Raw genomic sequence first — 57,671 nt, 5'->3', positions numbered from 1 at the left:
CGGATTCACTGTATCTATTTTTGGTGCAGAAGAACTGGCAAATGAATACAAAGCTAAAGGTGATGACTACTCTGCAATTTTAGTTCAATCACTGGCTGACCGTTTTGCTGAAGCTTTTGCAGAACACTTGCATGAACGCATTCGTAAAGAGTTCTGGGGTTATAAAGCTGACGAACAGCTCAGCAATGAAGAACTGATTAAAGAGAAATATGTCGGTATTCGCCCTGCACCGGGCTACCCTGCTTGCCCTGAGCACTCTGAAAAAGCAGTATTGTTTGACTGGTTGGGTTCTACCGATAAAATCGGTACCAAACTGACTGAGCACTTCGCAATGATGCCGCCATCTTCGGTGAGTGGTTTCTATTATTCGCATCCTCAAAGCGAATACTTTAACGTGGGCAAGATCTCTCAAGACCAACTTGAAGATTATGCAAAACGTAAAGGTTGGACACTGGATGAAGCGAAACGTTGGTTAGCGCCGAATTTAGATGATTCGATTGCTTAAGTTGATATAAATAAACCTGATTAAAAAATAGGGCGTGAAGGAAATCCATCACGCCCTTTTCAATTTGAAAATTTAATCTTTTACTTCAAATGTACCTTAATCTTCTCTTTAACTGCTTCAGTTGAAATACCATAGCGATCATGCAAAGTGGGCAATGCCCCTGCATCTAAAAATGCATCTGGCAAACCAATCATGTCAAAACGAGGATGTTGTCCATTTCTTAGAAATAGTGAGCCGACTGCTTCGCCTAACCCACCAATCACTGAATGATTTTTGGCCGTTAAAACAGGTCGGCCACCTGATGAGTTAGCGGATTGAGAAAGTAATTATTAAATGATTTGAATTTCCTTAACTCTTAAGTGATGCATCATCTCTCGAACAAATACAAAGTAGGTAAAAATATAAAGCTGATTTGGAGCCACTTGGTTTGTATAGTAACTTAAATGTTCAATAAAACCATTAAATCCATGCTCAAGCTCAGTACGGCTGATTTGCTTTTTAGCATTAAAAAATAACTGACTCAGTTGTGTCATAACAGCATCAGACGTAACAGCTACACCACTTATATTTAAATTTCTGAGGGGCTGCGACTCGATGATTTCTTCAATAAAATAAATCATCTTTTCAATCGCAAGCTCATCAATAACACCATTGCTAATACTTTTTGAATTAATAAAACCTAAGCCCTGCTCAAGGTGAAGGTGTTGGCTATCTAAATCAAACGAGAGACTATTTAGACCAAGCGAAAATTTTAAAACCGAGTCGGGATGAATCATAAAAATAGCTTACCGTTGAGTTTTACTCATAAGATTAATTTCTTTATAACCTTAAATTGTGCAAGTTTGTTCAATATTTAGAGTTAATGGCACTAAGCATCATTAACACTATCTATAATAAAAACCTCTTTAAAAAGATGAAAAATCAATCTTATATTCATCCAATCCTACGATTAAAAAATAGAGTATAAACATGAAAAATTTAGCAATTTTAGGTATTACGATTTATAGCTTTGCACAACTTACCAATGCAGCCACATTAAATGTAAAACCATATGGTACGACTCAAGACGGTCAAAAAGTTGATTTATACACCATGAGCAATAACAAAGGAGTCTCGGTATCTTTTATTAGCTTCGGTGGTGTAATTACACAGATTTTGACTCCCGATGCACAAGGCAAACAAAATAATATTGTTTTGGGCTTTGATGATCTAAAAGGTTATGAAGTCACTGATACCAAGGAAGGCATTCATTTTGGCGGATTAATTGGTCGTTATGCGAACCGTATTGGCAATGCTAAATTTAACTTAGATGGAAAAACGTATAACCTTGAAAAAAATAATGGGCCGAATTCATTACATAGCGGTAATCCCGGTTTTGATAAACGTGTTTGGCAAGTTAAGCCCCTCGTTTCTAAAGGTGAAACCGTTAAAGCTTCTCTTAAGTTAACCAGTCCAAATGGTGATCAAGGTTTTCCCGGAAAATTAGATGTAGAAGTGATCTACAGTCTTTCAGATCAAAATGAATTCCAGATCGAATATAAAGCCAAAACTGATCAACCGACAGTCGTCAACCTTACCAACCACAGTTATTTCAACTTATCAGGCGCTGGCAATAACCCTTATGGCGTGCTAGATCATGTAGTACAACTCAATGCAGACCGTATATTGGTAACCGATCAAAACTCTTTACCCACAGGTGAAATAGCTTCGGTTGCAGGTACACCTTTTGATTTTCGGACACCTAAAGCAATCGTAAAAGATATTCGAGCGAATAATCAGCAATTGGCCTATGGATATGGCTATGACCAAACTTGGGTAATTAATCAAAAGTCTCAAGGGAAACTCAATCTTGCAGCTATTGTGGTTGACCCAAAATCTAAACGAACCATGCAGGTTTTAACCACTGAACCAAGCGTTCAAATGTATACAGCCAATCATTTACTCGGAAATGTTACTGGTGCAAATGGCGTACTCTATCGACAAGCAGATGCGCTAGCATTAGAAACACAGCATTTTCCAGATAGCCCGAATCAATCAGCTTTCCCTTCTACACGTTTAAACCCAAATCAAACTTATAACAGTGTCACCGTATTTAAGTTTGGTGTTCAAAAATAATCTTTTCAATGAGGCTAGGTTCATATTACAAAGACTCTCAGCTAAATATGGCTGAGAGTCTTTTCATTTATTTTACTTTTGTGTTGGGTAAAAATGCAGTTGCAAAACCAAGTAATGGCAACAATGAACATAAACCAAATACCCATTCAATGCCGTTAATATCGGCTAAATGTCCTAACCCAGCTGCGGCAATACCACTTACCCCAAACATCAGACCAAACATTAAACCTGCAATCATACCCACACGGCCCGGAACAGCTTCTTGTGCGTAAACTACCATTGCAGCAAAAGCCGATGACAACACTAAACCTGCAATAATTGAGAAAACTGTTGTCCAAAATAGGTTTGCAAACGGCATCATTAATGCAAACGGCGCCATACCAACAAATGAAACCCATATCACAGCTTTACGGCCAATTTTGTCACCAATTGGGCCACCTGCAAATGTACCTAAAGCAACGGCTGCCAAAAAGGCAAACAAATGCAACTGAGCTGTTTGAATGCTGATATGGAACTTTTGAATTAAGTAAAAGGTAAAGTAGTTACTAATGCTAGCAATGTAGGTAAATTTAGCAAACATCAACACACTAATTGTGCTCAAAGCAATAATCAGCTTACGGCCATGCAATTTACTATGTGCTTGAGTTGCACGTGCAGCTACCTGATTTTTAGCATGACTCACAGTCCAACGGCTTACGCCAAATAAAACCCAAATCGCCAAAAGTGCAAATATCACTAAGCCGGCAACTGCATGCTGTCCAAATGGAACAATCAGTAAAGCTGCTAATAATGGACCAATGGCTGTCCCGGTGTTTCCGCCCACCTGAAAAGTCGACTGTGCTGTACCGAAGCGCCCACCCGATGCCATTCGTGCCACCCGCGAAGCCTCTGGATGAAAGGTTGCAGACCCAACCCCGATGAGGGCAGATGCACATAACAACACTGCAAAACTTGGTGAAAATGCTAACAAGATAATGCCGCAGAATGTGACAACCATTCCGAGTGGGAGAAGATATGGTTTTGGATATTTATCGGTATAAAGTCCAATCCAAGGCTGTAGCAGTGAACCTGTAATTTGATATACAAACGAGATCAGGCCAACTTGGGCAAAACTCAGTGAAAAGTTTGCTTTTAGCATTGGATAGATGGCTGGTAGCACTGCCTGAATTAAATCATTCAGTAAATGTGCGACTGCCACGGCGCCTACAATTTTAATAATCATTCCTTGAGGCTGATCATTTGCAACGGTATTGGCAATACCATCTTTCAATTGTATTGAAGACGTCATACCTGAAAAACTCCAATATTTTTAAATGAGAAGCTTATTGTAAATTGTCGCTTATAAAGTTATCTTCCAATAATCATCGTATAAGTGACAATTTTTAGGATAGTTTATGTCCGATTCTCTTATTCAGTCTGATTTATCTGAACTGGTGATTGGGCTATCTTCCGAGCATTCTTACCGAGAAATCACTCCTACCCATACGCATACACGTGCGCAGTTTTTATATGCGTCCACTGGCAACATTCAGGTGTTTACACCTAATCATGTGTGGATTGTGCCACCCATGTGTGCATTATGGATTCCAGCACATGTAGAGCACAGCGTGATTTCACTGAGTCACGTTAAGTTAAATACGGCGTTGGTTGAAATAAATGCAGCAGCTCTAATGGGACAACATTGCTTTATTATTCGAGTCAGTAACCTGTTACATGAACTTTTGATTCGTTTAAATGAAATTGAACGAGAGGACACTCCAAATACAGCAACCTCTCAAGAGCTTTCCCGTTCTTTACAAATTTTGATTTTTGAAGAAATCCATCGCGCTAATTTGTTGTCTATTCAGATTCCGTGGCCTAAAGACAAAAGACTCTTAAAAATTTGCCAAGAGTTATTACATACTCCTGACCATTCAAAAGATTTAACAGATTGGGCTGATGATATTGGTACGAGCTCTAGAACTTTAATGCGTATGTTCCAAAAAGAAACTGGGCTGTCTTATCGGGCATGGGTACAGCAAATGCATATTGCACTTGCCTTGAGTAAAATCGCGAATGGCGAATCTATTACCCAAATTTCAGAGTCACTGGGGTATACAAACCCCAGCGCATTCAGTGCAATGTTTAAGCGACATCTAGGAAAAACACCTCAGCAGTTTAGAAGTGCCGCGATGTCGCTATAAGTCTTTTTTTTAGTGCGGATCTCATGTTTTTCCAATAAATCATCGAAATCATGATAGACATGAAGTTCTCGATCTTTGGCGGTTCTGGCATGGTCTAAGCGCTGTTCAGGATCAACTAAAACAAGAGTATGACCATCATCAATCAGACGATCTACGCCTTCTAAAAACATACGTTTACCCACATCGTGGATAAGTGAAATCTGGGTTAAATCAATAACGATTGTGCTTTGATCAGTTGTCTCGTCTTGTAAAATACGCAACAACATTTCAGCTTCGGTAAATTTCAATACACCCCGAAGCACATATACACTTAATGATGCATCTTTTCCTGTACGGTAATGACTTTGTACAATGGTCTGGGCAGAAGGCGTACCTTCCATGAGATGTAATCCCATGTCACGAGATAATCGTTCTAAAATATCGATTCCTCGAACACTATGACCATGCTCATCTAGTCGAGGTGAAAAAGCAGCAATACTGACCTGACCCGGCAGCACACCCAAAATCCCCCCAGCTACACCGCTTTTAGCAGGAATACCTACAGTTGAAAGCCAGTCACCCGCAGCATCATACATACCACAGCTCATCATGACACTGAGGACTTGTCTAACTACAGATCGGTTTAATAGGCGTTTTCCAGTTCTAGGGTCGACCCCGCCATTGGCAAGTACACTACCCATACGTACCAAATCTTTAACTGTAACCATGATCGCACATTGTCGAATGTAACCATTCACAATATCAACAGGGTCAGTTTCCAAAATCCCCACTGTTCGCAACATATAACCGATCGAAAGATTACGGTAGGCTGTTTTGACTTCCGAATCATAAACAGACTCATCAAAACTTAATTCACGACCAGCAAGCTCGCTCATAAAACGGCGTAGAATTTCTGCGCTATGTAAACCATGCTTGACCTGAATCAAGGAATGTACAGTAATTGCGCCAGAGTTAATCATCGGGTTTTTCGGACGGCCATCTTTACCTAATGAAATTTCATTAAAGGCTTCTCCTGAAGGCTCTACCCCTACTTTAGCAAGTACTGCATCAATGCCAAGCTGTTGTAAAACATAGGCATATACAAATGGTTTTGAAATTGATTGTATGGTGAATTCAACATCATCATCGCCAACCGAATAAATTTCACCATCTACCGTAGACATTGCTAAAGCTAATCGATTTGGGTTTGCATTTGCCAACTCAGGAATATAATCGGCGAGATGACCGCTGTTATCGATGTCACAGGCTTCTATAACATTTGCCAAATATTCTGGGAGAGGGGTTTTCATGGTCAGTAACCTTAAATGAGGAGATTTACAACATCGCGCAAAATTTCAGCACAACCTGCTGATAATATTAAAATTATATCTTTTGTAATGATTTAAATATCACGATATAAGTATTCTAATTCCGATGAGTTATCCTTTTCAAGCTCATTATAGGTTTTTCAAAACTTTAAACTAAAGATTAGATTATTCTTTCTACAAATAAGATCCCATTTAAATGATCGACTTCATGTTGAACAATACGAGCAGGAAAACCATGGAAAATCGTTTCCACCGTCTCGCCCTGAAGTGTTAAATATTTAACCTTAACCATTTCTGCGCGTTCAACTTGCCCCCGCTCGTCTGGCACACTTAAGCAACCTTCTTCACCTAAACAAACTTCATCTGAGAACTCTAAAATCTCAGGATTCACCATGACCACTGCTTCCATTTCAGGTGCATCGGGATAACGTGGGTTTGGACGAGACGCCACAATAATGACGCGTTTAGAGATATACACTTGCGGCGCAGCAATTCCTACCCCATTACGCTCAAGCATTGTCGCATGCATAGCGTCAGCAAGCTGATAAAGCCAATTACTGTTTAACTCATTTGCCGACACAGGGGCCGCAGTCAGTTTCAAAATATCTTCACCACGCTTCGCGACAGGTAAAACTACACTCATCCTTTGACTCTCTCATTAAACTGGCTATAACAAGTTTTATTGTGTCGCTGAACGAAACAAAAGAAAAGCCATTCCTACATCTGTTTTTGTTTCATCTAAAGCGTTTTTTGTTTTAAAGCTTTTTTGATCTGAGCAGGTCCAATCGACGTTGGCATATAGAACAAATTTCCTCCATTTACTTTTACTTCACTTTTCCATTAATATCCAAGCTTCAATTACAACAATTAAGTAAAAAATGGATCAGGAATTAACTTTGCAGGACGCGAACTATCTTAATAAAGAAGATAAACGAACTCTTGCCCTTTCTTCATTGGGTGGAGCTTTAGAGTTTTACGATTTTGTGATTTATGTGTTTTACGCCAAAATCATTTCCGACCTCTTTTTCCCCAGCACACTTAGTCCGTTTTGGGCCATGCTCAATACTTACGGCATTTTTGCAGCAGGTTATTTTTTTAGGCCCTTAGGCGGGGTTGTCATGGCCCATTTTGGTGATTTGGTGGGGCGTAAAAAACTATTTTCGCTTTCTATTTTGCTGATGGCGCTGCCTACCCTGTTTATCGGGATTTTGCCCACTTTTGAAAATATTGGATATTTGGCACCGCTACTTTTATTGCTCATGCGTGTGGTGCAAGGGATTGCGATTGGGGGTGAAATTCCAGCTGCATGGACCTTTGTATCTGAACACGTGCCTGAAAGAAAAATCGGACTAGCAAATGGTTTATTAACTGCCGGACTGTCTTTAGGAATTTTACTAGGTGCGCTCATGTCTTTATGGATTTCACTTAATTTTAGTGAAAGACAAATCCATGACTGGGCATGGCGTATTCCTTTCATTGTGGGTGGTGTTTTTGGACTCGTTGCACTTTATTTAAGAACGTATTTGAAAGAAACCCCTGTGTTTAAAGCCATGCAGGCCCGTAAAGAAATTTCTAAAGAAATGCCTGTAAAACAAGTCTTAAAAACGCATAAAACAGCCGTTGCAATTGGCATGTTATTTACATGGTTTTTAACGGGATGTGTGGTGGTGGTGATTTTAGCCATGCCAAATTTGTTGATTGGTTCATTTGGCTTTGAGCGCGCACAGACTTTTGAAATGCAAAGTGCAGCCATTGTCATGCAAATGGTGGGCTGTATTTTGGCAGGCTATTTTGCTGACCGTTTTGGCTGTGGCAAAGTCATGATGTTTGGTGCACTTGCCGTGGCACTTACAGCGGCAGTTTTTTATAACAGTTTGGGGCACGCGGCACATTCAACCATTTTTGGTTTATATATGTTGTTGGGTCTATGCTCTGGTACTGTCGGCATGGTGTCGAGCAGTATGGTTAAAATGTTCCCCGCGCCTGTGCGTTTCTCGGGCATTTCATTTTCTTATAATTTATCGTATGCAATTGTTGGTGGTATGACCCTGCCTTTAGTGCATTGGCTCAGTCAATATAGTGATATTGGTGCGATGTATTATATTTTCGCGCTAACTATTTTGGCCTTTGTAACTGCCTTTGTGTTTTGGAATAAGTTTGAAAAAAACAGGTATTAAACGCTTTAACTTATTAAATAAAAAACCACGCCTATTACGTGGTTTTTTTAATGCTGCTTATTTTAGAAAGTAAACCCGATATTAAAGTTAATACGGTATAGCCATTTATCACTATTTGGTGAAGTTGCAGAGGTATACCCTGTTGAGTTGGTTGCCCCACCAATAATGTTAGAGTTTTTACCCCAGGTATAATCTGCCCAAACCATAAATGGTGAAGCAATAAACATCATCCCTGTGGTATTCATTTGCGAGTCTGACCAATCATCACGTTTTTTATCGAGATAACTATAATCATTATAAAACTTAATGGCTTTTAGCTTGCCCATATTGGTCACAGGCAACGTATAAGCAAGGTTTAAACTGGCAATGGTTCCTTCCGAAGCAATGAAATAAGCAGGTGTAAAACCATTATTGCCCATTAAAGTCATGTCACTATTTACACCATCCGGATTTTTAGCATCGTATTGATAATGAATGACCGAGCTTTGTAAATTAAAGCGTTTGTAGTTGTTTTCGGTATGCAAACCGACTGCATAATATTTACCGTCTTTATCGGTCACTTTGTTATGTAGCTGAGCGATTGCACCCGAGACACCAAACTCTTGCTTACCGAAATCAGTTTCTAACTTGCGCACAATGCGGGTATTAAACTGATGACGTTTTTCATTTTGATAGGCTTTTTGAGATGGAAATGCATTTCCTGCCAAGTCATCATAAGTTGCACTTTCTGGTGAATAACGCAAGTTAGTCTCTAACATTTGCGGGTAATAACCGAGTTTTACATCCCAATCTTTGTCGTGATAATTCCAGTTAATCCCTGGCGCAATATTGTTGCCATAACCTAAAAAGAATGGGATGTGGTAGGTCCAGCCATTTTGCGGATAGGGATAAATCGTAAATGGTTTATAAACCAAACCTGCTTCAATGCTGTTATTGGCATCTAAGTTATAGCCGACATATGCTTTTTCAATGGACGTTTTCTGTTGGTCTTGAAATAGATAGCTGGCGTTGATATAGGCATCATCAAACTTACCTTTAAGATCTACCCTAAAAATATCAAAATAGAGCTTACCGAAACCACGGTTTGGCCCTTCCCAATCTTCATAGCGTTGATTTAACCGAACCACCCCACCTAACTTTAATGAGTCGGTGCCGTCATCACTTTTCCATTCAAGCAATGAGTCTTTTGCAAATGCATTGACGCTTACCCCCAGCGTAAGCGGTGCAATGAATGCCATGATCAATGAAGTCTTTTTCATCTCTACATCCTTGATTGAGTTCCAGCGTCCTGCTGGAACTTTATTTGTTTTACCTGTAAAACTTCGTTTTTATTGTTTTTTAGACAAAAAAATTTATCTAAAAAAAGGATGGCTTAGCAGCTCCCATCGCATATGTACTAAACCATCCAAACTGGTTAATACAGTTTCTTTTGCGGTGGACCCGCGAAGTTTAATGGTCCAATCGAGTTCATATCGAGCTCAATCACAGTTGGCCCTTCAAATGCAACCGCCTCTTGAATGACAGTTTTAAACTCATCTGCACTACCGACTTTCCAGCTTTTCACACCCATTGATTCGCCAAGAAGTTTGTAGTCTGGCGTATGCAATTCATTGAAATACTGACGACCACCAAAGTAGTTATTTTGAATGCCACGCATTACGCCATAACCACCGTCATTCATAATCATTAAGACCATGTTGGTGTTTTCTTGCACCATAGTTGCAATTTCACCAATACCCAGCATTAAGCCGCCATCGCCGACTAAACCAATTACTTTTTTGTCAGGGTTAGCAACCGAAGCACCAATTGCTGTTGCAAGACCTAAACCAATTGCACCCGCGAGTGAGTGGATGTTTTGGTTTGGTGCTTGTACAGGGAATAAACGACTGCCCCATGTACTACCCGACATGGTGATGTCACGTACAAAAATACCGTCTTGAGGTAAAGCTGCACGCAAGTGATCACAAATTAAAGCGTATTGGTCGATTTGTTTACGCAGCGCATCAATTGCAGCCTGTTTAGCCGCTACTACAGCAGCATCGTAATCAGCATCGATTTTTGAAGTTCCTTGAAGCTGTTCTAACACACGTGTTAAGACATCTTTGGCATCACCACAAATGAAGTTGCTGATTTTGTAATTACGTTGCTGAGCCACTGGGTTGGCATCTACCTGAATAATGTTTTCAGGGAACTCAACCGAATAAGTTTTTGTTTCATTACTACGTAAACGAGAACCCACTACCACCATCAAGTCAGCATCTTTTAATAACTGCTCAACACCTGCTGAGTTATGGAAAGCACCCAAACTACGTGGATGATCATCTGCCAACACCCCACGAGCATGAGTCGATGAAACAACCGGAATACCTGAATCTGCAATTGCTTTCACTTCTGCAACGCTATTTAAAGTTCCACCGCCAATCCAGAAAATCGGACGTTTTGCTTTTTTGATTTCACTGACAAGATGGTCAATTTCAGCTTGCTCTGCCTGTGGTAACTCAAGTGCTTTGACTGGCCCTAAGTTAAGTGGCAAATCAATTTCGGCTGCTTGTACATCAATTGGTAGCTCAACACTTACTGGCCCCATTGGAACTGTAGTTGCAACACGGATGGCTTCACGTATTACACCAATAGCATTGTCTGGGCTGGTAATACGGAACGCTGCTTTGCTTGATGCGCGCAAGAATGTAAGTTGGTCTTTAGTTTCATGGATGAAACTTGCATCACGGTCGAGATATTCACGCTCAACTTGACCTGTTAAATGCAATACAGGGCTACCCGCATTCATTGCTTCAATCAGTGAACCCACTGCATTACCAGCGCCAGCACCCGTACTGGTTAACGCTACACCTAGGCCTTTAAAGCGTGAGTGTGCATCTGCCATAGTAACCGCACCCGCTTCACCACGAGCTGCGACAAAGCGCATTTTTTCACGGCGCCCTACTGCATCGGCAATAGGTAAATTGTGGATGGAAATAACACCATAAATACTATCAACTTGGTGCGCTTCTAAAACTCTTGCGATTGCTTCGCCTACATTTACACGTTCAGTCATGTCTATTCCTCAAAATTTGTTTTCAGTCCTTGAATTTATTAATCGCACCAAGGGTTAGGCTGTTCATTCAGCCCCATATAAATACTCTTTTGTTGCATGTACGATAAAATGCCCAAACGGCCTTTTTCGCGTCCGATTCCACTGTCTTTAAAGCCACCAAACGGCGCACTAATCGAGAATTTTTTGTAGGTATTAATCCATACCGTTCCCACTTCTAAGGCACGTGCAATACGCCAAGCTTTGCGATAGCTTTCAGTCCAGATACCTGCAGCAAGGCCAAAACAACTGTCATTGGCTTGGGCAATTAAATCTTGCTCGTTGTCATATTTCATAACGACTAAAACAGGGCCAAAAATTTCTTCCTGACAGGTTTGAGCACTGTTATTTAAGCCCGTAATAATGGTCGGTAAGTAATAGCTTCCTTTGGCATAGTCACCAGTCGTAAGCGCTTCACCACCAATTAGAACTTGACCACCTTCGCTTTTAGCAAGCTGCACATAGCGGTCAACTGACTGCAAATGTTTGTCATTGACCAGTGGCCCTAAATGCACACCCGCTTGTTCCGGATGGCCCACACGTAAGCCTTTGGTAATTTCAACCAAACGCGTTAAAAACTGATCGTAAAGACTGCTATGAATAAACAAGCGAGAACCTGCGATACACGCTTGGCCTGCCGAGCTAAAAATACCGTACGCGACACCTTTAGCTGCCAGTTCGACATCTGCATCTGGCAAAACGATAGTTGGTGACTTACCACCTAACTCAAGCGAAGTAGTAATCAGTTTATCTGCGGCAATGTGTGCCAAATGACGCCCCGTGGTTGTTCCACCTGTAAAAGAAATTTTACGAACCAAGGGATGTTGAGCAATGGCATCACCAATCACAGAACCACGCCCCACTAACACACTGAGTAAGCCTTTTGGTAAACCTGCTTCTTCAAAAATTTTGGCAAGCTCTAAAGCAATCAGTGAAGTTGCTTCTGCTGGTTTTAAAACCACGGCATTTCCTGCTGCCAAAGCTGGAGCAAGCTTTTGAACTTCACTCGCAATTGGAGAGTTCCAAGGGGTAATAGCTGCCACAACGCCCACAGGTTCATGCACACTCATGGTCATAAAATCTGGAGCACGTTGAGTAGTGAGCTCATCATTCAACGTTTCACATGCTGCTGCAACATAACGTGCAGTCGCCGCCGCGCTCATCACCAAACCGCGAGTTTCGGTTAAAGGCTTACCATTATCGCGGGTTTGTAATTTCGCTAATTCGTCTACACGCGCTTCAATAATGTCTGCAACTTTGTAGAGAATACGTGCGCGCTCATGCGGCAAACTGTTTCTCCAGCTCGGTTGACGCCAAGCCTGATCCGCTTTTTCAATTGCTTCATTTACATCTTCAAGCGTTGCTGTTGAAAGCTCAGCGTTTACCGACTGATCTGCCGGAAACAGGCTTTGAATGACTGCACCACGGCCTAATCGCCATTCACCTGCAATATAAATTTCCTTTGCCATGATCAAATCCTTCTTAAATCTGTATTGCTTCTACACTGTTGCGACAAGCACGAATCACGCTAAGCGCAGCCAAAGTTGATGTTTTCGGGTTACTTGGTAACGGCACGCCCACCAGTTCAATAGTCATTTGCCCAAAGCCACCTTCTGCCACAATGGTGTGTTTGTTTTTGTTGATGGTTGGATCAACAGTTAACTCAACCATGGTTTCATCCATACCAAGTCCTGCAAGTGCAATGGTTGCTGCAACGTTGGCATTCGCTGGAAATTTCATGGCAGCTTCACGCGCAGTTCCTGTGAAAAAAACTGTAGCTTCAGCAACATGGTCTAGATCGACCAATTGCTCTGCATAACTACCTTTCCAACTTTTTGGACTTTTGCAGCCTTTGTAAGTGACTTTTTGCAAACCACCTTCTTTGGCCGCAGAAATACCGTCAATGCCTGCGATAGCCCCTGCAAGTAAATGCAGATGGGCATCATTTTTTTCGGCAGTTTGTTTAAGCTGAATTAAAAACTCGTTATCAGCCAAAGTACCCACCGAAATCAGACCAATGGTCCAGCCTTTCGCTAAAACTTTTTGAGCATGCTCTTTTACTGCTGCTTGACCTGCCACCTCAATGACATAGTCTGGGGTACCATCACATTGCTCAATATCTGAAATTACTTGAATGTCAGAAGAGACTTGTGACTGCACTTTTTCAATGCTGCGAGATGGCACGACAATCCACTTGAGTTGCAGATCTTGAGGCAAGTGGGCATACACTTCTGCTGCCATTGCGCCAAAACCAATCATCATCAACTTTTTCATGACAGCACCTAATATTTATAAATGTTTGTTAAAACCACCTGAGACATCTATTGCCGAACCTGTGGTGTAAGATGCCAATGGTGATGCCAAGAAAACTAAAGCACGTGCAGGCTCTTCTGGACGGCCTAAACGCTGCATAGGAATGCCACGATTTTTTGCGATATTGCCTGTCCATTCTTCCCATGACAGATTTAAATCTGAACGGGTTTCATAACGGCGTTTCCACTGCGCAGATTCCACCATTCCGAGTAAAATCGAGTTCACACGAACACCATATTGAGTAAACTCATGAGCCAACGAATGGGTTAAGTTCAACAGTGCAGCGCGTGCAGATGAAGTCGCAATCATGTGCGGTTCCGGTTGTAGTGCCAGTAACGAGTTCACATTGGTAATTGAGGCATTTGCCGACTGTTTTAAGTCGTCAAGAAAAGCCCGTACCGGATGTAAAACACTGAAATATTTCAGCTCGATTTCTTTCATCCAGTCTTCATCTTGTGTGTTTTCAAAATTTGAAACACGGCCTTGCCCAGCATTATTAATGAGCATGTCCACATTGCCCAAATTGAGTTTGACGTCTTTGGCAAATTGCTGAACTTCTTCTTTTTTCAACACATTACATGCTTTGGTAAAAATATTGGCATGTGGAAATTTTTCTAAAATATAGTGCTTAGAAGCATTTAAACGTTCTTCATCGCGACCACACCAAGCAACTTTTGCACCCTCTGCAACTAGTATTTCAACAGCAGCCAGCCCAATCCCAGATGAGCCACCGGTAACAACTGCAACTTTTCCTTCAACTTGGAAGCTCATAATCCTTAATCTCTCTTACGATTGTTCCTGAATCGTCAACATAATTTGGTTAAATGCTTGCGGTTGGTCGACATAACTTAAATGTCCTGCATCCTCTATGACGAAGCGCTGTTCCAACTGCAATTCCTGAGCAAGCTCTTGTATACCTAACGCAGGAGTGATTTGATCTTGCTGCCCTGCAATGACTGTGCATGGGACTTTTAAATTGGTTAAGTAATTACGTATTTCGTCATATGCCAGTAAGTACGATGCATGGGTGAAACCTTTTAGGGTCAACTGCTGCATCACCTCTGAAACTAAAGCTAAGGCTTGTGGTTCTTGTTTATAAATCAAATGAGGTCCACGGCTTTCGGCCATTCCTTTAGCACCGAGTTCTTTCAACATTTTTGGTCTTTTTTCAAAAACCTGAATTTGTGTTTGCTCATCGTGGCGTTGGTAGCCTTGAGCTAAGTTAGCAACAACCAAGTGTTCCACTCGCTCTGGGTAAAGTGCAGCAAATGCACTGGCCTGTAAGGCACCTAATGAGTGTCCGACCACAATTGCTTTTTCAATTTTTAAAACATCAAACAATGCTGCCAAACGCTTTGCGTAATCAGTAGCATTGGGCTGATCAGTTAAAAGTTCATCTGATTTGCCATAGCCCGGTGCGTCCCAGGCAATGACATGAAAATGATGAGACAGCACTTCAAGTTGGTTTACCCATGAAGCAGAACCTGAACTAATGCCATGCAACAGTACAAGGTACTCACCCTGACCGGCTTCCCGATAGGCTTGCTGCTGGCCTTGAACAGTAACGGTTTTCACCGGAAATTCTGCTAACTTTTCAATGAGTGTCATCATTTTCAATTCTTTCCTTCATTCACTTCATCAAACAATTAACGTTTGATTTGAGACAATGGATGCTCTGGTGGATAGTTCGGAATGGTTGGTTTACCTGTTCCTAACATCACACACATCAAGGCATCTTCTTGACCTGGGTTAAATAGACCACGGTAAATACCCGGTGGAATTGAAATCAGGTCACGCTCTTTTAAACGGGTCTGGAATTTCTCGCCGTTATGCTCAATAAACAAATCAATTTCGCCGCGAAGCATAAAGAACACTTCTTCAACATCGTGGTGAATGTGCAAAGGACCTTCACACTGTGGTGGTAGAACCATGGTTGAAAACGTGAAGTTTTCTGCTGGTACAGTGTTACCGTCATTTGCAACACCTGTTGCACCCGTGCCCATGTAACGCATTTGTGCACGGCGATATTTCGGGTCGTAATCTGCTTGGAACTTCAAAGCATCAAAGTCATATTTACGTGTCTCAAAGCGAGCAATACGTGTGTTTAACCAATCTTCTAAAGAAGCACCCTCTGGTTGTGCCCACGATTCGAATTGTTGTGTAGTCATTTTTTAAACTCCTATACAGTGAATTAATAACGTTTTAAAAGAGGAACCAAGAACAACGACCCGATGACAGCGACAGCAGCCAAGAAGGTAATTCCTAAATTAAAACTGTGTGTTTGCATCACGATGTAACCGATAAGAACAGGCGCAATTGCACTTGCAAAATTACCTAAGCCGTTAAATATTCCACCCGCAGTCGCCCCTACATTTGAGGTCGTGACTCTTGCAAGCAGAGCAAATACAGCTGCTACTCCAAAACCCCATGCCATAGCACTTAAAGACATGGCAGCAATAATCAATAATGGCTCAGTCATAATGACCATCACATACATGAAGATGCCCGCGAGTAATAAACCGCTAAATACTTGAATTGCGCGGCGGCCTAACTTGTCAGATAAAAACGCACCGATAATTTCGCCAATTAACATGGCAATGAATGGAAAACTTGAATACATCCCAAACTCTTTGAGATTGAATCCTTTGTCTTGCATTAAGTAAGAAGGAACCCAGCTGTTTAAGCCCCACAAATACGTCATCAACGCAATGTTAAAGAGACAAACCAGCCAGAATGCGCTGTTGCTGAGCAGCAATTTAGTATTGGCAATGTGACCTTTGAAATTAGTGCGTTTACTCTCGCCCTCAATTTCGACAGTTTTCTTGAGCTGCAAGTTACGCAGACCAAAAACAATGCTAAAAATGGCAATCAGGGTTAGCGCAGCCATCACAAAAAAAGTGGTGTGCCAGTCGTGGTGAGCTAAAACATTTGCAGTGATCGGGAACCCAAGGAATGCACCTATCGGTGTTCCAAGTAAGAACATGGTAGAAGCACGTGCCTGCTGACGGTCCGTATAAGTCTGCTTAACAATGGTGTATGCCAAGGCAAATAACGGGCCTTCTGCTAAACCAAGCAGTACACGTAAAACCAGCATGCCTGAATAACTAGTGGTGAACCCCATACAGAACATGAGTACGCCCCACGACGTTACGCTCCAGAACAGCATTTTCTTTGGGTTAAAGATGTCACCCAAAAAGCTCAGAAAGACTGATGAAAAACCATAAGCAAGTAAGAAACTTGTCATGAGCCATCCGAGCTTGGCCTTATCTTCAGCAATTCCCATTGCACTTTGAAAATGAGGATCTGAAAATAAAACCGCAATACTAATCTTGTCGAAAAACGCCAGTACCACACACACCATAAGGACAAAAGCAGGTACCCAATGCTTCAATCCACTTTTTTCTTCATTACTCATGTGTCATTCCTTCGATTTGGTAATGAGAACCAGATTTAATGTTTACGGTTTTAACTTCATGACATTAAATTCAGCATCTGCTAATAGTTTTGGATCTAAAACGGTGTTAGCTTGCATCCAACGTTTTGCCAGTTTGACCAGTTTAGAATCATTAATGGCAATCATGTTGAGCAAACGATTTTCATGGTCCAGATATAAATAGCTCACCTGATCTTCACCACCTTGGCGAATCACCACTTCTTTGGTTTTTTCAGGTTGATACGTACCTAAAATCTGGATATTAAAGTGATATTGATCTGACCAAAGCCATGGAATATCGGTATATTCAGTTTCAATGCCGAGCATCGACTTTGCTGCTGCAATCGCCTGATTTTGTGCATTTGCCCAAGACTGAATGCAATAACCCAAACCCGGATGAATCGCGACATCACCTGCGGCATAAATGTTTTGATCTGAAGTTTGTCCAAAACAATTCACCACAATGCCATCTTTCACATCGAGACCAGCATGTACACCTAACTCTTTGGCAATCTCAGCGCCTGCACCTACCACGACACAGTCAAATAACTGACTATTTTGTGGGTGATTCACCACTTCAACTTTTTGATATGGCGCTTCAACTAAATGAAGACTCTTGCTGTCTAAATGAATTTTTGTACCTTGAGTTTCATGCATATTTTTTAAAAATGCAGAAACTTCTGGACTCACGCTTCTTGCACATAAACGATCGCCATATTCAAATATATGAACATCTTTACCTTGCTTACGTGCAGTTGCAGCAATTTCTAAACCAATCCAGCCACCGCCAATCACAGCGACATTTTTTGCATTCTTTAAAATTTCAGCCAAACGTTCACAATCATGCACATTGCGTAAAGTCACAACATTTGGAATGAACTGCCATGTATTGACGGGTACACGCGCACGGCTTCCAGTTGCGATCAGCAATTTGTCATACGGCAAAACCTGACCACTTTCTAAATGAACCTGTTTTTGCTCACGATCGACTTTTGTCGCAATTTCTGGTTTATGCCATTGAACGTTGAACTCTTGAACCTGTTCAGGAGAGAACAGATTCAAACTTTCATACGTTGCTTCTTTTGAAAGTACTTGCTTAGACAGTGGCGGACGCTCATAAAACACTTGATCTTCATTTGAAACCACGTGAATTTCGCCCACATACCCATTTTGACGCAAGGTACTTACTGCCCAACCCGCTGCCTGTCCGGCACCTACAATTACGATCTTTTCCATAGCCATCTTCCTTGTAAAGCAATACCTGTTAAACAGGCTTCACCTGACGGCGGGTTGTGTCATCAAGACCACCTTCAATCGCCCATTCAGTGAAAAGCTCTAGACGATGTTCTTCTACACGTGGTTGCCATTCTTCTGTCAAATAATCATCGTTGGTGTAATATTCAAATGCACCACCTAATGGTGAGTTGACGTACCAGAAATACGCAGAAGAAATTGGGTGACGTCCCGGTCCAATAAAGGTTGACCACTCCGAACGATTCATATTTAAACCGCCCCCAATCACCTCATGGATATCGCGAACAACAAATGCAACGTGATTTAAGCCAGCAGGTTTATTTGGAACACTGAGCAAGAATAAATCATGGTGATAACCTTCACCGCGGCAACGTAAGAATGCACCGCGATTTTTGTAAGCATCAGATAAATGGAAACCTACTTTTTCAATATAGAAGTTTTCAGTTGTTGCCAAATCCGGTGTGAAGAACACCACATGTCCAATCGCAACAGGTTGACCTTTTTCATAGACAGGACTTGCTGCATTCACACGTTGAATGTTGCCGTATTGGTTAATACCTTCCGTTTTAAGTTCAGGTACTTCTTTAACAAAACTTTGTTCAAAACGAATGGTCATGCCATTTGGGTCAATACACTCAACTGTATTTTCAGTACGTTTAAAACCTTCTACATCGGCCAAACGAGCTGCCAAGTCTTCAAGGTCTTGAGCACTATCAACGCCCCAAGTCACTTCACGTAAAGTTGAACCTTGTTCAATAGCAGTCGGCAAACGCTCATCATCACAATTAAATAGATAAATCTTGCTACCATTTTGGGTTTGGTAAAGATCAGTACCTTCAATATCCGAAGTACTTTGGCTTAAACCAAAATCTGCCAAAAACTTGTTTGAAGCGGCTCTATCTTCAACTCCAAACTTTAAAATCTCGATCCCTGTAATCATTTGACTACTCCTTAGTTAAAGACAAAACCGCCATTGACCGGAATATTTTGACCTGTCACAAAAGAGGACAAATCCGACAGTAGATACAATGCTGTTCCATTTAAATCTTGTGGAAGTTGCTGACGTTGAATCGCTCTTCCGTTGACATATAAATCGTGACGTTCTTGAGGCACATACTCGGTTGCTTCAACCAGAGTAAGGCCCGGTGACAATGTATTGACACAAATATTAGATTGTCCCAACTCTCTTGCCATTGAACGCGTCATGGCAACAATTGCACCTTTACTTGCCACATAAGCCATTAGATTCGGTGCGCCCCAAAGTGCTGTATCGGAAGCAACATTAATGATCTTGCCTGCAGCCGATTGCTTTAAATGGGGCACGCATGCCTTACTAATCAGCCATGTGCCTTTCACATTAATATTCATGACCCGATCCCAAAGTTCAGGATCGTAATCAATCATATTTTTTCCACCGACATTGGTCGCCAGTGCCGCACAGTTCACAAGGCCATCTAGTCCTTGTAATACTTCCACGCTTTTTGCAACCGCATTTTCAATAGAGTCTGCATTGGCAAGGTCAACGGTGACAGCATGAACGTTTAGTCCTTGTTGTTGTAACACTTGTGCTTCTTGTTGTACCAAGTCAGACAAAATATCTGCCATCACAACTTCAGCACCTGCCTCGGCAATGGCTTGAGCGAAATCTCTACCTAAACCACGCGCAGCACCAGTCACTAAAACTTTTTTGCCTTGCAACAACGCTACATTAGCCATGAGCTTCTTCCTGCATCTCGATACGGTTTGATGCATTTAGTGCAGCAATTTTCTTTAATTGCTTCTCAGCTTCTTTTTTCATTAAACGGCGTAAACGTGCAAGACCAACATCGTGTTGATAGAGGAACTCTTTTTCACGCGCATTTGGCGCAAGGTTTTCTAAAATAATTCGGTCTTGTTCTAATACATCCCAATGCAATTGTTCTAAGTGATTGCGATATAAGAAACGCCATACATTACGTTGCCAACCACTCACCTTACGGCAGCGCCAGAAAAATACGCGAGTATTGTTGGCATCAATTGGCGTTGCATAACCTACAATCCAAAATTCGCCACCTGGACCAAATTGTTTACGGTATGGAATTGAAAGGCGTAACCAGCTTGCACCTGTTGAACCATATTCAACCCAGTCAAAGTTCACACCTGTTTGACCTTCTTTTTCAAAAACAAAGCCATTATCGGTGGTACGGTGCTTCATCTCTGCAGTACGTTCACCATCTGCCATCGAGTGCGATGTCGCGTGTAAATAGGTCCCATGCATTGGGTCCATCACATTATCAATCGCGTATTGATGGTTTACTTTCCAGTCTGCTTGGCAAAGGAACGCACTCCACTCTTCACTTGCAAGTTGCTCCGGGAACTCAAGCGGTGCTGGTTGTTCATTTGCATCAATACCAAACCAGATAAAGATTGCGCCATGTTGCTCAATGACAGGATAGTTCTTTAAACATTTAGTTCCGGTCATTGGACATTCATGAACCGCTGGCACATCAGCAACTACACCATCAGCACGAACTTCAACACCGTGATACCAGCAAGCAACTCGGTCACCCAAGTTCCAACCAAGGGAAAGACGAGCACCGCGGTGTGGACAGCGATCTTCAAGTGCATGCACCTGACCTTCGGCATCACGCCAAACCACAATGTTTTCACCTAAACGGGTAATTCCGACTGGATTAGCAGCGACTTCCCAACTTGCTAAAACTGGATGCCATTGGTCACGTAAACCAAGTTCTAAATATTCTTCAGCGCTTTGTGAAGTTGATACGATTGCGTTCATTTTATTCTTCCCTGAATCAATAACCTAAACGTTGCATTTCTTCTGTAAAGCTTGCAGAAGTCCATTCATCACCAGATTCACAGCGGAAACCCTGTTTATTAAGTGCAGAAACAACGTCATCTAACTCTGTTGCGCCCGCAGAAAATGCCTGAATCAAGTTTTTTACAAAATCCTGTTCATAGAGCGTTGGTTCTTTATAACGTGTCTGCCAAACCAACAATTCAGATTGACCTGGAATTTGAATATTGTTGATACCTGCTTCGGTTGCCGGCGTTGCATGAATCCAGCTTGCCAACTTTTCATTAAATGTCTTCATTGTTCTGCTTCCTTGTACATGTGAGGACTAGAGTTGAATTTGAATATCCTGTCCTTCAACACGAACTGGGTACGTACATAGGTTTCTACACCCTGGCCCACTTTTTAGCTCACCTGTTTGAATGTCAAAAATTGCTTCGTGCAATGGACATTCAACAGTCTGATCTTCGATAAATCCTTCGGTTAATAAGGCATACGCATGAGGGCAAACATTTTCGATAGCAAAGTAATTTTCATCGACGAAAAATACGCCTATTTTTTTCCCTTCAACTTCGATGGCTTTCGGCTCATCTTCGCTAACGTCACCCTGCTGACAAACTGAGATCCAACTCATACCTTGCGTCCTCATTTTGTTTTATATACAAAACATAATTTGATTTTCAAAACACAAGCTAAGCATAATCCCCTTGATCATTTTTTGTCAAAGTAAAAATAAATATAAAATTCATTGTCTTATTAATTTTTAAATATTTTGTTACGTTTCAAGAAGGAAACAAAGTTTTAAATATAAAAATTGTTTTATGCATTTTTAACAATTACAATAGTTATAAAATAAAGCAGCATGCCCCAAATTGAATCATGTTTTATTTATAGGAAAATGACACGAATGAGCATAGCAATTGAAGAAGATTCGCACGAATCGGAAACAACAAAAAATGATGACCGATATTTAGTTCCCGGACTTGTACGGGGTTTAGCTATCTTGCAAGCATTTAATCAACAAGCGCAAGAAATGACCATTACAGAAATTGCTGAAATTTTAGAAGTGAACCGTTCTAGTGCATTTCGTCTGATTTATACACTCGAATCTTGCGGTTATTTAAGAAAAGCATCTCAAAAAACTTATGCTCTCGATTCCAAAGTCATGGAACTTGGTTTTAACAGTTTATCTAAACTTTCATTACTTGATTTATCGACACCTTTAATGAAAGAACTACGTGACCACACCAAACTTGCGGTACATCTTTCTATTTTAGAAGGCACTCATATTGTCTTTGTAAATAATATCCAGTCGATGGGAACCTTTACGAGCAACATTAGTTTAGGAACTCGCTGGCCTGCCCATGCAACCGTCATTGGTCAAATGCTTTTATCTGATTTACCTGAAACTGAAGTACGTCAGCGTTACCGCAATTTTAGCGATTGGGACAGTTTCTCTGAACTGACGCCAACCAATTTAAAAGCTTTATTGCAAAGACTTTCTTATGTAAAAACTCAAAAAACCATGATGAGCTGGGGTCATTACAATCATGATATGGCAGCGTGCGCGGCGCCTATTTTTAAACAGTCAAATGGTAAAATGGTCGCTGTTATCTCTGTAAGTTGTCCAATTACCACTTATGATGAAAGAACATTTAAAGAAGATATCGCAAACCTAGTTCTTGAAACAGCGAATAAAATTTCCAAATTTATTTATTAAAAAAAAGCGACGTTAAGTCGCTTTTTTTTAGATTTTATTTCATAAGTTAAAAGTTACTTTTTAAAACGTTCCCATTCATATCTTTAAAGATAATTGTCGAATTATTTTCTTTAATATCAAATCTTAAATACTGTTTTTTAAACTGAATAACTGCATAAAACTCTTCAGCACCATCATCTAAACCTGTCGCAGAGACCTGAGTACCTTGTGGAAAACCGTTGAGCCACGCAGCGTTATAAAAATCAGATACAGAATTAAAATCTATATATTTTGCAGGCTCGGCCATAATTTTTTGGGCCATCACATCAAACTGTTGCTGCTTATATATGACTAAATCCAGGATCATGGTTATTCTTAAAGGTTAATCATTAGCAGTCATCAATAGAGTGCGTATAGTAGTGTAATTTTCCATTACGGAAATGAAAATGTAAGCCATCATTACTACCTTCCCAAGGAAATATAGAGTAAGTATGATTTTCAGATATAACTATTTGCTTACCAAAAAACTTTTTAAACTCATTCTCGGTAGTTAAATGATTAAATAATCGAGAACCATACTTTAGACCATTTTGCTGGCTTACATATACCTTATCTAAAGATCCCGTAGAGAGTATCACTCCATCTTCATATACCCATTGATCTGGAAAATAACCACCATTGCATTCATCAGCCTCACCTTTAATAACCTGCTTTGGCTTTTTCAGGTTATTTAAAGGAATATCAAAACTGTTCAATACTTTACCATGCCATAAAGGTTTAATATTTACTTGCGCATAAGAGGTCGTTGCTACTAAGAAACCAATACAAAATAAAAATATATGAGTTAAATTTTTCATAAAAATCCAGAAATTAATTATTTAAAAGTTTTGTGCCTTACTCTTATTGATGATCAAACCTTTTTGTTTGTCTTTCATAATGATTAAGGGAGATCCAACTTTTGTAGTTTTGGTATTATCCAAATATTTTTTCTTCTGTAAATAAATCTGTTTGTCTTTAATAGAGCTATCTATGGAAGTTTCATCATCCGTATAATAAGAAATATCTTGTGTATAAATATTTGACCAGTCCGCTATCCAAAAAATAATGAAATTTCCACCACGCTCCTGATAATTGTCTATAGCAAAGGTTTCAGAATCAATTTTATGTATGGTCTGGCCAGCTATTGAGGATATATCCTGAGTTTGCGCTTTAAAATAATAGGTTTTATTTTTATCTAAATTGATAGCAAATACACTATACCCTAGCGCATCAGCTATATTAGGCATAAAGCAAGAATAGCTTTGTATTTTTACCTGTGAGGACTGTATAACTAATTTATTATTTTCAACAGGTTCATCTTTCTGACATGAATCAGGTAATTTACCGAGCTGATTTAAAGGTACAGCATTAACCTGAGCATTTGCATATCCAGAACAAAGAAATAAACAAAATAAAAGTTTTTTTAAAGTATGAGTCATCAAATAATTTCCAAAGAGGATTATTGTTTTAATATTTTCTCATAAATCAAACAGATTTTTTCAGATCTATATTATCAATCTGCTTTCTTTTAACCTTTTCCCATTGATACCAACCATAAGCTGCCATCAAAACAAATGCTGCATACAAAGCGGCTGTTAAAAATAAATCTTTATAGATGAACATACCGACATAAATAATGTCGACAAATACCCAAAGTACCCAAGTCGCAATATGTTTTCGGCTGGTCCAATACGTTGCAAGCAAACTAAATGCTGCAAGTTGAGAGTCGAGCATAGGCACTGCTGCATCGGTAAAGTTTTTAAGAATTAAGCCAAAAAGCAAGCCACCTACCGCGGCAATGGTCATTTGGATGACAGCGGTTTGAACTGCAATCGGTTCAATTCGAATATCGTGATCTTGCTGCTTTCTTTTAAGCCAGTAGTAAAAGCCATAAAAATTTACCACCATAAAAAAGAACTGCAAAATCGTTTCGCCATATAGCTTAAATTCGTAAAACAAATAGGCATATAAAACAAAGGCAAAGAAATTAAACAGCCAACACCACATATTACGGATTACCGTTAATCCGACTCCAATCAGGCTAATCAAGACCGCAAAGATTTCTAGAGGTGACATAAAACAGCTGCTTATTGAGATCAATTTGACGAGGTATTATGAGAAAAATATAAAGCGAAGCAAACTGCTAATTTAAATAAATAATGGAAATTAAGGTTGTCTGAGGTTTTACTCTTTTCTAATGCTGTCGATTTATCTCAATACACAGACAAAACAAATACTGATCGAGTCATCAACAAATTATATTTGCTAGTTTTTAAATGATTGTTTAAAACATGATTAAAGACGAATAAAGAGCATGACAATATGTCAAATCAAGAAGGAAAAGTCAGCCGTGAAACTCGCGGGCATATTTTTTTAATTGGTCTAGATCGGGCAGCAAAACGTAATGCTTTTGATAGTCACATGATCAAAGACTTATCACTAGCACTCACTGAATATGAAAATAATGATGCCCTGCGCTGCGCGGTTATTTTTGCTCATGGGGATCATTTTACAGCTGGTTTAGACCTAGTTGAGTTACAACCTAAACTCGCTACAGGTGTTTTTGATTTTAGTGAAAATGAGATTAACCCTTGGGGCACAATCGGCCAAAAGCTCAGTAAACCTTTGATAGTAGCGGTACAAGGTTATTGTTACACCGCTGGTATAGAACTATTTCTCAACGCAGATATTGCGATTGCGAGTGAAAATACCCAATTTGCTCAAATGGAAGTTCAACGTGGCATCTTACCTTTTGGCGGAGCAACTGCACGTTTTATTCAAGCCGCAGGTTGGGCCAAAGCCATGCGTTATTTACTCACTGGTGACTCTTTCGATGCAAAAGCAGCATTTGACATGAACCTGATTACCGAAATATGCCCAGAAGGCTCTCAGCTCAACCGTGCAATAGAACTTGCTGAACATGTTGCGCAAGCTGCTCCTCTTGCTGTAAAAGCGACTCTCGCCTCTGCTCGCGAAGCTATTAACGAAGGGTACGAGGTTGCCTTTAAGCAATTGCAAAGCCATCTTCAACCATTGCTCACCACAGAAGATGTTCAAGAAGGTGTTTTTGCCATGTTGCAAAAAAGACCTCCTGTTTTCAAAGGTAAATAATACCTGCACAAGCACTGCACTCTACAGTTTAAAACTTATGGATATAGCGAAATTAGTGTAAAAAAAGGCCACATGATGCGGGCTTTTTTTCATTAATATGCTTTATTCAACTCTAATGATTTTACCTAGTTCATCATGGTGAATGACTGTAATTTTCTGACTACGTCCCTGCTCAATTTCATGTTCAGGTAAATCAAAATAGCGCGCATAATCATCTGTCTGTTTTGCTTTAAGCGCATTACCGCCAACACGATGCTCAGGCAGCACATGACTCCACAATAATAAACAAATTGCACAGCCAATTAATGCGGTAATGCCATGTTCAATGCCTACACCAAAAGCACTAAACAAACGGTGAACTAAATGTGTTTTTTGGAGTTCAGCCAATACCCAGATCAGTACAAATGGACGCCACAGCAACAACCAAACCGCCCACATCATGGCCGTGCTTGTTGTAGAAGCATAGCGTTTATGCCATGGTAATTGACGGCGTAAATCAATAATCAACGAATTTGTCTTCATTTCTCTCTTTACCTAACGAAGTGTTGCGGTTTTCCCCAGACATCAATACAGCACGATCTTTAAAATCTCATGACTCTTGCATTTCATCCACGAATGCCCCGATCCGGGCTCACCCAACGCGCACGTTTCTCATCTCCACGTTTTAAAACTTTTGGAAATGCCACAATAGTTGCCGAGATGGTGATTAGCCAAAAGACCAATGGATACCAGATCATCCAGAAATAGTTTTTTCCTAGATGTGGTTCATAACGACTATCCATCCATTTGCTTAAAGCAAACTGAATGAGACAGGTTGCCCCCAATAAAATACCGCTACCATACGGTAAAAATGGAGAGCTCACAACGGCTAAAGCAGGGACCGGTAAAATAAAATGTACCAACCATAATAAAGCCATCGCCAACATTAAATATGACCAAACTAAGGTTAAGCAAAGCTCAAACATTAAAGGCCATAAAAAATTTAATTTTGGCTTAGTGAACACATCAATATTTTTAATTAATACCTGTGCCCCACCCATAGCCCAACGTAAACGCTGTTTCCACAAACCATTTAAAGTTTCAGGCATTAAAATCCAGACTAAGGCATTCGTTTCAAAACGAATGTCCCACCCTGCACGCTGCAATTTCCACGTAATATCGATATCTTCAGTCAACATATTTGGTGACCAATAATCGACTTGGTGAACAGCGCTCTTACGAAAAGCCGTAATTACACCCGATACGGTAAATAAGCGTCCAAAGGTACGTTGTGCACGTTTAATCATGCCGACAATCGAAGAAAACTCACCAACCTGAATACGCCCTAATAAAGTTGAGCGAGTACGGATACGTGGGTTACCCGTCACAGCTGCAACTGTTGGATTTTCCTGAAAATGACGAATCATCCACTTTGCTGCATGAGGATCAAGTAAAGCATCGCCATCAATACCAATTAAAAACTCGGCATCAGTCATTAAGCTTCCGGCTTGTAACCCCATGGCTTTACCTTGGTTTTGAGCCAAATGAACAACACGAAGTTTTTCATGTTGTGCTGCTAAACGGTCGAGTACCTCACCTGTATTGTCCGAGCTACCATCATTAATCGCAATCACTTCAAAATGAGGATAGTCCAGTTTTAACGCATGGCTAATAGTTTCTTCTGCATTATCCCCTTCATTAAAACAAGGAATTAACACAGCGACTTTTGGATAACTCTCTAATGGAGCAGGTTGATCGTAAGGCGGAGCCTGACGTTCTTTCCAATAGAAAATGATCGCGCCAATCATCCATAAATACGACATGAATAATGGATAATAGAAAACGAATTTTAAGGCATGCGACCATATTGCAGCAAAGATTGTCATGTTTTAGCCTCAACTACGGCACAAGACGAGATGATTTTTCAGCAAATGCTTTATGCATAGTGTCCACATCCGGATGATCTTTAATTGGGTCATCTGGGTAATATCCGACATGCATTACACCTTGCTGATAAAGAGAATGAATTGTTGCTGCCATTTCAGCTGAAGGTACCTTTTCGTTTTTACGCCAATCGGTTGCCTGTAATTCAAAAACGGTTTTCTTCATGCCATTTGGATATTGTTTCACGCGATCAACCATATCTTTATAGAACTGATCAGCATTATCTACCTGTTCCATATAAGGCATTGCCATAATAGCCGTAAAATCATAACGTTTTAATGACTCTTCAAGCGATTGTGAATACCAGTTTTCTGCATATGGTTTTAAAGCAACTTGCGCGTATAAGTTACGTGCGGTGAGCAAGAACGGTTCATATTGTCGCACGTCATCAACGAGTTGCATTGCAAAATCATCTAGATATTTTGTCTTATATGCCGTCCATTTTTGCAAATCTTGGTCGTTATCACGGATTTTTGCCAAATCTGTTGGCAAGCCTTGTTTTGCATAGGCTTTTAATGCTTCTGGGCTTGCATCTTCATAGTCAGATAAGGTGACATCATCATGGAATAAAATGCCGTTAAATGAAGATGACTTCGCCAAATCTTGATAAATCTCGCGAATAGTTTGGCGCGCCTCTGGTGAAAATGGACTTAAACGGATATAACCCATATTAAGGTGTTCACCGGATTTTGCCTGTTCTGTCACAACTAAGTCTTTAGAAACTGGATCAGTTTTTGGTAGTTCCCATGCCAATAAAGGCATCCACGCATAAATACGACTTACAGGCGTACGCGTTTGAATTTGCCATGCAACACGGTTAAACAAGTCAGCACGCATTGGAATATGGCGGTTCGGAAAATACACCATATCAGCAGAGCCATTCGCATCTGGATCTGAAAATGCTTGTAAATAGACAGTATTTACACCCATCGCATTAATTCGGTCTAACAAATGACCTAAATTACGTTCTTGCTGTTTCGGATCCGGGTCATAAATATAGTCCAGATCGACATGCATAATTTTTTGCGGACGGTTGTTATCCGTTAAATTCAATTCACGATTTTTAATTTCTTGAGCCAAATCATCAGTCGTCATATCGCCTTCTACCAAAATACGGCTCATATTTTGAAGAGATTGTTTTGCGTGGTCTGCCCCATCATCAAGTGTAATGGTAATTGGCATACCAAGCTTTTTAGCAATTTGAACTGTTTGCATATTATAGCGACCATAAGGCCAGACCATAATACGTGGTGAACGCAAGCCATGAGCTTTGAGTAATTCGTTATTTTTCTTTAAGTCATTATAGATACGTGATTGATACTGTTCATCGTTTTCATAAGTTTGAGTTTTAGCGTCATAAAAACGAGTTGTTGCAGCAGGTTCAGAGTTGCCTTGTGGATTGCCTGTAATACCGCGGTGCAAATGGTAGCTATGGCTTGCAATCTCTACAAAGCCACTATCTTGCATTTCTTTCAGCTCAGGCCAGCTTAAGATTTTATCGCGTGGAATTTCTTCCCCTGAAAAATCGACTTTCTGCCCTGCTTTTGGCTCTAACCATGAACCAACCACTGCAAGGACAACAGGGATTTTTTTAGCTTTAATGACAGGATAAGCATTTTGATAAAAAGATTGATAACCGTCGTCTACAGTTAATAGAACAGGTTTTGTAGGCAGTTGAAATTTACCTTGATGAGCACGGATCAACTGATCAACCGTAATAAAATGGAATCCATTTTTTTGCAGCCATTCAACATGCTGTGTAAATTGTTGCGTCGTTACTGCATATTGAGGAATTAATGCATTTTTAGTATCGGTAATTTCATGATAACCAATCACCGTAAGTGTTGATGCGTCCAGTTTAGGTGGTTTGGCTAATGCCATACCCGACAAGCCAGCCAAAGCCAAGCCAATTGATATGTTCAACAAAGGAGATGCAAAGCGGATAATCATGAAATAGCGTCTCAATAACAATATAGATTATTTATGCGAAGTTTGATTTTTAGAACGCAAACTTTTTTGAAATTTGGTCTTAATATCATCCTGCCCACAAATGAACAGTTTTTCAGTTAGCATTTATAATCAAATAATCTGAAAATAATCTTAAATATTCATAAAGCTAAAATATAAATTAATAATGTATTTATATTTAAAGCTCATATAAACAAGAAAGCCCTCTAAAGGGCTTTAAGTTCTTCACTAGTCACGAGTTTTGACATCGAATAATTCAATTTCAAAAATTAAATTAGAATTAGCTGGGATGATCTTACCCATTTTACGCTCACCATAAGCTAAATGAGCAGGTACGATTAATTTACGCTTGCCGCCAACTTTCATTCCCATAATGCCTTGGTCCCAGCCTTTAATTACACGGCCTGTTCCAATCACACATTCAAAATAATTACCGCGATCAATTGAAGAATCGAATTTTGTGCCATCTTCTAACCAACCTGTATAGTGAGTCGTGATTAAAGCGCCTTTAACAGCCTCTTTACCCTCGCCTACTTTTAAATCGATAATTTCTAATTCATTTGACATGGTTTACCCCTTAATCTGAATCTTTAAAATCGCAGTTGGTACTTAGTGTACCAACTGAATCTGTAGAATTTGTTGCGCTTTTCTGTGTTACTGTAACTGTGTCCACACAACAGTTGCTTGACCCTTTTCACCTAAAAGCGTCCACTCGTTGTCCATGACATTTAATTGTAGCTGCATCGTACGTTCACACAGTTGCTCTAGCTCTACTGTACTTTGAGGGGCAATTTGCCAAACCTGAACGTTACTTAACGTTTTAATTTTACTGTTTCGTTTCCACCAGTCTTCGACTTGTGTGCCATAAACGACAATCGCCACTGTTTTACAACGTGCACTGGCTTTTTTGACTTTATCTTCAGATGGCAAACCAACTTCAATCCATGTTTCTAACTGACCCGTTAAATCTTTTTGCCATAACGCTGGCTCGTCAGTTTCAAAAAGGTCTTTAGTAAACTCAAGCTCATCACTTGCGAAACGAGCAAAGGCCATCAAACGAACCATTAAGCGTTCTAAAGTCTCAGAGGGATGCAAGGCAAGCGTCAGTTGATAATCACCATAAATATGGTCATCCATATTGGCAATATTCAAGTCTGCCTTATAAATTGTTGCTTTAAGCGCCATGATTAATATGTCCCAAAATTTGGCGCTAAGGATACTCGATTTTGGATAAGAAATTATAAAAAAACTGAACAATCCAAAGCATAGTCATGTGAAATTTGCATATTCTTCCAAAACGCTCCCTTCCAGTTATAGTTGGCCGGCTTTTTGCTTTAGAGAGAGATATTTTCCTCTTGCTAAAATTGATGACTTATGTGGCTAAAGCTCAAGCGTAGTTTATTTTTACAGGTTCTTTGTGCTCTCTTTCTTGGGATTGCAGTTGGAATCGGTTTCCATGATTTCTCCCTATCTCTCAAGCCATTAGGTGATGGTTTTATTTCTTTAATTAAGATGCTGATTGCACCAATTGTGTTTTGTGTTGTTGTACTGGGAATATATGGTGCAAACGACATTAAAAAAATGGGCAAAGTCGGTGCAAAAACCATTCTTTATTTTGAAGTGGTCACTACTATTGCCTTAATTTTAGGCATTGTTGTGGCCTATGTATTTAAACCGGGCGTCGGTATGAATATCGATATTAGCCATTTAGATGCAAAAGATTTAAGTACCTATACCGAACGTGCCCACGAGATGCATACAGGTTCGGAATTTCTACTCAATATTATTCCGAAAACCTTCACTGCTGCTTTTGCAAACGGCGATATTTTACAGGTTTTATTAATTGCTATTTTATTTGGTGTTTCCCTACTTTTAATTCCTAAACATTTAGCAGAGCTGGTACGTCAAGCGCTTGAAGCTTTTTCGGAAGTCTTCTTTAAAATTATGGGACTTATTATTCGATTAGCTCCAATTGGTGTATTCGGTTCAGTGGCTTATACGACTGCCAAATTTGGTTTAGATTCACTCCTACAATTGGGTTATTTAGTTTTACTGTTTTATGCAACCTGCATTTTATTTGTCGTTATTGTTTTAGGTTCAATTTTAAAACTTACCGGTCTCAATATTTTCAAATTTGTGGGCTATTTTAAAGATGAACTCGCTATTGTTTTAGGTACCGCTTCTTCTGACTCTGTTCTTCCACAAATTATGAAAAAACTCAAAAATTTGGGAATCAAAGATTCAACTGTAGGGTTAGTCATACCTACCGGTTATTCTTTTAATTTAGACGGGTTTTCAATTTACTTAACATTAGCGGTGATCTTTATTGCGCAAGCCTGCAATATTGATTTATCTATGCATGACTTACTGGCTATTTTGCTGGTTTCGCTTATTACATCTAAAGGTGCACATGGTATTCCAGGCTCAGCTTTAGTTATTCTTGCAGCCACACTTTCAGTGATACCAAGTCTCCCTGCGATTGGCTTAGTACTTCTACTTTCAGTGGACTGGTTTATTGGAATTATTCGTGCGTGTACCAACTTAATCGGTAACTGTGTCGCGACCGTAGTGATTGCTCACTGGGAAAAAGATATTGACCATGCGCAAGCTAAAGCTGTGTTAGATAGCAAACCTTAATCCCACTCTTCAGAGAACATTGAATTACTTTTGGTTTAATGTTCTCTATTCTTCAAGCTGACAGGCAAGTAATGCTGTTTCAAAAGCTAACCAATCATGGTTATGTTCGCTAATGATCTCAATCCGGTTATCAATACCCTCTTCGCCCGACTTATAATTAAACTGATCAGGATTAAAGTTAAAAACTTTCCACCCTTGATCTGTGTTAAAAATTCCCTTAATTCGTAGCCAGTCTTGCTGTGCACATAATAAATCAAGCAAAGCGTAAAACTCGAATTTCCAGCGTTTAGGCAATTTCCAACCTGCCACAATATAACCTTGTGCTGACTCGACATAATGATAAGGTAATTGATTAATTTCATTTGCGACTTCGATTTCAGCCATTTGCTTTTGAAGTTTAAGTAAAGGTTGTATAGATCGCTCGGTTAAACGAGCAGCTATATCAATTTTATTTAAAGCTAACTGACCATGTTCAATTTTAAGCCACTCTTGGTGATAAGGTTGGTATTCATCTTTTAATAGCTCAAGCGCCTGATCATCTTCAAAAGTCATCACATCAGTATGTGACACCACCACAATTTGAGCAGCTTTTAACTGATCTTCATAAAGGTTTTGTTTAACCCAATTGGTATCGTGCAAGCGGCTACCATCTACAACAGTAATCAGTGCTCGCATAGCTAAACTACTTTGCCAATGAGGTTCAGTCAGTTGGTCAAATAACTGAAAAGGGTGCCCAAGTCCAGTCGGCTCAATAAAGAGTCGATCTGGCTTTTGTTCACTCAATAGACGGGCTAAAGCAATATGCATAGGCAATTGACTGCTACAACATAGACAGCCCCCTAATAGCTCTTTGACTGCATATCCTTCATCTTGAGGTAAGAGTTGTTGGTCTACTCCAATTTGCCCAAACTCATTCATTAATACAGCCCACACCTCATCTTTAGGCTTTTGTCTTAACAAATGCTGTAATAATGTGGTTTTTCCTGCCCCTAAAAAACCGGAAATAATATGGGTAGGAACAGTTTTTGGGGCTATCAGTTTCACAAGCGGCTCAAATCAACAAGGTATAAAAAACTAAGAAAGGTATATCACTGTTTAAATCGCATGAAAATGTTTTTTCACTTTGAAGATATACTTTTCAAGTATCAGGCCAAAATAGTTAATATGTGACATACATCTCACTTAAAATCTAAATTAACTTTTGATAATTATAATTCAAACGGAATATTCTATTTAGACGTATTCATAATTTATGCCAGAGTGTTAGGTTTACGTAACAAAGTTGACTTTTTTTCACTCGATATGAAATATTTTTTCACATTTTAAGGTGCATTTAAGCCCTTTTATTTTACAGATTGCTCACATAAACGGTCCGTATATTTCATTATTGTTAAGATAGCCGTAATAGATTGTTAAGTTAATTGATGTAATAACGAGCCCGGCTTAGCATGTGTCCTAGCTTAGTCATTCAGCCATACAGGTTTCAGGTATGTATGAACGATTAGGTTTAATTTATTTTTAAATGAAATTTAAGGATGCCATACAATGAAATTAGCTAAAACTTTACTCGCTACTACACTTGCTTTAACTGCTGCTTCAACTTTTGCTGCTTCTAAGCACGACCAAGCACATAACACTGCTGGTGAAGAAAAAGTTGTTGTTTCAACTCAAGAACAAGCAAACACTGCAAATGCTGCATCTGATGCTGTAGGTTCTGCTTCTGAAGCTGCTCCTGCAACTCGTTAATTCTCTCAGCATTCTCCTCCAAGCTCAGAGATAATTTTACTGAAATGAAAAATGGACGCTGAATTTTAGTAAAGAAGAAAAAGGATCGAACCATGCTGCGGTTCGATCCTTTTTTTAATTCGATCTATTTTTTTAAGAAGTTTTCTTATACATGCTACAAGAGGGATTATGGTTTTCTTGAAGACGTAAAACCTTACGATGCTCAGCAGCTTCAAAGCGGCAACGCTTCCATTCTGTATTGAGATTTAATTGAGGTACTTCACATGGCTTGCCTTGTTCATCAACAGCAACCATCGTGAAATAACAGCTATTGGTATGGCGCACTGTACGCTTCTGGATATTTTGTGCTTCAACACGGATTCCGACTTCCATTGAAGTACGGCCTACATGGTTCACACTTGCCAAGAAGGTTACCAACTCACCAACATAAATAGGTTCTTTAAAATTTACTTTATCTACAGATAAAGTCACCACGTAGCCACCCGAATAACGACTTGCGCAAGCATAAGCGACTTTGTCTAGTAGTTTTAGAATCGTACCACCATGAACATTACCTGAAAAATTTGCCATGTCAGGCGTCATCAAAACTGACATCGTCAATTCAGACTGATCATCAGTTGCTGTGGTCATTTCATCTAATGTAGGCATAGCTCAACTCTGTCTTAAAACAAGCTCAGTCAACATTATGGTTGATAATTCACAAAAAAAACATGCTTAAATCCACAACATAGCATCGTATTTTTTAATATCTTTGATTGTTTTTTAAAATTTAATTTTTTAAGGCACTATTTTTAAAGTTATTTTTTAAAGCTATTTTATTTATCTTAGAATTTTTTAGAAGATGCTATGCCATTTTATTCCATATTCAATGGCATAGCAGGTTCTTATGAGTGATTTTACTAAACTTTATTAATGACGCCTGTCACACCATTAATGATCATATCAATGGCGATCGTACCAATTAATAAAGCAGATAAACGCCCGACAATATCAAAATAACGGTCAATATGTTTGGCATGTTTATAGCGTAAATGATCATGTGAAAATTTCATCAAAATCAAAATACTGCAAGTTAAAAACAAGGTGAAGGCAATTACTAGCGCTGCCTCACCAATTGACATTTCAATCCCTGTGACTACAGCAGCGCTAATAGTCCCTGGGCCGATCATAAACGGCATGGCAATGGTGCCAGCCAGATGTTCTGGAGCACCACGCATTTCACCGATGGTGTCGGCACCCTGAAACACATAGCGGTAGCCAATCACCAAAAAGATAAGACCTCCAAAAATCTGAAAGGCTTCAAAACGTACATTCAGATATTTACTAAAAATTGTTTCGCCGCCCCATGCAAATAGCATGAAGACAACAAAAGCAATCAAACTTCCCTGAATCAGTGCTTTATTAAACACCTTAGCTTCTGAATGGCGAATCAGGCCAATCATATAAATGCTCATTAAAAATGGATTGAGCAAAGAGAAAAATAAAGCAAAAGAATGTAGATAAGGAGAAGCCATGCATTTTCCTCTTAAGCTTGTGGATCTGGGAACAATGGACGATTCCCGGGGCTAATACGATTAATATGTAAGAATGTCATATGTCTTTCATATTTATCTAAAATATCGTTAATGACCTGTTCTTTACTGTAACCGACCAGATCGTTATCTTGAGAGCCATCATAAAGATAGGTTTCAAGTCGGAAATAGAACTGTTTGCCTCGTTTTACACGCTGGCTAAAGTTTGGCGCGCTATAGCGTACAGGCCAGATCTGATAAACAAAGTTTTGCTCTTCTTCCAGATGAATAGTGAGATCTAGATGGTAAAGCGTATCTTCATCTTCAAGCGGGGTTTGCTGTACGTTCACATTCATACCCTGCTTAATCAACTCATCAGCAACAGCCTGAACAGCTGGCAAACACACCGTATCTAGCATGCGGTGTGTTTCAGTGGTTCCCGGATGATGCATCACTCGAGTTAAACGCTGTTTCCAGTTCAGAATATCAACGTTCCCTACCACTGGCGCTGCATTCATACTGCGACTAGCATGCCTGTAATCTTCAAGTCTGAGTGACTTATAAAGCCCTGCCATCACAAGGAACATCACAAAACTAAACGGCAAACCCATAATAATAGTTGCATTTTGCAAGGCGGTAATGCCGTTGGTCATGAGCATAGCTAATGTGAGTAAACCAATCGCCAGTGCCCAAAACACGCTTAACCAACGTGGAGCATCATTATCGATATGAGTAAGTTTTGTGGTGAAGTTACCTAAAACCAGAGCTCCCGAATCGGCAGAAGTCACGTAGAACAAAAGCCCTGTTACGGTGGCAATTGAAGCGATAAAGGTAAAGCCTGGATATTGTGCTAACAGGTCATAAAAACCATGAGCCGGATTTGCTAACACCGTCGCTGCTAAGGTTTGGTTGCCTTCAAAAATAACGCTGTGCAGTGCACTATTACCAAAAATAGATAACCACGTAAGTGTAAATAGAAGTGGAATAATTAAGGTACCGCATACAAATTCACGAATAGTACGCCCTCTTGAGATACGTGCCAGAAAGAGTCCTACAAATGGAGACCAAGCAATCCACCACGCCCAGAAGAAGAAAGTCCAACTACTCATCCACTCTTTAGGCTGTTCAAAAGCAAAGCTTTGTAAAGCTAAACTCGGGAAACGGCTTAAATAGTCACCAATATTTTGGACAAGGGCATTGAGTAAAAACTCTGTATTTCCCAAGAATAAAATAAACAGTAAAAGCCCAATCGAAACATAAATATTAATTTCAGATAAAATCCGCAGACCTTTATTGACCCCAGATGTCACCGAAATAATACTAATACCCACTGCAACAGCAATCAGGATAAATTGCATCCAGATATTTTCTGGTAACCCCAATAACACATGTAGACCATAATTCAGCTGTACTACACCAATCCCGCAGGTCGTTGCAATACCAAAAATTGTCCCGATCACGGCAGCCGTATCAACACTATGCCCGATTGCCCCATTAATTTTTTGACCAAAGATTGGATACAAAGCTGAGCGAATGGTGAGTGGCAAATTATAGCGATAACTGAAATAGCCAAGTGCCATACCAATCAAGGCATACATACACCAACCGGTTAAACCGTAGTGAAACAATGTCCAAACCATACTTTGGCGTGCTGCTTCATAAGTTTGACCTGCTCCGACTGGAGGTTGCATGTAATGAGATAGTGGTTCAGCGACCGAGAAGAACATGAGGTCGATACCAATACCCGCAGAGAACAGCATGGCAGACCAACTCAGTAAGCTAAACTCAGGCTTTGAATGCTTAGGTCCTAATTTGATACTGCCATATCTTGAGCAGGCAATAAAAATCACGAAGGCCATATATAGTGTTGCAGCTAACAGATAGTACCAACCAAAGGTTGAAGTTACCCACTGAAGCACAGCATTCATGACTCGATTTGCAAAATCGTTGAACAAAAACGTGACGAGGGAAAAAATTAAAATAAGTACAGCTGAAAAATAAAAAACCACACGGTTGAGCGGGTCTTTTTTAGATTTAGATAATTTTAAATCATCAACTGCTCTTGGATTATCTGTTGCCATACAATCCTCAAGGAATAAAATAAAAACAAAATATTTAATTTCGTCTTTTCACTCTTATTTAAAACAATGAAAAGACGACTTTAAACGGAAAATAATATATAGATGTGATCAATTGAGGTTATAAAACCTCAGTCACTTTATTCTGGTCACAATTCGATGGGACCGAAATGTCTTTTGAAACAGCTAACTGTTTTTTCACTAATTGAGGGTCAAAATCATCTTGCTTTAACGCTTTGGCTAAACCAAACATATAAAGCAAAATAATAACTGAAAATGGTAAACCACATAACACCACAGCACTTTGCATGGAGTTAAAACTACCGGCTAAAAGTAAGCCAATACTTACAATGGTAATTACCACAGACCAAAAGACGCGTAACCAGATCGGTGAATCACTATCATTGGTGCCCCCTTTTGAGGACAAATTAGCGATCATTAGTGTACCAGAGCCAACTGGTGTCAAAAATAAAACGAAACAAATTACAACAACAATACCCGCAACGTAAGGATTAAACGGCAGATATTCGAGTAATTTAAATAAAGATAATGCTGGATCAGTTAAGACCATATCACCTAATACTTTCTGTTTTTGCTGCAAGATTAAATAAATTGCAGTATTTCCAAAAACCGAAATCCAAGCCAGTGTAAAGCCGAGTGGAATCAGGCATACACCTAATACTACTTCACGAATGGTACGTCCTTTTGAAATGCGGGCAATAAACATACCGACAAAAGGCGCCCAAGCAATCCACCAAGCCCAATAAAATACAGTCCACGAACCCAACCAGCCACTGGCTTTTTGATTGTATAAATACATATCAAAACTTTTACTAATAAAATTATTGAGATAATCGCCCGTATTTTGCACCAGACCATTTAATAAATGGTTTGTCGGACCTGTTAAAAATACAAATAAAAGTAAGGCATACAGCAGACGTAAATTAATACGCGACAACCATGCCAAACCTTTTTCAATACCCACCACTGTCGTAATCGTAGCAACGAACATCATGATGAGCACGGCAGTAATTAAAGTCGCAGAGTTATCCGGAATTTGCGGCAGTAAGTAACAAATACCCGATACAAGCACCAGCGCTCCAATTCCCAAGTTGGTGACCAAGGAAATGACCGTCGCTAAAATTCCAAAGCCATCAACAAAGTCACCCACCAAGCCATGCACTCGCTCTCCAAAAATTGGGTAAAGCGCCGAGCGAAGTGCCAATGGCAAATTTTGTCTGAAAGCAAAGTAACCTAAAGTAACTCCGAGCAATGCATAAAGCACCCAGCCATGAATCCCCCAATGCAAAAAGCTATACGTCATCGCATTACGGGCTGCCTGAATCGTTCCTGACTCGCCTTCTGGCGGTCTTAAAAAATGGTCAACAGGTTCGGCCACACCATAATAAAGTAGCGCAATACCAATCCCTGCCGAAAACAGCATTGAAGTCCAAGCCAAATAACTAAACTCAGGTTTGTCGTCATCTTTTCCTAAAGGAATCTGTCCTACTTTTGAAAAAGCGAGCCAAGCGACAAAGCCCAGACACAGCACAATAACCAGCATGTAATACCACCCGAAAAAGTGATTTACTTGCTCTTGTACATAGGTCAACCAAAACTGACTTTTTTCTGGAAACAGCACAAAAAGTAGGCCAAAAATACCAATACTGATGGCTGAACTCCAAAATACGAAACGATTTAACCGAATATGGTCTGAAGAATATCCATCACTTTTCAACACCATCTTATTGCTCCTTGCAATCGGTGTATTTTTCTCAAAATAACGTGATAAGTAATGTACTTATGCGCATCATCCTATCCTTTAGAACCTTTGATTTCACTTCTTTCTTTTTAGAAGCATGTTCAAAAATTCATTGATTTTTACATATCATACTTGTTATTGATTGAACGTTCAATCAATAACAAGTATGATAAAAAAGTGCTATGATGCTCTGCAAGTTAACATGTTGAATTTTAAGCACCCATAAAAGTGCTGATGTGGACAACCATGACAAAACGCAGAGTAAAACCAGAACATGTGCGACGTGAAGAAATCATGAACGCTGCACTCGACGTAATTTATGAAGTGGGGTTATCCAATACCACCATTGCACAAATTGCAAAAAAAGCCGAGCTGTCGACCGGCATTGTCAGCCATTACTTTGGCGACAAACAGGGGTTGATAAATACCTGTATGCAAGAAATGTTAAATGTTCTGCGTCGTAAAACCGAACAGTACAGAGCAGAAGCAGATTCGCATCCAGAGAGCCAAATTAAGGCCATTATCGACTCTAACTTTGACATTAGTCAGGTCAATGAAAAAGCAATGCGGGTCTGGTTGGACTTTTGGTCAGCAAGTATGCATGTACCAGACTTAAGCCGCTTGCAAAAGATTAATGATCAACGCCTGTATTCCAACTTAAAGTTTTATTTTCTTAAGTTAATGGATGAACAACAGGCCAGTGTTGCCGCTAGAGGTTTGGCAGCATTGATTGATGGATTATGGTTACGAGGCAGTTTAAGCCGTCATAACGAATTTGACAGCAACCTTGCTCGTTCCATTGCTTACGATTATGTACAAACGCAATTGCAATTTGCGAACAAGCCTTTGCAGGAGAGACAAAATGAGTGATGTACAAGTTCATCAATTGTATATCCATGGACGCTACGTTAAAGCAACCAGTGGTAAAACATTTAATAGTATTAACCCTGCCAACGGCGAGACAATCGCGACTCTTCAACAAGCTTCTGAACAAGATATTGAAGCTGCTGTACAAAGTGCCCAACAAGGACAAAAAATCTGGGCTGCCATGACTGCCATGGAACGTTCACGTATTTTACGTCGTGCTGTCGACATTCTTCGTGAACGTAATGATGAGCTTGCCCGTCTTGAAACACTCGACACAGGTAAAGCTTTTAGCGAAACATCTACAGTCGATATTGTGACTGGCGCAGATGTACTCGAATACTACGCAGGACTTGCAACAGCCATTCAAGGTGAACAAGTTCCACTTCGCGAATCAAGTTTCTTTTATACACGCCGTGAACCTTTAGGCGTAGTTGCCGGTATTGGTGCTTGGAACTATCCAATTCAAATCGCATTATGGAAATCTGCCCCTGCCCTTGCTGCCGGTAATGCCATGATTTTCAAGCCAAGCGAAACCACCCCACTTACTGCATTTAAACTTGCAGAAATCTATACAGAAGCTGGCGTACCAGACGGCGTATTTAACGTGGTGCAAGGTGCGGGTCGTGAAATTGGACAATGGCTGACTGAACATCCCGTGATTGAAAAAATCTCATTCACTGGTGGTGTGGAAACTGGCAAAAAAGTCATGGCAAGTGCCGCTGGTTCTACGCTTAAAGAAGTGACTATGGAACTCGGTGGTAAATCTCCACTGATTATTTGTGAAGATGCTGACCTGAACCGTGCCGCAGATATTGCCGTTATGGCAAACTTCTTTAGCTCAGGTCAGGTATGTACTAACGGTACACGCGTATTTGTTCCAAAATCACTTTTAGCCGACTTTGAAAAAGCTGTTGTAGAGCGTGTAAAACGTATTCGCATTGGCGATCCAATGGCTAAAGACACAAACTTCGGACCGCTCACTAGCTTCCCTCATATGGAAAAAGTGTTGTCCTTCATTGAGTCAGGCAAACAACAAGGCGCTAAAGTGTTAATTGGCGGTGGCCGCGCAACTGAGGGTGAACTTGCCAAAGGCGCTTATGTACTACCGACAGTATTTAGCGACTGCACTGACCAGATGGCGATTGTTCAAGAAGAAATTTTTGGACCGGTTATGAGCATCTTAAGCTATGAAACCGAAGAAGAAGTCATCCGTCGTGCTAACGACACCACCTTTGGTTTAGCTGCTGGCGTTGTTACTCAAGACATCAGCCGTGCTCATCGCATTATTCACCAAATTGAAGCTGGTATTTGCTGGATTAACACTTGGGGCGAATCGCCTGCCGAGATGCCAGTCGGTGGCTATAAACAATCTGGTGTAGGTCGCGAAAATGGCTTAACTACGCTTGGGCACTATACCCGTATCAAATCTATTCAAGTTGAACTTGGCGATTATCAAAGCATTTTTTAATGCCTCCATCGCTTTAAACACTTCAACCTAAATCACATATGCCGAGCAGTCTTTATAGATTGCTCAGGCAAACTGTTAGTAAAAAAAGGATAGTTATGAATATTAAAGAATATGATTACATTATTATTGGCGCAGGATCTGCCGGAAATGTACTCGCTGCGCGTCTTACTGAAGACAAAGATACCACCGTTTTACTCTTAGAAGCGGGTGGACCAGATTATCGCTTGGATTTCCGTACACAAATGCCGGCAGCTTTGGCTTACCCTCTTCAAGGCCGCCGCTATAACTGGGCTTATTTAACCGACCCAGAACCACACATGAATAACCGTCGTATGGAATGTGGTCGTGGAAAAGGTTTAGGTGGCTCATCTTTAATTAATGGTATGTGCTATATCCGCGGTAACGCAATGGATTTAGAGCAATGGTCAACTCATAAAGGCCTTGAAAACTGGTCTTATGCTGACTGTTTACCTTACTACAAAAAAGCCGAAACTCGTGATATTGGTGGCAACGACTATCATGGTGATAGCGGTCCAGTATCCGTTGCTACGCCTAAAAATGGCAACAATGTGTTGTTCCATGCCATGGTTGAAGCAGGTGTACAGGCAGGTTACCCGCGTACTGATGACTTAAACGGTTACCAACAAGAAGGCTTTGGTCCAATGGACCGTACGGTAACCCCTAAAGGTCGTCGCTCAAGCACTGCACGCGGTTATTTGGATATGGCAAAAGGTCGTCCAAACCTCACTATCTTGACCCATGCTACAACCAATAAAATCTTGTTTAATCAAAAGCAAGCGATTGGTGTTGAATACATTATTGGTGCTGACCAAAACAACTTACAACGTGCCTTGGTTAAACGCGAAGTATTACTTTGCGCAGGTGCAATTGCGTCACCACAAATTTTACAGCGCTCGGGTGTGGGTCAAAGTACCTTCTTAAAATCAATGGACATTGATGTGGTTCATGATTTGCCGGGTGTAGGTGAAAACCTGCAAGACCATTTAGAAATGTACTTACAGTATAAATGTAAGCAACCCGTTTCTTTGTACCCTGCGTTAAAATGGTATAACCAACCTGCAATTGGTGCCGAGTGGTTATTTAACGGCACAGGTATTGGTGCAAGTAACCAGTTTGAAGCAGGCGGATTTATCCGTAGTTCGGATGAGTTTACATGGCCAAACATCCAGTACCATTTCTTGCCAGTTGCCATTAACTACAACGGTAGTAATGCAGTGAAAGAACATGGTTTCCAAGCTCATGTAGGTTCAATGCGTTCGCCTTCACGTGGTCGAATCAAACTTAAATCGAAGGATCCATTTGAGCATCCAAGTATCTTGTTTAACTACATGTCGACTGAACAAGACTGGCGTGAGTTCCGCGATGCAATTCGTATTACGCGTGAAATCATGCAGCAACCTGCGCTTGATCCATATCGTGGTGAAGAAATTAGTCCGGGCAAACATTTGCAAACCGATGCAGAGCTTGACGACTTTGTTCGTAACCATGCAGAAACAGCTTACCATCCGTCTTGTAGCTGTAAGATGGGTGAAGATGAAATGGCTGTTGTAGATGGTCAAGGTCGTGTACACGGTATGAAGGGTTTACGTGTTGTCGATGCCTCAATTATGCCGCTAATTATTACCGGTAACTTAAATGCAACCACCATCATGATTGCCGAGAAAATTGCAGACCAAATTCGTGGACGTGAAGCGTTACCACGTTCAACTGCACCATTCTATGTAGCATCATAAAATCTCAAAGGGCATATTTCTTATGCAGAGATATGCCCTTAATTTAATCTTTATAGAACCAATATTAATAAGAACTATGTATGACAGAAAATAAGCGCCTGCGAAGAGCTTATTTACATAAATATGGTATGAAATAAAAATTAATCGATTTTTATAGGCAAATATTCTTCAATTGATCAAACTCCAATCAAATCTAAATTATTTTTTAAATTTCAAATACTTATATAACATAAATCAACTTAAATTATCTTATCAAAGCTCAATTTGGTTAAATATAAATCATATTTATGATTTTGATGAACTCCATTTATTATAAAAATTGTCTTGTCAATGCAAAATTAGTCTAAAATATAGAGTGTTTGCGATAATCCCAAGTAATTTTTATTTTTTTCAAGATTCTCTGTTTTAGAGAATTTACTTTCGCATTTATATCCTTTTTGTCTGGATACGCTGTCTAGGTTTCCTCACACCTTAAGTGACTCAAATAACTTATTTTAAGGTCCCCCTTACATGAAAAAGTTTTTGAAATACCTTCTGGTATTAATCATTCTTATTTTAATTGCAGGTATTGCGTTCTTGTTTAGACCTACAACGTCAAAACAAGTTGAAACTGCAAAAGATGAGCCAGTAGTTGATGCTGTTCTTGTTGGCGGCGGCATCATGAGTGCTACTCTTGGTACTTATTTAACTGAGCTTGAACCAAACTGGCAAATTCGTATGTTTGAGCGTCTTGATCAAGTTGCTCAAGAAAGTTCAAACGGCTTTAACAATGCCGGAACAGGCCACTCTGGCTTTATGGAAATGAACTATACCGAAGAGAAAAACGGTAAGATGGAAATTGCCAAAGCTGAAAAAGTTGCTTCTCAATTTGAAGTTGCTAAACAGTTCTGGTCATATCAGGTAAAACAAGGCGTTTTAGCTGAACCGAAATCATTCATTAATCCAGTTCCGCATATTGCTTTCGTTTGGGGCGATAACGTTCAATTCTTAGAAAAACGTTATGCTGCCATGATTCAAAGCCCGTTGTTCAAAGGTATGAAATTTACTGAAGACCCTGCTGTTATTAAACAATGGGCACCTTTAGTCATGAATGACCGTGATCCAAGTCAAAAAGTTGCCGCGACCCGTATGGATGTTGGCTCTGACGTAAACTATGGTTCAATCACTAAACAATTAGTGGGTCATTTAAATCAAAACCCGAATTTCAAATTACAGACATCAACTGAAGTGACTGGCATCAGCCAAAATGATGACAAAACTTGGACTGTGTCTTTCAAAAATTTGAAAACTGGTAAAGTAGATCACGTTAAAACACGTTTTGTATTTATCGGTGCAGGTGGTGCAGCAGTTAAATTATTGCAACTTACTGGTTTACCAGAAGCTAAACAATATGCTGGCTTCCCTGTTGGTGGTGAGTTCTTAATTACTGACAACCCAAAAATTACTGCTGAACACACAGCAAAAGTATATGGCCGTGCTGAACTTGGTGCACCTCCAATGTCTGTACCACATATTGATACGCGTTATATCGACGGTAAAAAATATGTATTGTTTGGCCCATTTGCAACGTATTCAAACAAGTTCCTGAAAAATGGTTCTCAGCTTGATTTACTTGCATCAACCAACAAAAACAACGTTTTACCAATGACGACTGTTGGCTTGGAAAACCTTGATCTTGTTAAATACTTGGTTAGCCAAGTCATGATGTCAGATGAAGACCGTCTCAATGAACTTCGTAAATACTACCCAGATGCGAAAGCTGAAGACTGGCGTTTAAGCCAAGGTGGTCAACGTGTTCAGATCATCAAGAAAGAACCGGGTAAACCTGCAACACTTCAATTCGGTACAGAAATCTTTGCGTCTAAAGATGGTGCTGTAACTGCATTGTTAGGCGCGTCTCCGGGTGCTTCGACTTCTCCATACATCATGCTTAACTTGCTTGAAAAAGCTTTCCCTCAGCAAACTGAAGGTAAGTGGAACCAGAAGCTTCATGAAATTGTAGTATCTTATAAACAAGACTTAAGCAAAGATCCTGTGTTACTCGACAAAGTTCGTCAGTACACAAGTTCTACACTTGGCTTGAACTATACATCTCCGTTCAAGGCTGCAAACGATGAAACTGCTGCTGCCCCAGTTGCAAAAGCAAACTAAGTTTGACGATGTATAAATAAAATTCCAAAAGGATGAATTTCGATTCGTCCTTTTGTTTTTTAAGCCCTCAGCTGAGATATTTAGATTCACTATGACGCCTTTAAAATCATCACCTCGCCTTTTGTCATTTGGTTTTAAGCTCGTGCTTTTTTTGCTGCTGGCTTATCTTTTGCTAAGCGGTTTTTATATATGGATGATTGGTGGTACAGCAATTTACATCAGCTCAGCCGTACTACTTGCCATCACCGCTTATGCATTTAAGCTCGGTAAATATCAAAAACTGTGTTCTGTTTTAAATGTGCTGATGAGTGCAGTCGCGTTATATTTTAGTACTGCTCATTTATTTTTCTCCCCTGTTCAATTCTTTATATTTTTACCTGCCTTATTTTTTGTACTGTTAGCTTTTGCTCGACTAGAAAAAGTTCGCAGCTTATCTAAGATTTTATTATTCATCAGTTTATTGGTTTGGTCAGGCATACATTTTATGCAACTTGAACAACTTAAAGCGTATTATAAAACGCAGCACACTGGCGAAAGTTGGCAGCAATTTGGCGCGTTATAAGATCATTTTTTATTCAATGTGTTCAAATAAATACCTCATCTTTTTCACGTGAAGTTCATCAGTAAAACTGAACATCATCTACAGAAATCCTCTTAAGAAAAAATATTCATAACAATCTAATTTATTTAGAAATATATCGAGCATATTCGCGATTGAACACAATCCATCTACACGCTAGATTAGCTGAATTATTTTTCTCCCTTTACGTTGTAATTTATGAAAATTTTAGATGGCGGTTTAGGCCGTGAATTGGCTCGCCGTGGCGCTCCGTTTCGTCAACCAGAGTGGTCTGCTCTTGCACTCATTGAAGCACCTGAAACAGTAAAAGAAGTCCACCTCGACTTTATCAACGCTGGTGCAGAAGTCATTACAACCAATAACTATGCGGTTGTGCCATTTCATATTGGTCAAGAACGCTTTGAAACCGACGGTGTGCGTTTAATTAAAGTTGCGATTGAACAAGCAAAAAATGCAGTTAAAGAAAGCGGCAAAAATGTCAAAATCGCAGGCTGTTTACCACCGTTATTTGGTTCTTACCGCGCCGACTTGTTCCAACCGGAACAGGCTAAAAACCTTGCTGAGCCAATTATTAACACATTGGCACCAGAGGTAGATTTCTGGCTCGCTGAAACTCAATCATGCTTAAAAGAAGTTGAAACAGTCCATGCATTATTGCCACAAGATGGTAAAGACTATTGGGTGTCATTTACGCTGCAAGATGAGATTAAACAAGAACAAGCATTACTTCGTTCAGGCGAAAATATGCAACAAGTGGCTGACTTTATAAAGCAATCAAATGCCAAAGCAGTGTTGTTTAACTGCTGTCAACCTGAAGTGATCTTGCAAGCGATTAATGAAATTAAAGGACTTATTCCTGCGTCTGTACAGATTGGTGCTTACGCCAACGCGTTCCCACCGCAAGATGAAAGCGCTACTGCCAACGATGGTCTGGATGAAATTCGTAAAGACTTAGACGCTCCAGCTTATCTTGGTTTTGCTAAACAATGGCAGCAAGCAGGTGCAAGTTTAGTGGGTGGTTGCTGCGGTATTGGACCAGAACACATTGCTGAACTTTCTCAATTTTTTAAAGAATAAATACTATGTCTGCTGCCAAAATCGGATTATTGTCTCTTACAGCGCTGGTCTTTAGTTCTATGGTGGGGTCAGGCGTCTTTAGCCTCCCCCAAAATATGGCTCAGGTTGCCAATGGTTCTGCCCTTCTAGTCGCATGGCTCATTACTGGGGTCGGTATTATTTTCTTGGCCCTCTCATTGTTACATTTAACGCGTCAACGACCAGACCTTGACGGCGGTATTTATAATTATGCACGAGAAGGCTTTGGAGACCTGATCGGGTTTTGCTCAGCGTGGGGCTATTGGTTGTGTACTACCATTGGTATTGTCGGCTATGTAGTCATTGCCTTTTCAGGCGTCGGCATGTTTACCGATGGCAAAGACCATATTATTTTTGGTGAAGGTAATACGCTTTATTCACTGATTGGCTCAAGCATTTTTGTGTGGATGGTGCACTGGTTAGTGAGTCGAGGCATTAAAGAAGCTGCGATTGTGAATTTACTGGCAACTATTGCCAAAATTATTCCAATGGTGGTTTTTATCTTCTTTACCTTTATTGCCTTTAAGTTTGATTTGTTCAAACTCAACTTACATGACTTTTCTTTGCAAGTTCCACTTTGGCAGCAAGTGAAAGACCTGATGTTGATTACCCTTTGGGTATTTACCGGTATTGAAGGTGCTGTAGTTTTATCATCACGTGCAAAAAAACGTCATGATATTGGTAAAGCAACTATTTTAGGTGTTTTGCTGGCATTAAGTTTTTACGTGATGGTGACCGTATTGGCTTATGGTGTGGCGAGTCGTGAAGCGCTTGCTGGCATGCACAACCCATCAATGGCGACCATTTTACAGCAACTGATCGGCTTGCCGGGTACTATCATTATTACCATTGGACTCATTATTTCAGTTGCATCGTCTTATTTAAGTTGGACTTTATTTGCCACTGAAATTCCATTTTTGGCTGCAAAAAATGGTGCTTTCCCGAAATTATTTTTAAAGAATAATCAAAATAATGTACCGATTTCATCACTTTGGCTGACGACGCTTGTGGTACAAGGCTCACTCATTGCCGTGTATTTTTTCAATAAAAACTACACTCAGCTTTTATTGATTTCATCGGTCATGATTTTGCTACCTTATTTTCTGGTATCGGCTTTTTACCTTAAAGAATCCATTCGCCATAAACGCACGCCTCATATTGCGATTGCAAGCGTTGCTTCAATCTATGCGCTTTGGTTGCTCTATGCCGCAGGACTAGACTTACTACTCTTGTCTGGTGTGTTGTATTTGGTCGGCTTGGTTATTTTTTCAATCAGCTACTTTGAGCATAAAAAATCGCTCAAACAAAATCAGCTAAATTAATTATTTCAACCACTGTTGACCCAGTTCAGCAGTGGTTTTCTAAGAATAAAACTCTCTACTTTGAAGACTGCGACTGCTTTAAATGCAATCGTAAAATACGCCGTAATTCTAAAATTGCTTCAGGGCTAGTTTGAATCGAATGGCCACCTTTAATGATCAGCTCCGACTGCTCCCCACCTAAATGTGAACTTTGATACGGCACAATCCCATCACTGCTTTTTAACTTATCAGTTGTCCCATTAATATTACCCATAATCGAGTGATAGACCACTTGTGGCGATGGTTGAATAGCTTGAGTCAACTGCATAAAGTTAGAAGAGCGACTTAAATTACTTGCCCCATTTTCAATTAATCCTTTTCTGAGTTTTGTATTTTTCTCATCTCTCATTTCGACTGCAATAAAAAAGTCAGTAGGCAAACGAATAACACGGCGGGCAATTTGGGTAAACCATCGGTCAGCGTAGTCTGTACCATGATGCGGTGCCGAAACAAAAACAACTCGATTAAAATATGGCAAAGCCTTGAACTGAAAACGCTCTTGAATTACCGGATTTTCTTTTAAACGGTTTAGCTGTGCTTCATTCATTTTTTGCATGGCTTGCTCTGAAACATCGGCATTGCTCACCAGTAAACGGCTAATCACTCCACCCATACTATGCCCAACTAACACTGCATCGTGTGCAGCATAACTGTCTTTAGCAACATTTTGAAAAGCCTGATTCAGCAAAGAATAAATCTGAAAACGACTTTCAAAAATCGGCATATTGGTTGAATAAAACACTTGCCAAACTTGATAGTTTTTCCTTAATTCAGCATCGCCCATAATGTCATTGGTTAGGCTCACCCACGCCTCTGGGCTACTTGCTAAACCATGAATAAACACAATAATTTTCTTATTCGGGTTAAAAGGTTCCAGCATATATAAATGCGGCATGATTAAATTGGCTTCTTTATTAATTAAAGACCAATAACCTGCTGCGCCTAAATTATATTTCGATAACCACAGCCCATAAGGTGCCGAATAGTTTGCAGTCAGTGGATAGTCCACACCTTCAATTTTTACACGGTCTTGTCGATATGGATCGAACATTGAAATTTCTAACTCTGCCCCAGCAATGACCTGATCGGCTGTGGCTTTTTGTTTTGGGTATGCAATCGCAGTAGCAGGAAAGAAGCGAGGTAAATGAATATTAGGGTTGGCTTGATGAGCATAAAAATTATTGGGGTCTAAAATGAAGCCGTGATTCACATCATTTTCTTTACGCCCAACAATAAACTCTGCCCCCAAACCATCCTTACGGTTAACGGTATTAAAGCCAGAAAAGTTCATGTTATAGCTGGAGCGAAAAGTATCGACTTCAATTTTTTGTACATCTAACGCGTGGTCAAAATTGACGTGGTACTCATGCCCATCTGCTTTCAGCAGTGGTGGAAAGCGATGCGTATTTAAATGATTAAAATACGTGGTCATGAGCTTTGACAAGGCGACGTTATAAAAAATACGTACCTGATTTTGGCGATGGTCAAACACCCGATCGAAAGGCGACTCTTCAGAGTCAAATAAATAGACATAACTATAGCGTAAGCTTTTATCGAACAGCGCTAACTCTTGCTCAACGCAACTGTTACTTTTATTAATGACATTACACTGGCTACTACGTCCGACATCTAAAGCTTTTGCCAAGTAAATTTCACTCAGCGCAGCATAGCGTTCTTCTCGGCTGCTATTTTCGGACAGGCTCTGAACCTTATTTAAACAATCATCAAAATTTTGTAGGCAAGTTTTTTCATCTTCTTTGACCAAATACAGTAAGTTTTGGGTTTGATGACTTAAGGTGCCGTCAGTCAGAATACTTTCATTCTTACTTTTTAAAGCATTGCTTAAATTACTTTCTTTTAAATGAATGACCTGACAGCCACTGAGCAAAGCCATTATTGTTATGATTGAATAATGGTAAGACTTTGTCATTCTGCCTTCCTTAATCGAATGTATTCCCCATCTGGTCATTATGCCTGTAAAGCAGTGAACGAACAATTTCGACTCCGCTTCCGTCTTCCTTTATTTCAAAAAAAAGCCTGAACTCATTTTAATTCAGGCTAATTCGTTATTTTTTCAAATCAAGCTTGGTTGAACTTTTGCTGTGAAGCTAAATAAGAGAAATACAAAATTGGTAAGATAAACGGCGCTACACTCCAGAAATCAAAATAGACATAGAGGATCGCTCCCAAGAAAGCACCAATCACAAAACCAATTACAATACTGGCGCTTTTTAGAAAACTTGCCCGATTGGCTGCATTATTGTTTTTAAGTAAGTTGGCAATATCAATCCCAAGCTGGGTAGTGTTGCCTGTCATCATAGTGCTTGGGCTAATATTTTTAATAAGGGTTTTGCTTGAAGTATTACGAATAGCCAAAGCAATTAAACCTAGCCCACCCGTTACTGCAACTGTTAGCGCATCCGGATCTTTAAATGGCTCGAAGTAAAGCCCTGCCACCATAAAGGCACATAGAAAAATAGCTTCAAATAAAAATAAATAAGACAACGTTTTGTGCTTGACCTGACTGCGGTCAATCAACAGTTTGGTAATAACAACGGTCAAAATAAATAGCGGGATTGCTGCGAGCTTTATCCATACCCCCGAGCCACCTTTAACCCATGCTGCCCCTGCCAACACTAAGTTTCCCGTCACATGCGCGGTGAAAAAGCCAAACAGCGCAATAAAGCCAATAGTATCAATTGCCCCACCCACCATGGTGAGTAAAACAGGATCTCGACATATTGCCCAGGTACTTTCTGTGTCTTTTTTAATTGGGGTATCTGTCATATAAAATATCCTGTTAAATTAAAACTTTAAAGCAATTAAGTTGTATATAAATGATTTAAAAATGAATAATACTAAAGCGTTTATGAAAGCAAAAAACTATGTAAAAAAATAGGGTGCGTAATGTCGTAACACTGTCTTTAAAATGGCAACAATCAAAATTGACTATTTTTAAAACACTAAACTGTTCTCATCCTTAAATCAATTTGACCTCCAAAACTGTTCTAACTATGATGAAGCCGCTAGTTGAAATCAACTGGTTTTTGACCTGAAAAAGTTATGCCAGAATATGGATAATCAATAACAACAATCACGAGTAGATATATGTCACTTTATAATTTTTCAGTTTTTTTAGGGGGATTATTATTTGTATCTGTTGCCTTCGCGGGTCAAAAAAACAGTCCTCATCGTGATTTCTATCTGAAATGTATTGCTGCTGGTCACAGCCGTGCAAGCTGTACTTGCATTTATCATCGTTTAGAACGTCAATACTCACCTAAATTTATGAATAAACTTGGAAATTTAAGTTTACAAAGTCCTGAAATACCGCGTGATTTTGTAAAAACCATGCGTCGTACCATGCAACAGTGCCGTTCTTAACTTTACCAGTGCATTAAAGCAAATCAGCCAAATTCCTAATTTCCTCCATCACCGCCTTACACGCAGGTGTTAAATAGCCATGTTTAGAAATAGACAAAGAAATATAGCGCTTGAGCGCAGGATTAATAATTTTTGCGGCTTGAATTGAGGTGTATTGGCTGGCTTTTTTTAATGCTTGCGGCCCTAGCATGGTATACATGCGAGACTCGGAAACCAAATGGGTTTGCAAACTAATCGAGTCAGCTTCAAAAACAATGTTCAGCTCTACCCCATTTTCATAAGCCATGTGGTCTAAAAAATTACGCCAGTTACTTGGCCTGCAAAACGTGACCAGTGGTAACTGACTTACCTCTTTAAACTCGACTTGATTGGCCTGAGTTAACTCATCACCTTCGCAGCCGACTAAATAAGTATCGGCTTCGGTAAGGTAAACATCGCCTTGTTTAGGTGTCGGGTTAAAGCGATAGAGAATGGCTAAATCGACACTGCCATCTTCAAGCCATTTTTCTAAATGTACCCCTTGCCCTTCACGCACCGACAGTTTAATTAAGGGATATTTTTGTTGAAGGACTTTATAAAGGGTCGATAACAACGGATGCGCAGTAGATGGCAAACTGGCAATACGAACTGTACCAATCGGTGTATCGGTCGAGTGCAAAATTTCATTATTGAGTTGATCGGTTACGTTCAGCCATGAACGAATTTTAGGAAGTAAATGCTGGCCTAAGTCGGTGAGTTCTACGCCACGTCCAGTTCGGTTAAACAAACGACCGCCACATTGCGCTTCAAGCTCGTTCATTTGCCGACTGATTTGCGGTTGGTTGGTATTATGCAGCATCGCGACTTTGCTTAAGCTACCGAGTTCCACCGCGTCTAAAAATATTTTCCATAATTCATAATTCATCGATTCTTCCTAAATCGTAAATTGGCAATATTTTGAGCCATACATTTTCAGTATAACTGAAATTCAAGAATTGGTAATTCCTACATAGCTCACCTATTTCTATACTCCAATCATGTTCTCTACAACACGATTTAAGTCAGATTAAGAACCAGAGAATATTTAATTACACTGTATAGGAAGTACGATTATGAGTTTAGATTTACGTGGATTAACCCCAGCACCTGTGACTCCTTTTACCCGCGACGGACAAGTAGACCATAATGCAATTCAACGTTTAGGTTCATGGTTAGGCAGTATTGATGGTGTGAAAGGCTTGGTTGTTCTTGGGCATGCAGGTGAAGGAACATTCTTGTCGCAAAAAGAACAAATGCAAGTCATCGAAAGCTTTGTTAAATCGGTAGATGACAAAATTCCGGTAATCGCAGGGATTACACTCGAAGGTACTTCGGTTGCAGCAGAAGAAGCAAAACGCGCAGTCAGCGCTGGTGCTTCGGCAGGTTTGATTTACCCTTCACATGGCTGGTTGCGTTTTGGCTATCAAAAAGGCGCACCGCAAGACCGCTATAAAGCAATTTATGAAGAAAGTGGTTTGCCATCTATTTTATTCCAATATCCAGATGCGACTAAAGCCACTTACGACCTTGAAACTCTACTCGATATTTCTGCACAGCCAGGCGTGTTTGCCATGAAAAATGGCGTGCGTAACATGCGCCGCTGGGATGTCGAAATTCCGATTATTCGCCGTGAACGTCCAGACTTACAGGTGTTGACATGCCACGATGAATATTTGCTTCACACCATGTTTGATGTAGACGGCGCTTTGGTTGGCTATGGCAACATTGCCCCTGAACTGTTAATTGAAATGATTAAAGCAGGTAAAGCTAAAGAATATGCTAAAGCTCGTGCGATTCACGACCAATTATTACCAGTGACTCGCAATGTTTATCACCGTGGTTCACACATGGAAGGCACAGTCGCGCTTAAACATGCACTGGTTGCTCGCGGCATTTTGGACCATGCCACTGTGCGTTCGCCTCTGCTTCCACTGGCAGATGGTGCTGAGCAAGAAATTCATGATGCGATGCGTCAAGCTGGAATTGGCAAGGTCAATTTAACCCAAGCCGTTGCTTAAATTCTATTCGGGCTAGCATGTACGCTAGCCTTTTTTTCCTGTACGCTGCCTGAGGCCAAACATCGGGCATGTCTCTTAAAAACAATAATAAAAAGCATGCAAACTGTGGTGAACAGGTAGTGCGAAATAGAACAACAAAACTACGAGGAATGTAGTAATAAGGAGATAGAAGATGACAAATCTAGCGGATGTAGAACAAATTAGTCATCATCAAAAAAATGCGGAAATTATTGCAAGACTCGAACGGCTACCCGTCACTGGTCGATTGCAATTTATGCGAATTACCATCGGTATCGCGACCTTTTTTGACGCTTATACTGTTCTTGCGATTGCCTTTGCTTTACCCCAACTCATTACCGAATGGCACCTCACGCCCGCCTACGTCGGTGCGATCATTGCCGCGGGTTATGTCGGGCAACTGGTCGGTGCAATCTTCTTTGGTTCTCTTGCCGAAAAAGTCGGTCGTTTAAAAGTACTGTCTTTTACCATTTTACTGTTTGTGGCAATGGACATCTCTTGTCTGTTTGCGTGGAGCGGAATGTCTCTGTTAATTTTCCGTTTCTTACAAGGCATAGGAACAGGTGGCGAAGTGCCTGTTGCCAGTGCCTATATTAATGAGTTTATTGGTGCAGAAAAGCGCGGTAAGTTTTTCTTGCTCTATGAAGTTTTATTTCCAATGGGTCTTATGTTTGCAGGCATGGCAGCGTTTTTCTTGATGCCAATTTATGGCTGGAAAGTCATGTTTATTGTGGGCTTAGTTCCATCTTTACTGGTCATTCCTTTACGGTTTTTCTTGCCTGAGTCACCACGTTGGCTTGCTTCAAAAGGCCGTTTTAAAGAAGCCGATAAAGTTGTCAAAAGTTTTGAAGACGGTGCCATTAAAAGCGGTAAAACTTTGCCTGAACCTGTGGTTAAAGACATTAATCCGCAAGGCATGGCAAAAACCGACTGGCGTGAGCTGTTCCAAGGCATTTACCGCAAACGTACCTTTACCCTGTGGGGTATGTGGTTCTGCGTCTATATGATTAACAATGCCATGGTGACTTGGCTGCCATCTCTTTACAAACAACACTTTGGTCTGTCGCTTCAAACCAGTTTGGGTTATGGCTGGATTACCTCGGGCGTGGGTGTGATTGCCTCTATTATCTGTGCGTTAATGATTGATAAAGTCGGCCGCCGTCCTTGGTACAGTGCAGCATTTTTCTTGGCAATCATTCCACTCATGAGCCTCTCGATTTTAGGCGCAAAATCAGCGATGGAAGTCGTGATTTTAGCAACGCTGAGCTATGCCATTTTGCAGACCATTTCATTCTCTTTATACCTTTACGCTGCCGAACTTTATCCAACTCGCCTACGTGCTATGGGCATCGGGTTTAGTACCGCTTGGTTACGTGCCGGCTCTGCAATTGGTCCTGTGATGGTCGGCCTCGTAGTTGGTGGCTATGGCATTCAATATGTGTTTAGTGTGCTGGCAGTTGTGGCGCTCATTGGTGGCCTAGTGACCTTCTTGTTTGCCATTGAAACCAAAGGCCAAGTGCTCGAAAAACTCTCTCCTTAATTCATCCATTTCATAAAAAGCTTGCCTAACCTCAGCGTTAGGCAAAGGGCTTATTCATGCTTAAAAAAGGAATTTAAAATGAATAAATATTTGCTATGGGGCTGTATTGGTTTAGGCAGTGTGAGCAACGCTTATGCAGAACTTCCTCAAGAATTTGGCAAGTTAGAATTAAAACTTAACACCCGTTACTGGAACGATGAAGGCACTGCCCACCCCACGCTTGCTAACCCTTCGCCTTCATCGAGTGAATATGAACAAAGCGCTTTAGGGCTTGAGTTAAATTATCAGTCACCGTACATGTGGGACTGGCTTGGAGTAGATGGCTCACTCTATGCAGTCACCAAATTGTTTGACTCTGGCAAACCGAGCGCTCAGCTTTTAGAGGTTGAAAATAACGGCAAGCTCGATCAAAACTTTGCAACTTTAGGCCAGCTCTACATCAAAGCAAAACTCGGCGATAAAGGCGAAATTAAATTAGGTCGCCAGTTGCACGATTCGGTTTTACTCAAAAGTACCAATAACCGTGCAGTGCCCGATACCTTTTCGGGTGCGAGTGGGCAGTTTCAACTGAATGATCAGCTACAGACTTACATGGCTTACTATGACCGCTGGAAACCGCGTAGCATGGATTCTTTTGAAAAACTGGTCACTGAAAATGACGAGCGCATTGATTATGTGGGTTTACTGGGTGCCAAGTATCAGTACAAAAACTGGAGCGTGAATGCCGAATATTTAAATAGCAAAGATTATTTAAAAAAGTACGGGGCGATTGCTCAATATAAGCTGCCCTTGCATGGCTTGGTATGGACATTCAACACAGGTGCTTTTTTCTCGCGTGATGATGGCAAGTTATTTAAATGTGGTGCCGAAACCGAGCTGGACTGTGTCAAAGGCCAAGACATTAACAACCGCGGGAATGGTTACTTTGTCGATGTAAATGTGGTCAAGAATAATGTCGAAGGCGGCATTGCCGTTTCAAATTTTGATGGGTTTTGGATTGAAGATAACTTTGCCATGCACTCCGCCCGCAACTCGGTTTTAACGCAAGACCACGGCACCAACCCGTTTCCGACCTCTGCGACCATTGGCCCTGACTTTACCAATAACGATGAGACCGCCGTTGCCCTTCGGCTGAAATATAACTGGAAAGACTACGTGAAAGGTTTAAAAACCGAAGCGAAGTATATTTATGGCTTTGGTGCTCACCAAAGTAACATTAGCAGTGATATTGAGGGTAAAGAGCGTTACTTTGACTTTACGGTGAGTTATGCCTTGCCGTGGGTAAAAAACTTAGATGTGCGTTATTCATTTTTGCATTATGAATCAAAGTTTGAAAATGCAAACCTAGATGAAAAAATAAATGGCATGACCCGTAAAGATTGGGACCAGCACCGAGTATTTATTAATTACCGCTATACATTTTAAGAGCAAGCTAAACGTTTAGTTTAACTTTATTATATTTATTAATACACCGATTTAAATCGATAAACTTTTGAGTTTAATTAAAATATAAATTTATATTTTAATTTTTTATAATATTTTATTTAAATTGAATTGACCTGTTAAAAACTTATGATTATTATGGTCTCGCTGGCCTACATTGCCAGTCGGTTTTGACAGACCGTTTTACATACAGCACATCAGATTTATCCTTCTGAGGGAGAAATTTGTGTGAAAACCACCGTCCCCCTCATGTTGCGGTAGGGTGATCTGACCCCATAAAGTTGGACAGTTAATTAAGCAGTTTTTATAAACTGATTTCTATATTGTACAG

General features: G+C 40.2%; 54 protein-coding genes and 1 pseudogene (1 of these 55 running past the window's edge). 19 read left to right on the top strand and 36 right to left on the bottom strand.

Annotation, left to right across the window (positions count from 1 at the left end; genetic code table 11):
• On the top strand, positions 1-505 hold the 3' end of the coding sequence (gene metH, locus HJG58_RS10975) for a methionine synthase (RefSeq protein ID WP_170248890.1). Its footprint begins 3,182 nt before the window's first position; only the last 505 of its 3,687 coding nucleotides appear in the window; the start codon falls outside the window, past its left edge; its stop codon occupies positions 503-505.
• Positions 506-585: 80 nt separating this feature from the next.
• On the opposite strand, the pseudogene HJG58_RS10970 reads toward metH, so the two are convergent.
• Both HJG58_RS10970 and HJG58_RS10965 read right to left on the bottom strand, forming a co-directional pair.
• A pseudogene (locus HJG58_RS10970) lies at positions 586-810 on the bottom strand (transketolase family protein); the annotation flags it as partial.
• 24 nt (positions 811-834) lie between these two features.
• Positions 835-1,281 (bottom strand): hypothetical protein, encoded by a 447-nt coding sequence (locus HJG58_RS10965; RefSeq protein ID WP_170248889.1) that lies wholly within the window; start codon positions 1,279-1,281, stop codon positions 835-837.
• A 193-nt stretch (positions 1,282-1,474) separates the two neighbouring features.
• Between HJG58_RS10965 and HJG58_RS10960 the strand changes: the two genes are divergently transcribed.
• Complete coding sequence (locus tag HJG58_RS10960) at positions 1,475-2,620, top strand: aldose epimerase family protein (protein WP_170248888.1); 1,146 nt, start codon at positions 1,475-1,477, stop codon at positions 2,618-2,620.
• 67 nt (positions 2,621-2,687) lie between these two features.
• Here the strand turns inward: HJG58_RS10960 and HJG58_RS10955 are convergent, their stop codons facing one another.
• Positions 2,688-3,908, bottom strand: coding sequence for an MFS transporter (locus HJG58_RS10955; protein ID WP_216076563.1), 1,221 nt, complete (start codon positions 3,906-3,908; stop codon positions 2,688-2,690).
• Between the two features lie 106 nt (positions 3,909-4,014).
• Here HJG58_RS10955 and HJG58_RS10950 point away from each other — a divergent pair, with 106 nt between their 5' ends.
• The gene (locus HJG58_RS10950) at positions 4,015-4,803 is read left to right on the top strand and encodes an AraC family transcriptional regulator (RefSeq protein ID WP_170248887.1); all 789 of its coding nucleotides are present in this window, start codon (positions 4,015-4,017) and stop codon (positions 4,801-4,803) included.
• Here the strand turns inward: HJG58_RS10950 and HJG58_RS10945 are convergent.
• Both HJG58_RS10945 and def read right to left on the bottom strand, forming a co-directional pair.
• Positions 4,770-6,092 carry a glutaminase gene (locus HJG58_RS10945; RefSeq protein ID WP_068566367.1) on the bottom strand — a complete coding sequence of 441 codons (1,323 nt, stop codon included), beginning with the start codon at positions 6,090-6,092 and terminating at the stop codon, positions 4,770-4,772. The genes HJG58_RS10950 and HJG58_RS10945 overlap by 34 nt on opposite strands.
• Positions 6,093-6,270: 178 nt before the next feature.
• Positions 6,271-6,753: a peptide deformylase gene (gene def / locus HJG58_RS10940; RefSeq protein ID WP_170248886.1), complete on the bottom strand. Its 483-nt coding sequence runs from the start codon at positions 6,751-6,753 to the stop codon at positions 6,271-6,273.
• A 235-nt stretch (positions 6,754-6,988) separates the two neighbouring features.
• Here def and HJG58_RS10935 point away from each other — a divergent pair, with 235 nt between their 5' ends.
• Positions 6,989-8,287: an MFS transporter gene (locus HJG58_RS10935; protein WP_170248885.1), complete on the top strand. Its 1,299-nt coding sequence runs from the start codon at positions 6,989-6,991 to the stop codon at positions 8,285-8,287.
• A 62-nt stretch (positions 8,288-8,349) separates the two neighbouring features.
• Here HJG58_RS10935 and HJG58_RS10930 read toward each other — a convergent pair whose 3' ends face one another.
• The 14 genes from HJG58_RS10930 to HJG58_RS10865 form a co-directional block, all read right to left on the bottom strand.
• Positions 8,350-9,546, bottom strand: coding sequence for a hypothetical protein (locus tag HJG58_RS10930; RefSeq protein ID WP_216076562.1), 1,197 nt, complete (start codon positions 9,544-9,546; stop codon positions 8,350-8,352).
• Positions 9,547-9,701: 155 nt separating this feature from the next.
• Positions 9,702-11,342, bottom strand: coding sequence for a thiamine pyrophosphate-binding protein (locus tag HJG58_RS10925; RefSeq protein ID WP_170248884.1), 1,641 nt, complete (start codon positions 11,340-11,342; stop codon positions 9,702-9,704).
• Between the two features lie 38 nt (positions 11,343-11,380).
• Complete coding sequence (locus tag HJG58_RS10920) at positions 11,381-12,847, bottom strand: aldehyde dehydrogenase (RefSeq protein WP_005124539.1); 1,467 nt, start codon at positions 12,845-12,847, stop codon at positions 11,381-11,383.
• Between the two features lie 13 nt (positions 12,848-12,860).
• Positions 12,861-13,652 carry an aspartate dehydrogenase gene (locus HJG58_RS10915; protein WP_057077353.1) on the bottom strand — a complete coding sequence of 264 codons (792 nt, stop codon included), beginning with the start codon at positions 13,650-13,652 and terminating at the stop codon, positions 12,861-12,863.
• Between the two features lie 15 nt (positions 13,653-13,667).
• Positions 13,668-14,462, bottom strand: a complete 795-nt coding sequence (locus tag HJG58_RS10910) for an SDR family oxidoreductase (RefSeq protein WP_004703156.1) — start codon at positions 14,460-14,462, stop codon at positions 13,668-13,670.
• A gap of 15 nt (positions 14,463-14,477) precedes the next feature.
• Positions 14,478-15,302 (bottom strand): alpha/beta fold hydrolase, encoded by an 825-nt coding sequence (locus tag HJG58_RS10905; protein ID WP_170248883.1) that lies wholly within the window; start codon positions 15,300-15,302, stop codon positions 14,478-14,480.
• A 35-nt stretch (positions 15,303-15,337) separates the two neighbouring features.
• Complete coding sequence (locus HJG58_RS10900) at positions 15,338-15,859, bottom strand: cupin domain-containing protein (protein ID WP_170248882.1); 522 nt, start codon at positions 15,857-15,859, stop codon at positions 15,338-15,340.
• A 23-nt stretch (positions 15,860-15,882) separates the two neighbouring features.
• Positions 15,883-17,106, bottom strand: coding sequence for an MFS transporter (locus tag HJG58_RS10895; protein ID WP_005803015.1), 1,224 nt, complete (start codon positions 17,104-17,106; stop codon positions 15,883-15,885).
• A 42-nt stretch (positions 17,107-17,148) separates the two neighbouring features.
• Positions 17,149-18,360 (bottom strand): NAD(P)/FAD-dependent oxidoreductase, encoded by a 1,212-nt coding sequence (locus tag HJG58_RS10890; RefSeq protein ID WP_170248881.1) that lies wholly within the window; start codon positions 18,358-18,360, stop codon positions 17,149-17,151.
• Between the two features lie 28 nt (positions 18,361-18,388).
• Complete coding sequence (locus HJG58_RS10885; protein ID WP_069037295.1) at positions 18,389-19,318, bottom strand: VOC family protein; 930 nt, start codon at positions 19,316-19,318, stop codon at positions 18,389-18,391.
• Positions 19,319-19,329: 11 nt separating this feature from the next.
• Positions 19,330-20,094, bottom strand: coding sequence for an SDR family oxidoreductase (locus HJG58_RS10880; RefSeq protein ID WP_161281796.1), 765 nt, complete (start codon positions 20,092-20,094; stop codon positions 19,330-19,332).
• Positions 20,087-21,154, bottom strand: coding sequence for an aromatic ring-hydroxylating oxygenase subunit alpha (locus tag HJG58_RS10875; RefSeq protein WP_005070727.1), 1,068 nt, complete (start codon positions 21,152-21,154; stop codon positions 20,087-20,089). Before HJG58_RS10875 ends, HJG58_RS10880 begins: the two co-directional genes overlap by 8 nt.
• A gap of 16 nt (positions 21,155-21,170) precedes the next feature.
• On the bottom strand, positions 21,171-21,470 hold the full coding sequence (locus HJG58_RS10870; RefSeq protein WP_170248880.1) for a recombinase-like helix-turn-helix domain-containing protein: 300 nt from the start codon (positions 21,468-21,470) through the stop codon (positions 21,171-21,173).
• 27 nt (positions 21,471-21,497) lie between these two features.
• Positions 21,498-21,803, bottom strand: coding sequence for a non-heme iron oxygenase ferredoxin subunit (locus HJG58_RS10865; protein WP_000118513.1), 306 nt, complete (start codon positions 21,801-21,803; stop codon positions 21,498-21,500).
• 273 nt (positions 21,804-22,076) lie between these two features.
• Here HJG58_RS10865 and HJG58_RS10860 point away from each other — a divergent pair, with 273 nt between their 5' ends.
• Complete coding sequence (locus HJG58_RS10860) at positions 22,077-22,889, top strand: IclR family transcriptional regulator (RefSeq protein ID WP_170248879.1); 813 nt, start codon at positions 22,077-22,079, stop codon at positions 22,887-22,889.
• Positions 22,890-22,935: 46 nt separating this feature from the next.
• Here HJG58_RS10860 and HJG58_RS10855 read toward each other — a convergent pair whose 3' ends face one another.
• The 4 genes from HJG58_RS10855 to pnuC are packed head-to-tail and all read right to left on the bottom strand — an operon-like array spanning position 22,936 to position 24,983.
• Complete coding sequence (locus tag HJG58_RS10855) at positions 22,936-23,235, bottom strand: hypothetical protein (protein WP_170248878.1); 300 nt, start codon at positions 23,233-23,235, stop codon at positions 22,936-22,938.
• 22 nt (positions 23,236-23,257) lie between these two features.
• Positions 23,258-23,725, bottom strand: coding sequence for a hypothetical protein (locus tag HJG58_RS10850; RefSeq protein ID WP_118978859.1), 468 nt, complete (start codon positions 23,723-23,725; stop codon positions 23,258-23,260).
• 21 nt (positions 23,726-23,746) lie between these two features.
• Positions 23,747-24,346, bottom strand: a complete 600-nt coding sequence (locus HJG58_RS10845; RefSeq protein WP_170248877.1) for a hypothetical protein — start codon at positions 24,344-24,346, stop codon at positions 23,747-23,749.
• 46 nt (positions 24,347-24,392) lie between these two features.
• Positions 24,393-24,983: a nicotinamide riboside transporter PnuC gene (pnuC, locus tag HJG58_RS10840; RefSeq protein ID WP_170248876.1), complete on the bottom strand. Its 591-nt coding sequence runs from the start codon at positions 24,981-24,983 to the stop codon at positions 24,393-24,395.
• Positions 24,984-25,229: 246 nt separating this feature from the next.
• Here pnuC and HJG58_RS10835 point away from each other — a divergent pair, with 246 nt between their 5' ends.
• A complete protein-coding gene (locus HJG58_RS10835) occupies positions 25,230-26,018 on the top strand; it encodes a crotonase/enoyl-CoA hydratase family protein (RefSeq protein ID WP_216076561.1) in 789 nt (262 codons plus the stop codon).
• Between the two features lie 102 nt (positions 26,019-26,120).
• Here HJG58_RS10835 and pgaD read toward each other — a convergent pair whose 3' ends face one another.
• From pgaD to HJG58_RS10810, 5 genes are all read right to left on the bottom strand, one after another.
• Positions 26,121-26,540 (bottom strand): poly-beta-1,6-N-acetyl-D-glucosamine biosynthesis protein PgaD, encoded by a 420-nt coding sequence (pgaD, locus tag HJG58_RS10830; RefSeq protein ID WP_216076560.1) that lies wholly within the window; start codon positions 26,538-26,540, stop codon positions 26,121-26,123.
• An 83-nt stretch (positions 26,541-26,623) separates the two neighbouring features.
• Positions 26,624-27,883: a poly-beta-1,6-N-acetyl-D-glucosamine synthase gene (pgaC, locus tag HJG58_RS10825; RefSeq protein WP_170248875.1), complete on the bottom strand. Its 1,260-nt coding sequence runs from the start codon at positions 27,881-27,883 to the stop codon at positions 26,624-26,626.
• Between the two features lie 13 nt (positions 27,884-27,896).
• On the bottom strand, positions 27,897-29,891 hold the full coding sequence (gene pgaB / locus HJG58_RS10820; protein ID WP_170248874.1) for a poly-beta-1,6-N-acetyl-D-glucosamine N-deacetylase PgaB: 1,995 nt from the start codon (positions 29,889-29,891) through the stop codon (positions 27,897-27,899).
• A 246-nt stretch (positions 29,892-30,137) separates the two neighbouring features.
• Positions 30,138-30,476 carry an FKBP-type peptidyl-prolyl cis-trans isomerase gene (locus HJG58_RS10815; RefSeq protein ID WP_002117532.1) on the bottom strand — a complete coding sequence of 113 codons (339 nt, stop codon included), beginning with the start codon at positions 30,474-30,476 and terminating at the stop codon, positions 30,138-30,140.
• A gap of 87 nt (positions 30,477-30,563) precedes the next feature.
• The gene (locus tag HJG58_RS10810) at positions 30,564-31,094 is read right to left on the bottom strand and encodes a YaeQ family protein (protein ID WP_033848544.1); all 531 of its coding nucleotides are present in this window, start codon (positions 31,092-31,094) and stop codon (positions 30,564-30,566) included.
• A 189-nt stretch (positions 31,095-31,283) separates the two neighbouring features.
• Here HJG58_RS10810 and dctA point away from each other — a divergent pair, with 189 nt between their 5' ends.
• Positions 31,284-32,546: a C4-dicarboxylate transporter DctA gene (gene dctA, locus HJG58_RS10805; RefSeq protein WP_170248873.1), complete on the top strand. Its 1,263-nt coding sequence runs from the start codon at positions 31,284-31,286 to the stop codon at positions 32,544-32,546.
• A 45-nt stretch (positions 32,547-32,591) separates the two neighbouring features.
• Here dctA and HJG58_RS10800 read toward each other — a convergent pair whose 3' ends face one another.
• Positions 32,592-33,590 carry a CobW family GTP-binding protein gene (locus HJG58_RS10800; RefSeq protein ID WP_170248872.1) on the bottom strand — a complete coding sequence of 333 codons (999 nt, stop codon included), beginning with the start codon at positions 33,588-33,590 and terminating at the stop codon, positions 32,592-32,594.
• A gap of 501 nt (positions 33,591-34,091) precedes the next feature.
• Between HJG58_RS10800 and HJG58_RS10795 the strand changes: the two genes are divergently transcribed.
• Entirely contained in the window at positions 34,092-34,292 is a 201-nt protein-coding gene (locus HJG58_RS10795; RefSeq protein ID WP_000761577.1) for a hypothetical protein, read from the top strand.
• 132 nt (positions 34,293-34,424) lie between these two features.
• Here the strand turns inward: HJG58_RS10795 and HJG58_RS10790 are convergent, their stop codons facing one another.
• The 4 genes from HJG58_RS10790 to HJG58_RS10775 form a co-directional block, all read right to left on the bottom strand.
• On the bottom strand, positions 34,425-34,940 hold the full coding sequence (locus tag HJG58_RS10790; protein ID WP_170248871.1) for an acyl-CoA thioesterase: 516 nt from the start codon (positions 34,938-34,940) through the stop codon (positions 34,425-34,427).
• A gap of 251 nt (positions 34,941-35,191) precedes the next feature.
• Positions 35,192-35,806, bottom strand: coding sequence for a MarC family protein (locus tag HJG58_RS10785; RefSeq protein WP_002117499.1), 615 nt, complete (start codon positions 35,804-35,806; stop codon positions 35,192-35,194).
• A gap of 11 nt (positions 35,807-35,817) precedes the next feature.
• A complete protein-coding gene (locus tag HJG58_RS10780) occupies positions 35,818-37,884 on the bottom strand; it encodes a choline transporter (RefSeq protein ID WP_170248870.1) in 2,067 nt (688 codons plus the stop codon).
• Between the two features lie 118 nt (positions 37,885-38,002).
• Positions 38,003-39,625: a BCCT family transporter gene (locus tag HJG58_RS10775; RefSeq protein ID WP_170248869.1), complete on the bottom strand. Its 1,623-nt coding sequence runs from the start codon at positions 39,623-39,625 to the stop codon at positions 38,003-38,005.
• A 264-nt stretch (positions 39,626-39,889) separates the two neighbouring features.
• Between HJG58_RS10775 and betI the strand changes: the two genes are divergently transcribed.
• The 7 genes from betI (at position 39,890) to HJG58_RS10740 (ending at position 48,880) form a co-directional block, all read left to right on the top strand.
• Positions 39,890-40,513 (top strand): transcriptional regulator BetI, encoded by a 624-nt coding sequence (gene betI, locus HJG58_RS10770; RefSeq protein ID WP_005070763.1) that lies wholly within the window; start codon positions 39,890-39,892, stop codon positions 40,511-40,513.
• A complete protein-coding gene (betB, locus tag HJG58_RS10765; protein ID WP_078224601.1) occupies positions 40,506-41,978 on the top strand; it encodes a betaine-aldehyde dehydrogenase in 1,473 nt (490 codons plus the stop codon). Before betI ends, betB begins: the two co-directional genes overlap by 8 nt.
• 95 nt (positions 41,979-42,073) lie before the next feature.
• Entirely contained in the window at positions 42,074-43,732 is a 1,659-nt protein-coding gene (betA, locus tag HJG58_RS10760) for a choline dehydrogenase (protein ID WP_086400188.1), read from the top strand.
• A 510-nt stretch (positions 43,733-44,242) separates the two neighbouring features.
• Positions 44,243-45,883, top strand: a complete 1,641-nt coding sequence (gene mqo, locus HJG58_RS10755) for a malate dehydrogenase (quinone) (RefSeq protein WP_068930621.1) — start codon at positions 44,243-44,245, stop codon at positions 45,881-45,883.
• Positions 45,884-45,974: 91 nt separating this feature from the next.
• Positions 45,975-46,445: a hypothetical protein gene (locus HJG58_RS10750; protein WP_170248868.1), complete on the top strand. Its 471-nt coding sequence runs from the start codon at positions 45,975-45,977 to the stop codon at positions 46,443-46,445.
• A gap of 216 nt (positions 46,446-46,661) precedes the next feature.
• Positions 46,662-47,540, top strand: a complete 879-nt coding sequence (locus tag HJG58_RS10745; RefSeq protein ID WP_170248867.1) for a homocysteine S-methyltransferase family protein — start codon at positions 46,662-46,664, stop codon at positions 47,538-47,540.
• A 5-nt stretch (positions 47,541-47,545) separates the two neighbouring features.
• Positions 47,546-48,880: a basic amino acid/polyamine antiporter gene (locus tag HJG58_RS10740; RefSeq protein ID WP_170248866.1), complete on the top strand. Its 1,335-nt coding sequence runs from the start codon at positions 47,546-47,548 to the stop codon at positions 48,878-48,880.
• A 55-nt stretch (positions 48,881-48,935) separates the two neighbouring features.
• Here HJG58_RS10740 and HJG58_RS10735 read toward each other — a convergent pair whose 3' ends face one another.
• Together HJG58_RS10735 and HJG58_RS10730 are read right to left on the bottom strand one after the other, a co-directional pair.
• Positions 48,936-50,849: an esterase/lipase family protein gene (locus HJG58_RS10735; RefSeq protein WP_216076559.1), complete on the bottom strand. Its 1,914-nt coding sequence runs from the start codon at positions 50,847-50,849 to the stop codon at positions 48,936-48,938.
• A gap of 149 nt (positions 50,850-50,998) precedes the next feature.
• Positions 50,999-51,706, bottom strand: a complete 708-nt coding sequence (locus tag HJG58_RS10730) for a YoaK family protein (RefSeq protein ID WP_170248865.1) — start codon at positions 51,704-51,706, stop codon at positions 50,999-51,001.
• Between the two features lie 321 nt (positions 51,707-52,027).
• Between HJG58_RS10730 and HJG58_RS10725 the strand changes: the two genes are divergently transcribed.
• Positions 52,028-52,303 (top strand): hypothetical protein, encoded by a 276-nt coding sequence (locus HJG58_RS10725; protein WP_130173819.1) that lies wholly within the window; start codon positions 52,028-52,030, stop codon positions 52,301-52,303.
• A 13-nt stretch (positions 52,304-52,316) separates the two neighbouring features.
• On the opposite strand, the gene HJG58_RS10720 is transcribed toward HJG58_RS10725, so the two are convergent.
• Positions 52,317-53,207: a LysR family transcriptional regulator gene (locus tag HJG58_RS10720; RefSeq protein ID WP_170248864.1), complete on the bottom strand. Its 891-nt coding sequence runs from the start codon at positions 53,205-53,207 to the stop codon at positions 52,317-52,319.
• Positions 53,208-53,394: 187 nt separating this feature from the next.
• Between HJG58_RS10720 and HJG58_RS10715 the strand changes: the two genes are divergently transcribed.
• From HJG58_RS10715 to HJG58_RS10705, 3 genes are all read left to right on the top strand, one after another.
• Entirely contained in the window at positions 53,395-54,339 is a 945-nt protein-coding gene (locus HJG58_RS10715; protein WP_170248863.1) for a dihydrodipicolinate synthase family protein, read from the top strand.
• Between the two features lie 172 nt (positions 54,340-54,511).
• Positions 54,512-55,897 (top strand): MFS transporter, encoded by a 1,386-nt coding sequence (locus HJG58_RS10710; RefSeq protein WP_170248862.1) that lies wholly within the window; start codon positions 54,512-54,514, stop codon positions 55,895-55,897.
• Between the two features lie 78 nt (positions 55,898-55,975).
• A complete protein-coding gene (locus HJG58_RS10705) occupies positions 55,976-57,322 on the top strand; it encodes an OprD family outer membrane porin (protein ID WP_170248861.1) in 1,347 nt (448 codons plus the stop codon).
• Positions 57,323-57,671 lie beyond the last annotated feature (349 nt).

It is taken from the genome of Acinetobacter geminorum, from assembly GCF_013009345.1.
In the GTDB taxonomy this organism is placed as follows: Bacteria; Pseudomonadota; Gammaproteobacteria; order Pseudomonadales; family Moraxellaceae; genus Acinetobacter; species Acinetobacter geminorum.
The sequence above is the reverse complement of the archived record's forward strand: the minus strand, read 5'-3'. Positions and strand labels throughout refer to the sequence as shown.

Bases quoted from the DNA above. Each gene is read 5' to 3' on its own strand.
- HJG58_RS10735 (WP_216076559.1), bottom strand. From the start codon at position 50,849: ATGACAAAGTCTTACCATTATTCAATCATAACAATAATGGCTTTGCTC.
- betI (WP_005070763.1), top strand. From the start codon at position 39,890: ATGACAAAACGCAGAGTAAAACCAGAACATGTGCGACGTGAAGAAATC.
- HJG58_RS10740 (WP_170248866.1), top strand. From the start codon at position 47,546: ATGTCTGCTGCCAAAATCGGATTATTGTCTCTTACAGCGCTGGTCTTT.
- HJG58_RS10935 (WP_170248885.1), top strand. From the start codon at position 6,989: ATGGATCAGGAATTAACTTTGCAGGACGCGAACTATCTTAATAAAGAA.
- HJG58_RS10930 (WP_216076562.1), bottom strand. From the start codon at position 9,546: ATGAAAAAGACTTCATTGATCATGGCATTCATTGCACCGCTTACGCTG.
- HJG58_RS10790 (WP_170248871.1), bottom strand. From the start codon at position 34,940: ATGCCTACATTAGATGAAATGACCACAGCAACTGATGATCAGTCTGAA.
- HJG58_RS10725 (WP_130173819.1), top strand. From the start codon at position 52,028: ATGTCACTTTATAATTTTTCAGTTTTTTTAGGGGGATTATTATTTGTA.
- HJG58_RS10895 (WP_005803015.1), bottom strand. From the start codon at position 17,106: ATGAGTAATGAAGAAAAAAGTGGATTGAAGCATTGGGTACCTGCTTTT.
- HJG58_RS10750 (WP_170248868.1), top strand. From the start codon at position 45,975: ATGACGCCTTTAAAATCATCACCTCGCCTTTTGTCATTTGGTTTTAAG.
- HJG58_RS10925 (WP_170248884.1), bottom strand. From the start codon at position 11,342: ATGACTGAACGTGTAAATGTAGGCGAAGCAATCGCAAGAGTTTTAGAA.
- HJG58_RS10890 (WP_170248881.1), bottom strand. From the start codon at position 18,360: ATGGAAAAGATCGTAATTGTAGGTGCCGGACAGGCAGCGGGTTGGGCA.
- HJG58_RS10795 (WP_000761577.1), top strand. From the start codon at position 34,092: ATGAAATTAGCTAAAACTTTACTCGCTACTACACTTGCTTTAACTGCT.
- betB (WP_078224601.1), top strand. From the start codon at position 40,506: ATGAGTGATGTACAAGTTCATCAATTGTATATCCATGGACGCTACGTT.
- HJG58_RS10910 (WP_004703156.1), bottom strand. From the start codon at position 14,462: ATGAGCTTCCAAGTTGAAGGAAAAGTTGCAGTTGTTACCGGTGGCTCA.
- HJG58_RS10855 (WP_170248878.1), bottom strand. From the start codon at position 23,235: ATGATCCTGGATTTAGTCATATATAAGCAGCAACAGTTTGATGTGATG.
- mqo (WP_068930621.1), top strand. From the start codon at position 44,243: ATGAAAAAGTTTTTGAAATACCTTCTGGTATTAATCATTCTTATTTTA.
- HJG58_RS10780 (WP_170248870.1), bottom strand. From the start codon at position 37,884: ATGGCAACAGATAATCCAAGAGCAGTTGATGATTTAAAATTATCTAAA.
- HJG58_RS10715 (WP_170248863.1), top strand. From the start codon at position 53,395: ATGAGTTTAGATTTACGTGGATTAACCCCAGCACCTGTGACTCCTTTT.
- HJG58_RS10720 (WP_170248864.1), bottom strand. From the start codon at position 53,207: ATGAATTATGAATTATGGAAAATATTTTTAGACGCGGTGGAACTCGGT.
- pgaB (WP_170248874.1), bottom strand. From the start codon at position 29,891: ATGATTATCCGCTTTGCATCTCCTTTGTTGAACATATCAATTGGCTTG.
- pgaC (WP_170248875.1), bottom strand. From the start codon at position 27,883: ATGACAATCTTTGCTGCAATATGGTCGCATGCCTTAAAATTCGTTTTC.
- HJG58_RS10860 (WP_170248879.1), top strand. From the start codon at position 22,077: ATGAGCATAGCAATTGAAGAAGATTCGCACGAATCGGAAACAACAAAA.
- HJG58_RS10960 (WP_170248888.1), top strand. From the start codon at position 1,475: ATGAAAAATTTAGCAATTTTAGGTATTACGATTTATAGCTTTGCACAA.
- HJG58_RS10965 (WP_170248889.1), bottom strand. From the start codon at position 1,281: ATGATTCATCCCGACTCGGTTTTAAAATTTTCGCTTGGTCTAAATAGT.
- HJG58_RS10815 (WP_002117532.1), bottom strand. From the start codon at position 30,476: ATGTCAAATGAATTAGAAATTATCGATTTAAAAGTAGGCGAGGGTAAA.
- HJG58_RS10835 (WP_216076561.1), top strand. From the start codon at position 25,230: ATGTCAAATCAAGAAGGAAAAGTCAGCCGTGAAACTCGCGGGCATATT.
- HJG58_RS10880 (WP_161281796.1), bottom strand. From the start codon at position 20,094: ATGGCTAATGTAGCGTTGTTGCAAGGCAAAAAAGTTTTAGTGACTGGT.
- HJG58_RS10705 (WP_170248861.1), top strand. From the start codon at position 55,976: ATGAATAAATATTTGCTATGGGGCTGTATTGGTTTAGGCAGTGTGAGC.
- HJG58_RS10710 (WP_170248862.1), top strand. From the start codon at position 54,512: ATGACAAATCTAGCGGATGTAGAACAAATTAGTCATCATCAAAAAAAT.
- HJG58_RS10870 (WP_170248880.1), bottom strand. From the start codon at position 21,470: ATGAAGACATTTAATGAAAAGTTGGCAAGCTGGATTCATGCAACGCCG.
- betA (WP_086400188.1), top strand. From the start codon at position 42,074: ATGAATATTAAAGAATATGATTACATTATTATTGGCGCAGGATCTGCC.
- HJG58_RS10865 (WP_000118513.1), bottom strand. From the start codon at position 21,803: ATGAGTTGGATCTCAGTTTGTCAGCAGGGTGACGTTAGCGAAGATGAG.
- HJG58_RS10775 (WP_170248869.1), bottom strand. From the start codon at position 39,625: ATGGTGTTGAAAAGTGATGGATATTCTTCAGACCATATTCGGTTAAAT.
- HJG58_RS10920 (WP_005124539.1), bottom strand. From the start codon at position 12,847: ATGGCAAAGGAAATTTATATTGCAGGTGAATGGCGATTAGGCCGTGGT.
- pnuC (WP_170248876.1), bottom strand. From the start codon at position 24,983: ATGTCACCTCTAGAAATCTTTGCGGTCTTGATTAGCCTGATTGGAGTC.
- HJG58_RS10900 (WP_170248882.1), bottom strand. From the start codon at position 15,859: ATGACTACACAACAATTCGAATCGTGGGCACAACCAGAGGGTGCTTCT.
- HJG58_RS10785 (WP_002117499.1), bottom strand. From the start codon at position 35,806: ATGGCTTCTCCTTATCTACATTCTTTTGCTTTATTTTTCTCTTTGCTC.
- HJG58_RS10810 (WP_033848544.1), bottom strand. From the start codon at position 31,094: ATGGCGCTTAAAGCAACAATTTATAAGGCAGACTTGAATATTGCCAAT.
- HJG58_RS10955 (WP_216076563.1), bottom strand. From the start codon at position 3,908: ATGACGTCTTCAATACAATTGAAAGATGGTATTGCCAATACCGTTGCA.
- HJG58_RS10875 (WP_005070727.1), bottom strand. From the start codon at position 21,154: ATGAACGCAATCGTATCAACTTCACAAAGCGCTGAAGAATATTTAGAA.
- HJG58_RS10850 (WP_118978859.1), bottom strand. From the start codon at position 23,725: ATGAAAAATTTAACTCATATATTTTTATTTTGTATTGGTTTCTTAGTA.
- HJG58_RS10885 (WP_069037295.1), bottom strand. From the start codon at position 19,318: ATGATTACAGGGATCGAGATTTTAAAGTTTGGAGTTGAAGATAGAGCC.
- dctA (WP_170248873.1), top strand. From the start codon at position 31,284: ATGTGGCTAAAGCTCAAGCGTAGTTTATTTTTACAGGTTCTTTGTGCT.
- HJG58_RS10905 (WP_170248883.1), bottom strand. From the start codon at position 15,302: ATGATGACACTCATTGAAAAGTTAGCAGAATTTCCGGTGAAAACCGTT.
- HJG58_RS10945 (WP_068566367.1), bottom strand. From the start codon at position 6,092: ATGAAAACCCCTCTCCCAGAATATTTGGCAAATGTTATAGAAGCCTGT.
- HJG58_RS10730 (WP_170248865.1), bottom strand. From the start codon at position 51,706: ATGACAGATACCCCAATTAAAAAAGACACAGAAAGTACCTGGGCAATA.
- pgaD (WP_216076560.1), bottom strand. From the start codon at position 26,540: ATGAAGACAAATTCGTTGATTATTGATTTACGCCGTCAATTACCATGG.
- def (WP_170248886.1), bottom strand. From the start codon at position 6,753: ATGAGTGTAGTTTTACCTGTCGCGAAGCGTGGTGAAGATATTTTGAAA.
- HJG58_RS10950 (WP_170248887.1), top strand. From the start codon at position 4,015: ATGTCCGATTCTCTTATTCAGTCTGATTTATCTGAACTGGTGATTGGG.
- HJG58_RS10845 (WP_170248877.1), bottom strand. From the start codon at position 24,346: ATGACTCATACTTTAAAAAAACTTTTATTTTGTTTATTTCTTTGTTCT.
- HJG58_RS10915 (WP_057077353.1), bottom strand. From the start codon at position 13,652: ATGAAAAAGTTGATGATGATTGGTTTTGGCGCAATGGCAGCAGAAGTG.
- HJG58_RS10745 (WP_170248867.1), top strand. From the start codon at position 46,662: ATGAAAATTTTAGATGGCGGTTTAGGCCGTGAATTGGCTCGCCGTGGC.